General features: G+C 68.5%; 54 protein-coding genes, 2 tRNA genes and 2 pseudogenes (1 of these 58 only partly in view). 36 read left to right on the top strand and 22 right to left on the bottom strand.

Features of this window, described 5'->3' with window-relative positions; translation table 11 throughout:
• Both FKO37_RS43995 and FKO37_RS43990 read left to right on the top strand, forming a co-directional pair.
• Positions 1–1,071: the final stretch of a bifunctional [glutamine synthetase] adenylyltransferase/[glutamine synthetase]-adenylyl-L-tyrosine phosphorylase gene (locus FKO37_RS43995; protein ID WP_238608452.1), read on the top strand. It extends 1,905 nt beyond the left edge of the window; 1,071 of the gene's 2,976 nt are visible here — the last part of the coding sequence; its start codon lies off the left edge, out of view; the stop codon is at positions 1,069–1,071.
• Positions 1,072–1,081: 10 nt separating this feature from the next.
• Positions 1,082–1,510 (top strand): thioesterase family protein, encoded by a 429-nt coding sequence (locus tag FKO37_RS43990; RefSeq protein WP_134669755.1) that lies wholly within the window; start codon positions 1,082–1,084, stop codon positions 1,508–1,510.
• A gap of 191 nt (positions 1,511–1,701) precedes the next feature.
• Here FKO37_RS43990 and FKO37_RS43985 read toward each other — a convergent pair whose 3' ends face one another.
• Positions 1,702–2,253, bottom strand: a complete 552-nt coding sequence (locus FKO37_RS43985; protein ID WP_134732842.1) for a TetR/AcrR family transcriptional regulator — start codon at positions 2,251–2,253, stop codon at positions 1,702–1,704.
• Between the two features lie 232 nt (positions 2,254–2,485).
• On the opposite strand from FKO37_RS43985, the gene FKO37_RS43980 reads away from it, so the two are divergent.
• The 3 genes from FKO37_RS43980 to FKO37_RS43970 are packed head-to-tail and all read left to right on the top strand — an operon-like array spanning position 2,486 to position 6,055.
• On the top strand, positions 2,486–2,938 hold the full coding sequence (locus FKO37_RS43980) for a (2Fe-2S)-binding protein (protein ID WP_037818251.1): 453 nt from the start codon (positions 2,486–2,488) through the stop codon (positions 2,936–2,938).
• Entirely contained in the window at positions 2,925–3,887 is a 963-nt protein-coding gene (locus FKO37_RS43975; RefSeq protein ID WP_134669751.1) for a xanthine dehydrogenase family protein subunit M, read from the top strand. Before FKO37_RS43980 ends, FKO37_RS43975 begins: the two co-directional genes overlap by 14 nt.
• Complete coding sequence (locus tag FKO37_RS43970; RefSeq protein ID WP_037818253.1) at positions 3,884–6,055, top strand: xanthine dehydrogenase family protein molybdopterin-binding subunit; 2,172 nt, start codon at positions 3,884–3,886, stop codon at positions 6,053–6,055. Before FKO37_RS43975 ends, FKO37_RS43970 begins: the two co-directional genes overlap by 4 nt.
• 143 nt (positions 6,056–6,198) lie before the next feature.
• Here FKO37_RS43970 and FKO37_RS43965 read toward each other — a convergent pair whose 3' ends face one another.
• Positions 6,199–7,050 (bottom strand): oxidoreductase, encoded by an 852-nt coding sequence (locus tag FKO37_RS43965; protein WP_238608451.1) that lies wholly within the window; start codon positions 7,048–7,050, stop codon positions 6,199–6,201.
• 72 nt (positions 7,051–7,122) lie between these two features.
• Here FKO37_RS43965 and FKO37_RS43960 point away from each other — a divergent pair, with 72 nt between their 5' ends.
• Positions 7,123–7,719, top strand: coding sequence for a TetR/AcrR family transcriptional regulator (locus tag FKO37_RS43960; protein WP_238608450.1), 597 nt, complete (start codon positions 7,123–7,125; stop codon positions 7,717–7,719).
• 199 nt (positions 7,720–7,918) lie between these two features.
• Positions 7,919–8,806 (top strand): hypothetical protein, encoded by an 888-nt coding sequence (locus FKO37_RS43955; protein ID WP_238608449.1) that lies wholly within the window; start codon positions 7,919–7,921, stop codon positions 8,804–8,806.
• 47 nt (positions 8,807–8,853) lie between these two features.
• On the opposite strand, the gene FKO37_RS43950 is transcribed toward FKO37_RS43955, so the two are convergent.
• From FKO37_RS43950 to FKO37_RS43915, 8 genes are all read right to left on the bottom strand, one after another.
• Positions 8,854–9,699 (bottom strand): hypothetical protein, encoded by an 846-nt coding sequence (locus tag FKO37_RS43950; RefSeq protein WP_238608448.1) that lies wholly within the window; start codon positions 9,697–9,699, stop codon positions 8,854–8,856.
• Entirely contained in the window at positions 9,699–10,904 is a 1,206-nt protein-coding gene (locus tag FKO37_RS43945; protein WP_238608447.1) for an RNA polymerase sigma factor, read from the bottom strand. Before FKO37_RS43945 ends, FKO37_RS43950 begins: the two co-directional genes overlap by 1 nt.
• Positions 10,901–11,263, bottom strand: coding sequence for a YciI family protein (locus FKO37_RS43940; protein WP_037818257.1), 363 nt, complete (start codon positions 11,261–11,263; stop codon positions 10,901–10,903). Before FKO37_RS43940 ends, FKO37_RS43945 begins: the two co-directional genes overlap by 4 nt.
• Positions 11,264–11,411: 148 nt before the next feature.
• The gene (locus FKO37_RS43935) at positions 11,412–12,239 is read right to left on the bottom strand and encodes a carbohydrate-binding protein (RefSeq protein WP_037818258.1); all 828 of its coding nucleotides are present in this window, start codon (positions 12,237–12,239) and stop codon (positions 11,412–11,414) included.
• A gap of 49 nt (positions 12,240–12,288) precedes the next feature.
• Positions 12,289–13,224: an AraC family transcriptional regulator gene (locus FKO37_RS43930; protein ID WP_037818259.1), complete on the bottom strand. Its 936-nt coding sequence runs from the start codon at positions 13,222–13,224 to the stop codon at positions 12,289–12,291.
• A 74-nt stretch (positions 13,225–13,298) separates the two neighbouring features.
• On the bottom strand, positions 13,299–13,835 hold the full coding sequence (locus FKO37_RS43925) for a helix-turn-helix domain-containing protein (protein WP_037818260.1): 537 nt from the start codon (positions 13,833–13,835) through the stop codon (positions 13,299–13,301).
• A 13-nt stretch (positions 13,836–13,848) separates the two neighbouring features.
• Positions 13,849–15,354, bottom strand: a complete 1,506-nt coding sequence (locus FKO37_RS43920) for a sodium:solute symporter (protein WP_037818261.1) — start codon at positions 15,352–15,354, stop codon at positions 13,849–13,851.
• 4 nt (positions 15,355–15,358) lie between these two features.
• Positions 15,359–15,586 (bottom strand): DUF3311 domain-containing protein, encoded by a 228-nt coding sequence (locus tag FKO37_RS43915; protein WP_051171722.1) that lies wholly within the window; start codon positions 15,584–15,586, stop codon positions 15,359–15,361.
• A 173-nt stretch (positions 15,587–15,759) separates the two neighbouring features.
• On the opposite strand from FKO37_RS43915, the gene FKO37_RS43910 reads away from it, so the two are divergent.
• The 4 genes from FKO37_RS43910 (at position 15,760) to FKO37_RS43895 (ending at position 20,047) form a co-directional block, all read left to right on the top strand.
• A complete protein-coding gene (locus tag FKO37_RS43910) occupies positions 15,760–16,896 on the top strand; it encodes an aminotransferase class V-fold PLP-dependent enzyme (protein ID WP_238608446.1) in 1,137 nt (378 codons plus the stop codon).
• Entirely contained in the window at positions 16,893–18,131 is a 1,239-nt protein-coding gene (locus FKO37_RS43905; RefSeq protein WP_238608445.1) for an amidohydrolase family protein, read from the top strand. Before FKO37_RS43910 ends, FKO37_RS43905 begins: the two co-directional genes overlap by 4 nt.
• A gap of 32 nt (positions 18,132–18,163) precedes the next feature.
• Entirely contained in the window at positions 18,164–18,814 is a 651-nt protein-coding gene (locus FKO37_RS43900) for an HAD family phosphatase (RefSeq protein ID WP_238608444.1), read from the top strand.
• A gap of 90 nt (positions 18,815–18,904) precedes the next feature.
• Positions 18,905–20,047 (top strand): TetR/AcrR family transcriptional regulator, encoded by a 1,143-nt coding sequence (locus FKO37_RS43895; RefSeq protein WP_238608443.1) that lies wholly within the window; start codon positions 18,905–18,907, stop codon positions 20,045–20,047.
• Here the strand turns inward: FKO37_RS43895 and FKO37_RS43890 are convergent.
• The 3 genes from FKO37_RS43890 to FKO37_RS43880 all read right to left on the bottom strand — a co-directional run bounded on the left by FKO37_RS43890 (position 20,044) and on the right by FKO37_RS43880 (position 24,102).
• The gene (locus FKO37_RS43890) at positions 20,044–21,255 is read right to left on the bottom strand and encodes an oxygenase MpaB family protein (RefSeq protein ID WP_238608442.1); all 1,212 of its coding nucleotides are present in this window, start codon (positions 21,253–21,255) and stop codon (positions 20,044–20,046) included. The genes FKO37_RS43895 and FKO37_RS43890 overlap by 4 nt on opposite strands.
• A 297-nt stretch (positions 21,256–21,552) precedes the next feature.
• On the bottom strand, positions 21,553–23,547 hold the full coding sequence (locus FKO37_RS43885; protein ID WP_238608441.1) for a hypothetical protein: 1,995 nt from the start codon (positions 23,545–23,547) through the stop codon (positions 21,553–21,555).
• A gap of 105 nt (positions 23,548–23,652) precedes the next feature.
• The gene (locus FKO37_RS43880) at positions 23,653–24,102 is read right to left on the bottom strand and encodes an ArsI/CadI family heavy metal resistance metalloenzyme (RefSeq protein WP_037818266.1); all 450 of its coding nucleotides are present in this window, start codon (positions 24,100–24,102) and stop codon (positions 23,653–23,655) included.
• An 80-nt stretch (positions 24,103–24,182) separates the two neighbouring features.
• Between FKO37_RS43880 and FKO37_RS43875 the strand changes: the two genes are divergently transcribed.
• Genes FKO37_RS43875 through FKO37_RS43855 form a run of 5 tightly spaced genes read left to right on the top strand, consistent with a single transcriptional unit; the run spans position 24,183 to position 27,066 of the window.
• A complete protein-coding gene (locus FKO37_RS43875) occupies positions 24,183–24,545 on the top strand; it encodes a helix-turn-helix transcriptional regulator (protein ID WP_134732824.1) in 363 nt (120 codons plus the stop codon).
• Positions 24,542–25,606, top strand: a complete 1,065-nt coding sequence (gene arsB / locus FKO37_RS43870; RefSeq protein ID WP_134732822.1) for an ACR3 family arsenite efflux transporter — start codon at positions 24,542–24,544, stop codon at positions 25,604–25,606. Before FKO37_RS43875 ends, arsB begins: the two co-directional genes overlap by 4 nt.
• Positions 25,603–26,001 carry an arsenate reductase ArsC gene (locus FKO37_RS43865; protein WP_238608440.1) on the top strand — a complete coding sequence of 133 codons (399 nt, stop codon included), beginning with the start codon at positions 25,603–25,605 and terminating at the stop codon, positions 25,999–26,001. The genes arsB and FKO37_RS43865 overlap by 4 nt, the downstream gene beginning before the upstream one ends.
• Before the next feature lie 43 nt (positions 26,002–26,044).
• Positions 26,045–26,377 (top strand): helix-turn-helix transcriptional regulator, encoded by a 333-nt coding sequence (locus tag FKO37_RS43860; RefSeq protein WP_037818270.1) that lies wholly within the window; start codon positions 26,045–26,047, stop codon positions 26,375–26,377.
• On the top strand, positions 26,374–27,066 hold the full coding sequence (locus tag FKO37_RS43855; RefSeq protein WP_238608439.1) for a methyltransferase domain-containing protein: 693 nt from the start codon (positions 26,374–26,376) through the stop codon (positions 27,064–27,066). The genes FKO37_RS43860 and FKO37_RS43855 overlap by 4 nt, the downstream gene beginning before the upstream one ends.
• Here the strand turns inward: FKO37_RS43855 and FKO37_RS43850 are convergent.
• Complete coding sequence (locus FKO37_RS43850; RefSeq protein WP_238608438.1) at positions 27,060–27,869, bottom strand: LysR family transcriptional regulator; 810 nt, start codon at positions 27,867–27,869, stop codon at positions 27,060–27,062. The genes FKO37_RS43855 and FKO37_RS43850 overlap by 7 nt on opposite strands.
• Between FKO37_RS43850 and FKO37_RS43845 the strand changes: the two are divergent.
• Positions 27,851–28,696 (top strand): annotated as a pseudogene (locus tag FKO37_RS43845) (aminotransferase class I/II-fold pyridoxal phosphate-dependent enzyme); the annotation flags it as partial. The gene FKO37_RS43850 and the pseudogene FKO37_RS43845 overlap by 19 nt on opposite strands.
• A 60-nt stretch (positions 28,697–28,756) precedes the next feature.
• Here the strand turns inward: FKO37_RS43845 and glnA are convergent.
• Entirely contained in the window at positions 28,757–30,181 is a 1,425-nt protein-coding gene (glnA, locus tag FKO37_RS43840; RefSeq protein WP_037818277.1) for a type I glutamate--ammonia ligase, read from the bottom strand.
• 172 nt (positions 30,182–30,353) lie between these two features.
• Between glnA and FKO37_RS43835 the strand changes: the two genes are divergently transcribed.
• Complete coding sequence (locus FKO37_RS43835) at positions 30,354–30,842, top strand: RDD family protein (protein ID WP_037818278.1); 489 nt, start codon at positions 30,354–30,356, stop codon at positions 30,840–30,842.
• 58 nt (positions 30,843–30,900) lie between these two features.
• On the opposite strand, the gene FKO37_RS43830 is transcribed toward FKO37_RS43835, so the two are convergent.
• Positions 30,901–31,629, bottom strand: coding sequence for a DUF4191 domain-containing protein (locus FKO37_RS43830; protein WP_134669710.1), 729 nt, complete (start codon positions 31,627–31,629; stop codon positions 30,901–30,903).
• 64 nt (positions 31,630–31,693) lie between these two features.
• Between FKO37_RS43830 and FKO37_RS43825 the strand changes: the two genes are divergently transcribed.
• The 6 genes from FKO37_RS43825 to FKO37_RS43800 all read left to right on the top strand — a co-directional run bounded on the left by FKO37_RS43825 (position 31,694) and on the right by FKO37_RS43800 (position 36,988).
• Complete coding sequence (locus FKO37_RS43825) at positions 31,694–33,793, top strand: ATP-dependent DNA helicase UvrD2 (RefSeq protein WP_238608437.1); 2,100 nt, start codon at positions 31,694–31,696, stop codon at positions 33,791–33,793.
• Between the two features lie 210 nt (positions 33,794–34,003).
• Entirely contained in the window at positions 34,004–34,282 is a 279-nt protein-coding gene (locus FKO37_RS43820; RefSeq protein WP_134732811.1) for a hypothetical protein, read from the top strand.
• A gap of 153 nt (positions 34,283–34,435) precedes the next feature.
• A complete protein-coding gene (locus FKO37_RS43815) occupies positions 34,436–34,783 on the top strand; it encodes a WhiB family transcriptional regulator (RefSeq protein WP_037818282.1) in 348 nt (115 codons plus the stop codon).
• Positions 34,780–35,043, top strand: a complete 264-nt coding sequence (locus FKO37_RS43810) for a hypothetical protein (protein WP_037818283.1) — start codon at positions 34,780–34,782, stop codon at positions 35,041–35,043. Before FKO37_RS43815 ends, FKO37_RS43810 begins: the two co-directional genes overlap by 4 nt.
• 677 nt (positions 35,044–35,720) lie before the next feature.
• The gene (locus tag FKO37_RS43805) at positions 35,721–36,809 is read left to right on the top strand and encodes a methyltransferase domain-containing protein (RefSeq protein ID WP_238608436.1); all 1,089 of its coding nucleotides are present in this window, start codon (positions 35,721–35,723) and stop codon (positions 36,807–36,809) included.
• The gene (locus FKO37_RS43800; RefSeq protein ID WP_134669703.1) at positions 36,806–36,988 is read left to right on the top strand and encodes a hypothetical protein; all 183 of its coding nucleotides are present in this window, start codon (positions 36,806–36,808) and stop codon (positions 36,986–36,988) included. Before FKO37_RS43805 ends, FKO37_RS43800 begins: the two co-directional genes overlap by 4 nt.
• Positions 36,989–37,136: 148 nt before the next feature.
• On the opposite strand, the gene FKO37_RS43795 is transcribed toward FKO37_RS43800, so the two are convergent.
• The 3 genes from FKO37_RS43795 to FKO37_RS43785 form a co-directional block, all read right to left on the bottom strand.
• Positions 37,137–38,075, bottom strand: a complete 939-nt coding sequence (locus FKO37_RS43795; protein WP_134669701.1) for a hypothetical protein — start codon at positions 38,073–38,075, stop codon at positions 37,137–37,139.
• Positions 38,076–38,165: 90 nt separating this feature from the next.
• Entirely contained in the window at positions 38,166–39,509 is a 1,344-nt protein-coding gene (locus FKO37_RS43790) for an AarF/ABC1/UbiB kinase family protein (RefSeq protein ID WP_134732809.1), read from the bottom strand.
• Between the two features lie 61 nt (positions 39,510–39,570).
• On the bottom strand, positions 39,571–40,656 hold the full coding sequence (locus FKO37_RS43785) for a ThiF family adenylyltransferase (RefSeq protein ID WP_051172157.1): 1,086 nt from the start codon (positions 40,654–40,656) through the stop codon (positions 39,571–39,573).
• A gap of 216 nt (positions 40,657–40,872) precedes the next feature.
• Here FKO37_RS43785 and FKO37_RS43780 point away from each other — a divergent pair, with 216 nt between their 5' ends.
• Positions 40,873–41,382 carry a M48 family metallopeptidase gene (locus tag FKO37_RS43780; RefSeq protein ID WP_037818287.1) on the top strand — a complete coding sequence of 170 codons (510 nt, stop codon included), beginning with the start codon at positions 40,873–40,875 and terminating at the stop codon, positions 41,380–41,382.
• A gap of 583 nt (positions 41,383–41,965) precedes the next feature.
• On the opposite strand, the gene FKO37_RS43775 is transcribed toward FKO37_RS43780, so the two are convergent.
• Positions 41,966–43,378, bottom strand: a complete 1,413-nt coding sequence (locus FKO37_RS43775) for a zinc-dependent metalloprotease (protein ID WP_238608435.1) — start codon at positions 43,376–43,378, stop codon at positions 41,966–41,968.
• A gap of 191 nt (positions 43,379–43,569) precedes the next feature.
• Between FKO37_RS43775 and FKO37_RS43770 the strand changes: the two genes are divergently transcribed.
• Positions 43,570–44,589, top strand: a complete 1,020-nt coding sequence (locus FKO37_RS43770) for a PDZ domain-containing protein (RefSeq protein ID WP_374204486.1) — start codon at positions 43,570–43,572, stop codon at positions 44,587–44,589.
• A gap of 60 nt (positions 44,590–44,649) precedes the next feature.
• On the opposite strand, the gene FKO37_RS43765 is transcribed toward FKO37_RS43770, so the two are convergent.
• A complete protein-coding gene (locus FKO37_RS43765) occupies positions 44,650–45,204 on the bottom strand; it encodes a PPA1309 family protein (RefSeq protein ID WP_037818414.1) in 555 nt (184 codons plus the stop codon).
• 167 nt (positions 45,205–45,371) lie between these two features.
• Here FKO37_RS43765 and FKO37_RS43760 point away from each other — a divergent pair, with 167 nt between their 5' ends.
• The 9 genes from FKO37_RS43760 (at position 45,372) to FKO37_RS43720 (ending at position 54,082) form a co-directional block, all read left to right on the top strand.
• Positions 45,372–48,341, top strand: coding sequence for a UPF0182 family protein (locus tag FKO37_RS43760; protein WP_238608658.1), 2,970 nt, complete (start codon positions 45,372–45,374; stop codon positions 48,339–48,341).
• A gap of 67 nt (positions 48,342–48,408) precedes the next feature.
• Positions 48,409–48,482 (top strand) — tRNA-Met (locus FKO37_RS43755).
• A 463-nt stretch (positions 48,483–48,945) separates the two neighbouring features.
• A tRNA-Met gene (locus FKO37_RS43750) sits at positions 48,946–49,019 on the top strand.
• Between the two features lie 240 nt (positions 49,020–49,259).
• Entirely contained in the window at positions 49,260–49,760 is a 501-nt protein-coding gene (locus FKO37_RS43745; protein WP_043832318.1) for a PadR family transcriptional regulator, read from the top strand.
• A 64-nt stretch (positions 49,761–49,824) separates the two neighbouring features.
• A complete protein-coding gene (gene prfB / locus FKO37_RS43740) occupies positions 49,825–50,928 on the top strand; it encodes a peptide chain release factor 2 (RefSeq protein ID WP_037818293.1) in 1,104 nt (367 codons plus the stop codon).
• 98 nt (positions 50,929–51,026) lie between these two features.
• A complete protein-coding gene (ftsE, locus tag FKO37_RS43735; protein ID WP_009073292.1) occupies positions 51,027–51,716 on the top strand; it encodes a cell division ATP-binding protein FtsE in 690 nt (229 codons plus the stop codon).
• Between the two features lie 45 nt (positions 51,717–51,761).
• Positions 51,762–52,655 (top strand): permease-like cell division protein FtsX, encoded by an 894-nt coding sequence (ftsX, locus tag FKO37_RS43730; protein ID WP_037818294.1) that lies wholly within the window; start codon positions 51,762–51,764, stop codon positions 52,653–52,655.
• 51 nt (positions 52,656–52,706) lie between these two features.
• The gene (gene smpB / locus FKO37_RS43725; protein WP_037818295.1) at positions 52,707–53,189 is read left to right on the top strand and encodes an SsrA-binding protein SmpB; all 483 of its coding nucleotides are present in this window, start codon (positions 52,707–52,709) and stop codon (positions 53,187–53,189) included.
• The gene (locus FKO37_RS43720) at positions 53,186–54,082 is read left to right on the top strand and encodes an amidohydrolase family protein (protein WP_238608433.1); all 897 of its coding nucleotides are present in this window, start codon (positions 53,186–53,188) and stop codon (positions 54,080–54,082) included. The genes smpB and FKO37_RS43720 overlap by 4 nt, the downstream gene beginning before the upstream one ends.
• Here the strand turns inward: FKO37_RS43720 and FKO37_RS43715 are convergent.
• Positions 54,072–55,187: pseudogene (locus FKO37_RS43715) on the bottom strand (acyltransferase); the annotation flags it as partial. The gene FKO37_RS43720 and the pseudogene FKO37_RS43715 sit on opposite strands and share 11 nt — an antisense overlap.
• A gap of 22 nt (positions 55,188–55,209) precedes the next feature.
• Here FKO37_RS43715 and FKO37_RS43710 point away from each other — a divergent pair.
• Positions 55,210–56,361 (top strand): recombinase family protein (locus FKO37_RS43710; RefSeq protein ID WP_238608432.1); only part of this gene is annotated, 1,152 nt, incomplete at its 3' end.

Genomic DNA, 56,361 nt, shown 5'->3' with positions numbered 1-56,361 from the left:
CGTCGTCAGCCTGGGCTGAGCGCGGCGGTCACCGCTGCTCGGTCGCTGCGTCGGCATGAGTTGCTTCGCGTCGCGTGCGCGGATTTGTTGGGACTGCTGGATGTTCCGTCGGTCTGCGAGGCGCTGTCGAGCGTGTGGGTCGCGGTGTTGCAGGGAGCGCTGTCGGCGGCTTACCGGCAACGGCAGGCTGAGCTGGGGCGTACTCCGGCGACGATCGCGGTCATCGGCATGGGACGGCTCGGCGGGGCGGAACTGGGCTACGGCTCGGACGCCGACGTGCTCTTCGTCTGCGAGCCCGCGGAAGGGGTTCCGGACGCCGAAGCGCTGCGGTTCGCCTCGTCGGTCGCAGAGACGGTGCGGAAGATCCTCGGCGCGCCGAGCGCGGACCCGGCGCTGGTGGTCGACGCGGATCTCCGGCCGGAAGGACGCAGCGGGCCGCTCGTGCGGACGCTGGAGTCGTACCGCGCGTACTACCAGCGCTGGGGCGAGGTGTGGGAATCGCAGGCGTTGCTGCGGGCCCGGTTCGTCGCCGGGGACGAGGAGCTCGGCCAGCGGTTCATCGAGATGATCGACCCGTTGCGCTATCCGGAAGGCGGGCTCGACCCGACGGACGCGCGCGAGATCCGGCGGATCAAGGCGCGGGTGGAGACCGAACGGCTCCCGCGTGGCGCCGACCCGACCCGGCACACCAAACTCGGCCGCGGCGGTCTCGCCGACGTCGAGTGGACCGTCCAGCTCCTGCAGTTGCAACACGCGCACGAGGTGCCTGGCCTGCGGACGACGTCGACCCTCGACGCGCTGACCGCCTTGGCCGAAGCGGGCCTCGCGTCGGCCGAGGCGGTGGACTCGTTGCGCGAGGCCTGGCTGCTGGCCACGCGCGTGCGCAACGCGACGATGCTGGTGCGCGGCAAGGCAGCGGACGAGGTGCCCGGCACCGGCCGCGACCTGGCCGCGGTGGCGCGCGTGTTCGGCTACTCGGTGGACGACGACCCCGGCGAGTTCCTCGACGCCTACCGCCGTGTGACGCGGCACGCGCACGCCGTGGTCGAGGAACTCTTCTACGACAACTAGCCTGGACCTCGTGACCGACCGCGAACCGTTCCGCACCCGGATCAAGGTGCGCCACTACGAACTCGACACGCTGGGCCACCTGAACCACGCCGTCTACCACTCGTACGGCGAGGTTTCGCGGCTGGAAGTCTTCGAGGCGGCAGGCGGCAACACCCTGCACGAATCGCGGCTCGCGCCGGTGCTGCTCGAATCGAACATCGTGTACCGGCGGGAACTGCGCGCCGGCGACGTGGTGGACGTGACCTGCGACGCCTCGTTCGGCGACGGCAAGGTGTTCTGGATGACCTCGCGCATCGTCAAGCTGGACGGGACGCTGTCGGCCGAGATCAAGTGCACGCTGGGGCTGATGGATCTGGAGAAGCGCAAGCTGGTGCCGGATCCGCGGGGGCATTTCGAGCGGGCCGGGGTCGACCTGAAGGTGCTGTCCACTTCGGAGTGATCGCGCCTGGCCCAGACTTTCGAGACCGCTGGCGTGGGAGCGGCGCTCGAGCCACTCGCCGCCCTGATCGGCATGAATCCGGCCGACCGCGAGGCCGATGCCCCGGAATTCGTGGTGACGGTCCGACGGCATACCCGAAAGCCAGCGCGAGGACCATCGTCGAAACCCTCGCCGCGGCTTGACGCCGGGGGTCAGTCCAGCCGCATCCCGTGCCACACCAGGTCCACCACCCCTTCCGTCTCGGCCTTCCAATCTCCTTCCGGGGTAAGGAAAAACAGCCCGCCGAGACCGCGCATCAGGGTTTCCGTCTTCAGGTCCGGGCGGATCGTGCCCGCCTCCGCGTTCGCCTTGCGCAGGGTGTCGAGCGCGTCGAGCATCCGCGCGTACGCCTGCGTCGGCAGTTCGCTCTGCGACGCGCGCAACGCGTTGGCCAGCCCGCGTTTCGTCATCATGTAGTGCGCCAGGTGGTCCACGATCCAGACGCGCAGCGCCTGATCGGGGGAATACTCGGCGAGCAATTCGGGCACGATCTCGACGAGCTGGTTCACCTCGCGTTCGTAGACGGCCAGCACCAGCGACTCCGGCGTGGGGAAGTGCCGGTACACCGTGCCGACACCGACGCCCGCCTCCTTGGCGACCGCGTTGAACGACACTTCTCCTGCCCGGCTCACGGTTTCCGCCGCGACCGCGAGGATCCGTTCGTGGTTGCGCCGGGTGTCCGCCCGCCGCGGGCTCACCGGCATCGCGCCTCCCGGGGTGCTTCGCTTGCCTGACCTGGAGCTGCTCCAGCGTCACCTGGAGTAGCTCCACTTCGTTGCGTAGCGGATTCTAATCCGCTAGCCTCGGTCAAAGCGAGCCAAGCGGATGAATATCCGGTTTAACCTCCGGCGGCTCGCGTTCCCGAAGGGCCGTCACCACCACCATCACGCCGCAGGACGTCCGCCGCGGACGGGCTGCGGGAAAGCGAACCCTACTGTGGACATTTCCCTTGAAGTCAATGGAACAACCGAGGAGCTCGGCGTCGATCCGGGAGTGACCCTCCTGGACGCGCTGCGCGAGCGGCTCGGCATCACCGGCCCGAAGAAGGGCTGCGACCGCGGTCAGTGCGGCGCCTGCACCGTGCACGTCGACGGCAAGCCGGTGCTGTCCTGCCTCACGCTCGCGGCCGCCGTGCGCGGTCCCGTCACCACCGTCGAAGGACTGTCCGCCGAGGACGAACTGCACCCGGTGCAGCAGGCGTTCGTGGACCAGGACGCGCTGCAGTGCGGGTTCTGCACGTCCGGGCAGGTGATGTCGGCGGTCGCCGCGGTGCGCGACGACGTGTCCGACGTCCGCGAGTTCATGTCCGGAAATCTGTGCCGTTGTTCGGCGTACCCGAACATCGTGCGCGCCGTGGAGCAGGCGAGGCAGGCCGATGCGACCGTTTGAGCTCACCGCACCCGCCACCGTCGAGGACGCGCTGGGCAGCGCGGGCACCTACCTTGCGGGCGGCACCACCCTGGTCGATCTGATGAAGCTCGACGTTCTCACCCCGCAGCAGGTGCTGGACATCAACGACCTTCCGCTGCGGGGCATCGACACCGCGGACGGCCTGCGCTTCGGCGCGCTGGAGCGGATGGGCGACATCGCCGCGCATCCCGGCGTGTACCCGGCGATCTCGCGCGCGCTGTTGCTCAGCGCGTCGCAGCAGCTGCGGAACATGGCCAGCATCGGCGGAAACCTGATGCAGCGCACCCGGTGCTCGTACTTCCGGGACGTCGCGATGCCGTGCAACCGGCGTGCTCCGGGCAGCGGCTGTTCGGCGATTTCCGGCGTCAACCGGATGCACGCGATCTTCGGCACCAGTGATTCCTGCGTGGCCACCCACGCCAGCGATGTCGCGGTCGCGCTGGTCGCGCTCGACGCGGAGGTCGTGCTGGCCGGCGCCGAGGGCACCCGGACGGTCCCGCTGACCGAGTTCTACCGGCAGCCGGGCGAAACCCCGGAGATCGAGCACGACCTGCGTCCGGGCGAGCTGATCACCGAGGTGCGCGTGCCGCGGCTCGACTGGGCGGAGAACTCGACGTACGTCAAGATCCGCGACCGGCAGTCGTACGAGTTCGCGCTGTGCTCGGCGGCGGTCGCGCTCGACGTGCGCGACGGGAAGATCGCCGACGCCCGCGTGGCGGCTGGCGGAGTCGGGACGGTTCCGTGGCGGCTGCCCGCCGTGGAAGAGGCGCTGCGCGGCGCGGAGCTGACCGAGGAAGCCTTCGCCGCTGCCGCCGCGGTGGCCGTCGAGGGGGCAAAGCCGTTGTCCGGCAACGTGTTCAAACCTTCGCTGCTGAAGCGGACGATCGTCCGCGCGCTGCTCGAACTGACCGAAGGGAGCCGGGCATGAGTGCGCGGCTGGACGGTCCGCGGAAAGTCACCGGCCAGGCCGATTACGCGCTGGACCGCACGTTCCCGGGCATGCTGTACGGGTACATCGTGCTCAGCACGATCGCGCACGGCGAGATCACCGCGATGGACGTCACCGCGGCGAAGAGCGCGCCCGGGGTCGTGAGCGTCTACAGCCCGTTCGACCCGCTCGAACTGCACCCGTTCAAGTCGCAGCTGATGGGCGATTTGTGGCTCCCGCTGCAGGACCGGGACGTGGTGTTCTACGGGCAGCCGATCGGGCTGGTCGTCGCGGAGACGTTCGAACAGGCACGGGACGCGGCGGGGCTGATCGAGGTCTCCTACCAGGAAAAGCCCGCGCTGACGTCGATGGAGGACGGGCTCGCGACCGCGGAGGACGCACCGGAAAGCCGGGGCAGCGCGCCGTCGATCGAGGTGCTCGCCGACGGGGTCGAGTCCATCGCGGACGCACTGGCGGAGAGCGCGGTCGTCGTTTCGGAGACCTACCGCACCGCGACGCAGAACCACGCCGCGATGGAGCCGCATTCGGCGGTCGCGAAGTGGGACGGCGGCGAGCTCACCCTTTACAGCGGAAACCAGGCCAGTTATCTGCAGGCCATGGAAATGGCCGGGGTGCTCGGCATCGAACCGTCGGCCGTGCACGCGGTGAACCCGTACGTGGGCGGCGCGTTCGGCGGCAAGGCGGGCACCTCGGCTCCGGGGATGCTGGCCGCGGCCGCCGCCAAGGCGCTCGACCGTCCGGTGAAGTGCGCGCTCACCCGCGAGCAGGTGTTCACGGCGACGGCGAACCGGCCGGCCACGGTGCAGAAGATCGCACTGGGCGCGGACCGCGACGGCACGCTGATCGCGGTGCAGCACGACTCCTGGTCGGCCACGTCGATGAGCCGGTCCTTCGTGGAGCCGACGTCGCACGGCACCTCGCGCGAGTGGTACTCGACGCAGAACCTGTCGATCAGCCAGAAAATGGTGCCGCTGCACATCCCGCCGGGCACGTTCATGCGCGCGCCCGGGGAGGCGTCGGGTTCGTTCGCGCTCGAAAGCGCGATCGACGAACTCGCGATCGCGCTGGAGATGGATCCGATCGAACTGCGGAAGCGCAACAGTTCGCTGGCTCCCCCCGGCGTCGATCTGCAGTGGTCGAGCAAGCATCTCGACGAGTGCTACGAGGTCGGGGCGCAGCGGTTCGGCTGGGCGAACCGGTCGCCGCGCGGGCACGTCGACGGGGACTGGCTCGTCGGCATGGGCACGGCGACCGCGATGTTCCCGGGGCTGCGCTTCCCGGCGACGGTCGAGATCGTGCTCAACGCGGACGGGACCGCGGACGTGTCCACCGGCGGGGCCGACCCGGGCACCGGGCTGCTCACCGTGCTGGCCACGATCGGGGCCGAATCCCTCGACATCGACCCGGAACGCGTCACCCCGCACTTGGGCGACTCCCGGTTCGCGCCGGGCGGCATGTCCGGCGGCTCGACCGCCACGGCGAGCACCGGCACCGCGATCATGCTCGCGGCCACCGAACTGCTCGACGAACTGGTGGCGCTCGCCGCCGAGCCGGGCGCGCCGTTCGAGGGCGAGGTCGTCACGTACGCCGAGGGGCTGCTGCACGGCAACAACGGCACCATGCCGTTCGGCGAACTGCTGCGCGCGATCGGCCGGGAATCCTTGTCCGCCAGGGGTTCCTCGGCTCCGGGCGAGGAGATGACGAAGCATTCGTTCAGCTCGTTCGGCGCGCAGTTCTGCGAGGTCCGGGTGCACCGGCTGACCCGCGAGGTCCGGGTGTCGAGGATGCTGGGTGTCTTCGACGGCGGCCGGATCATCAACCCGACGCAGGCGCGGAGCCAGCTGTCCGGCGGCATGATCTGGGGCGTTTCGGCGGCCCTGCACGAGGGGCTGGAAACGGAGCCGAGCGGACGTCCTGCGAACGCGGACTTCGCGAGCTACCTGCTGCCGGTCAACGCCGACATCCCGGAGATCGACGTGCAGTTCGTCGAGTACCCGGACACGCTGCACAACGCGGTCGGAGCCCGCGGAGTCGGCGAGATCGGCGCGGTGGGCATGGCGGCCGCGGTGGCGAACGCGGTGTGCAACGCGACCGGGATCCGGGTGCGGAGCATTCCGATCATGATCGAGGATCTGCTGGTGGAGTGACCGAGGAGGGGGCGTCCGGGTGCGGGCGCCCCCTTCCGGCTTAACCGGCGGCTCGGACTCGGCGGTTTCGCGGGTCGTCGGGGAGTGCGCCGCAGTGCGGTTGCGCCTTTTCCGCGTTTCCCCTCGCGGACGTTCACCGCTGCTCAGCCAGGCAGCTGAGCCCCGCCCGGAAAGTCCGTGGACCGGCTCAGCTCCGCCCATTCCGAGATCTCCTTCTCGACCGCCGCGCGGCCGTTCGCGATGAGGCGGAGGGCGTCGGAGCCGAGGACCAGGTGCGCGGGCGGGTTCGGGACGTCGAGGATGTGCAGCACCGCTTCCGCGGCTTTCTGAGGGTTGCCGAGTTGTTTGCCGCTGGCCGCGAGGCGGTGGTCGCGGATCGGGTTCATCACCTGGTCATAGTCCGGCACCGAGCGGTCGGTGCGGACCATCGACCGGCCGGCCCAGTCGGTGCGGAACGAACCCGGCGCGATCGCGGTGACGTGCACGCCGAACGGTGCGACTTCCTTGCCCACCGTTTCAAGAATGCCTTCGACGGCGTACTTGCTGCCTTGGTAGAACGACGTGCCCGGCACGGTGATCAGCCCGGCCATCGACGTCACGCCGAGGATGTGCCCGCGCCGCCGTTGCCGCAGGTACGGCAGCACCGCCTTCACCGTCGCGACGACGCCGAACACGTTCACCTCGAACTGCGCGCGCAGCTCAGCCATCGTCGACTCTTCGAAGACGCCCTCGTGGCCGTAACCGGCGTTGGCGATGGCGACGTCGATCGGGCCTACCTCGGCCTCGATCTCGTCGACGGTCCGGAACACCGCGTCGTCATCGGTGACGTCGAGGATGCGCGCGAGGGATTTCCCCGGCCGGAGCTGCTCGAACTCCTCGGCGTCGGCCTGCTTGCGGACGGTGCCGACGACGGTGTGGCCGGCTTCGAGCGCGGCCTCGGCGAACGCCCGGCCGAGGCCTGAGCTGGCGCCGGTGATCAGGAAGAGCTTGGTCATGCAGCAAACTCTACCCCACGTCGAGAAAAATCTGCACTGCGTCAAAAATAGTCGGCGTGATAGAACGTGCAGGTGGAAGAGCGAAGCACCCGCCGCCGGACGGCTCCGACCAAGGGCGACCTGCGCGAACGCGCGATTCTCGACGCGGCGGAGCAGCAGCTCAACGAGACGGGCGGGGCGTGCATGACCGTCGCCACGATCGCGCAGGAAGCCGGGATCACCCGGGGCGCGCTCTACTTCTACTTCGGGTCCAAGAACGAGGTGTTCGCCGCGCTGGTCGAGCGGACGGTGGCCAAGCTGCGCGCCGAGGTCGACGCGGTGGACGCGGCCGCCGCGGCTCCCGGCGACGCGGTCCGGCAAGGGCTCGAGCAGACCGCGCGGATGTGGCGCGAGCACGGCACGGTGATGCGCACGGCGGTCGAACTCTCCCCGTCAGTGCCGGCGATCGACCAGGCGTGGCGCTCCGCGGTGGTCGCGCTCGCCGACACCATGGCAGGCGTCGCCGAACGCGCCGGACTTTCGTCCGGGACCGCGGCGGAGGTCGCCGCGGCATTGGTCTGGATGACCGAACGCGTCTTCTATCAGGCGTTTATCGCGGACAGTTCGCTGGACGACGCGGCCGCGACGCTGACCCGGGTGTGGCTGGCGGCGCTCGGCATCCCGGCCTAGCGCCTGGCCGCTCGGCGGGGGCACATCGGAAACCGGCGTGTACTAGAGGGTTGCGACGCCCTTCGCGGTCGTGCCCGCACGGACCAGGCGGGCGCGACATTGGGGCAACGATGGCTCTCCGCGGAACTTCGAGGCAACGTCATTCGGTGCTTCACGTCTTTGTGGGCAGAGATTCGCCAAAAGACACGGGGAGCACGAAATGGGATTCACCGCGATGAAGTCGATGAAGCTGGTCATGGTCGGCGGGGCGGTCGCCGCGACCGCGTTGCTTTCCGCGTGCAGCGGAAACAATGTCGACGGAAATGGTTCCGCGGCGAAGAGCGTTTCCGACGCGGCGGCGGTCAAGCAGAACCCGCAGGGCGGTTCCGCCGGTGCGGCGGGCACCACGGCCACGTCGAACGGCGATGTCAACTGCAGCAAGCACGGCGGGCAGGTCGGCCCGGCCGGCGGCAAGCAAATGGATCTGATCGCGGTGCAAAGCGCGAACGGAACCATTCCCGGCTGCACCGAAGCATTCAATGTGATGACGAAATACTACGAATTGGCTCCGTCGCAGGGCGAAGGCCCCGGCCACCGGGTTCTCGGCATTGAAGGGCACTGGGACTGCGCCTTGGGCGCGGAAGAGGAATTCGCCCAGGGTGTCGTGAACTGCGGCAAGGACGGCGGCACCGAGTTCATGATCAAGACCGCGCCGACCGGCGGCACCGGCGGCCAGCAGCCCGCCGCCCCGATGCGCCGCTTCCCGAACACGACGCAGACCGTGCAGTTCGCCGGGTTCGACCGATCGGTGAACATGGCCCAGTTCCAGCTGGTCACCTGGAAGAAGGGCGGCCCGGACAACGGCCAGTTCGTCCCGGCCGACGCCAAGACCTACCGGCTCCCGGTGAGCAAGACCGCGCAGGTCTTCGGCGCGGCCGAGCTGTGCCCGGGCGGCGAGGTCGCCCTCGACCCGCAGGGCCGCGGCACGAACCCGTGCACCGAGCAGGCTCTGATGGACGCGCTGACCAGCGCGAAGCCGCTGTACGCCGAGATCCACGTCGACAAGAACGACACCATCGACGTCGTCAAGGAGCTCTACCGCCCCTGAGCGGATCGCGAACCGGCGGCCGGGTGCGTCCTGGCCGCCGGTTCGCATTATGCGGTGAGTTTCCGTTGCCCGGCGTCGAAACTGCGCAACGCGGCGCCGACGGCCGCGGCGACGGTGATCTCGTAGACCTCGTCTTCCTGGTATTTCGTGGTCAGCTCGGCGAAATCGGCGTCGGTGAGCCGGTAAGACGCGTCGCGAACCTTTTCCGTGAACGGTTGCAACGGCGCAGGTAAACCGTCGCCGCTGGCCGCTGCTTTGCGCAATGCCGGGTCGGTTGACGCGGGTGCGGTGAACACGGAATACCGCAGGTTCTCCACCGGATCCTCGTGCTTGCCGCTCGGACCACCGGCGAGCAGAAACCCGGGGAACCGGTACCCGAATTTGTGCAGGGCACGGGTCCCGCTCTCCAGTTGCCCTTCGCGAAGCACGAAGCCGAACGCGTTCGCGAGCCGGTTCACGATGTTCCACACCAGATTCACCCGCAGCGCTTCGCGGATCGCCTCCGGCGGGAGATCCGGCAGCACGATCTGGTCCGGGTTCAGCGTGACGGTCTCCAGGAACGCCCGAACGGTGCGCACCTCGGGTCGCGCCGCTTCCGGTTGCGACGGGTCGATCTCGCCTTGTCCGGCGATCCGGGTCAGCTCCGCGTGCGAGTCGATACAGAACGGGCACTCGTGCAGCAACGCCGTTGACATGGCGAGGAATTCGCGTTCCCCTGCCGTCCAGAACGACGGGCCGCGCATCGCCGGAACGGTGACGTCCAGCAACGGCCGGGCGAAAAAGCCGGGCCGGTACAACAGCATCTTGACTATGTCCGGCGGCTGTTTCGACGTGGCCGACATGAACATCTTGGCGCGCAAGCGATGCCCGTTGTCGAGAATGGACAGTCTCATCAGGACTCCAAGGTGGTCAAGCGGCTGGCGAGGAATCGCCGGTCGGCTGGATTGAGAGCGAGTTCGTGGGCGCGCCGGTACGCGGTCATCGCCTCGTCGGTACGGCCGAGCCGGCGCAGCAGATCGGCGCGCGCGGCGTGCATGAGGTGGTACCGGTCAAGGCCGTCGATACCGTCGATCAGCGCCAGGCCTTCTTCCGGGCTGGTGGCCATGGCGACCGCGACGGCGTGGTTCAACGCGATCACCGGCGACGGATTCGTTTCGTACAACCGTTGATAGAGCCCAGCGATCGCCGCCCAGTCGGTGTCCGCGGCGGAACGAGCCTGCGCGTGCTGGACGGCAATGGCGGCCTGCAACTGGTACGGCCCAGGGTTCTCGAAGCGCAGCGCCCGGTCCAGCAGGCCGATTGCTTCGGCGATTTCGCCGTGGTCCCAACGGCTTCGGTTCTGGTCTTCGAGCAACACGACGTCACCGTCCGGCGTGTAGCGGGCGGCGGTGCGCGAATCGTGCACGAGCAGCAGCGAAACCAAGCCGAGCGCCTCGGGTTCGTCCGGCATGAGCGTCGCGACCAGTTTCGCCAGCCGGATCGCTTCCTGTTGCAGCTCCCGGTGTTCCGGCGCGGTGTAGCCTTGGGTGAAGATCAAGTACAACACCGCCAAGACCCCGGACAACCGCTCCGGCAGCAGATGATCGGCCGGCACGGCGAGGCTGATCCCGGCGTCGCGGATCTTGCGTTTGGCCCGCACCAGCCGCTGCGCCAGCGTCGCCTCGCTGACCAGGAACGTCCGCGCGATCTGCGCCGCGGTCAGCCCGGCCACCGCCTGCAGGGTCAACGCGACGCGGGCCTCCTCGGCGAGCGCGGGGTGGCAGCAGGTGAAGACGAGACTGAGCCGTTCGTCGCCGATCGCGAGCAGGCTGTCCTCGGACCGATCCACCGTGACCTCCGGCTGTTCCCCGAGCTGAGCGAGCTTCTCCAGGCCGCGGCGGGCGCGCCGGAGCCGGTCGATCGCGCTGTTGCGGGCGGCGGTCAGCAGCCACGCCATGGGGTCGTCCGGCGGCTTGTCGCCCCAGCTGCGCAGGGCGAGCGCGCAGGCGTCCTGGAGCGCGTCCTCGGCGAGTTCGAAGTCGCCGAGGACGCGGACCAGCGCCGCGAGCATCCGGGCCCGGTGCTCGCGATAGACCTCCCGCAGCAGCGGCGACGTCATGCGTGGCCGGTCAGCCCGGGCACGCTGGCGACCGGGCGCACCTCGACGGTGCCGACCGCGGCCATCGGGCACAGCGCGGCGAGTTCGAGGGCTTCGTCGAGATCGCGGCAGTCCAGGACGTAGACGCCGCCGAGATGCTCGTGGGTCTCCAGGAACGGCCCGTCGGTGATCAGCGTCTTCCCGTCGCGGACGCTGACCGTGGTGGCGGTGTGCTCGCCTTGCAGCGGATGCTCGGACACGAGCGCCCCGCGCCGGCGGCATTCGTCGGCGAACGCGTTCACCCTGGCCAGCGCGTCCGGGAAGGCCGGATCGCCGGGTTCCGGGCGGTCGCAGTTGTAGATCACCAGCAGATACAGCATGTGTCCTCCGAGGGCCGGTCCGGCGAGTTCGTAATGGAAGACGAACGCGTCGACCGTAACTCGACAGCGCGTGCCGGGCTTCTCGGAAATTCCCGGAGAACGGAGAACGGCGGGCCCGGGGGAGCCCGCCGTTCTCGTGGGGAGGGGATCAGCCCTTCTGCCACAACGCTGGCGCGTTGGGCGGTTCCCAGCCCTGCTGGGCGGTGTGGCCCTGCAGGCACACGTAGCTGACCCCGTTGAACGTGACGCGCGTGCCGGCGGTATACGACTTGCCCGCGGTCCAGGACGTCCCGCCGGGCTGGCCGGTCGGCGACGTCGGACTCGTCGAGGGCCCGCCGGTCGGCGTCTGCTGGACGTTGAGCACGAAGTCGAACGCCGCCTCCTTGGCGTTGTTCGGGGCGTCGCGGACGGTCATGAGCAGCCGCGGGTCGAAGATCGTGTCGGTGTTGTTCCGCGGCTCGCCCGGGAAGTACAGCTGGGTCGTCAGGATCGGCTCCCCGGGGGCCTGCACCTTGACGTGGATGTGCCGCGTCCGGCCGGGGTAGAGGCCGGGCACGATCGTGGTCAGCTTGAACTCGCCGAGGTCGTTCGTGTACTGGTGGCCGCGGAAGGTGTAGCCGACGTTGTCGTACGCGCCGTTCACGTCCGCCTGCCAGAAGTCCAGCAGGGCGCGGCTGACGGGCTGGCAGGACAGCCCGAACACGTAGCCGCTCACGGTGAGCCGCTGGCCCGGGGTGTTCGCGTCGACGAGCACGCTGCGCTCGGGGGAGTTCGGCTTGAAGTACGGGCCTTCGGTCTGGTCGATCGTCGGCTCGTCGCCGTCGTGGCAGTACGGGGTGGGCTCGACCTTCTGCCCGCCGGCGAAATTCGTGCGGGCCAAGGCGGGGCCGCCGACGAGTGCCACCGGCGCGGCGACTCCGGCGGCCAGCGCGGCCTTCAGCACTGCCTTGCGGCTGAACTTTCTGTCTTCGTCCATGCCTGCTCCTCGGTGGGGCTCGGGATTCCCCTCGACGGTAGGGAGGAGATCAGCCCGCAGCGATGGACGGAGTCATGCAGTCGTGGTGAATCTTCGGGGCGGTGTCGCCGGTGCGGCGGAATCCGCCGGGGCTCAACCCGGTTTCGCGCCGAAAGAACCGACAAAAGTAGGCCGGGTCAGCGAATCCGACGCGGCTGGCCACCTGTCGCACGGACAGATTCGTCCGCAGCAGGAACCGTTTCGCCTCCTGGGTCCGCGCCTCGCGCACCAATTCCGCCGCGGTACGCCCGGTTGCCGCCTTGACGGCTTCGGTGAGATAGCCGGGAGTGACGCCGAGCCGTTCGGCGTGCGCGCGCACCGACCACAGTCCCAGCTCGGATTTTTCCGCCTGCTGCGCGAATTCCGCCGCTACCGCACGTGCGCGGGCGGGTGCCGGCGCGGACGGAATCCCGGGAAGCCGCCCGGCGCGCACGATCAACACGTGCAGCAGCGCGCGCAGCACGGATTCGCCGTCCTCGCCGCCGCGGCGGAATTCCTCCTCGAGTTCGGCGATCAGCCGCGCAGTCCGGTCGTGTTCGGCCCGGTCCAGCCGCAGCCACGGCCGTTCGCGCAGCCTGCGCAGGGTTTCGCGGTCGGCCGGATGGTCGAACAGGAAATCGTCGGTGAACAGCACGACCGATCCGGCGAGTTCGCTCGCCTCCCAGTGGTGCACCTGGCCCGGCGTGACGACGCCGAGGTGCGGCGGGCTCAGCTCCCACCGCGTCAGGTCGACCACGTGCGCGCCGGTCCCTCCGGTGACGAGCACGATTTCGTAAAACGTGTGCCGGTGCGGGAATTCCGCCCTCGACAACGGGCCCACCGCGTCGAAAGACCCGACCGCGAACGGCACCGCGTCGGGCGCGGGCACCTCGAGCCGGTGCAGCGGAAGTTCACCGGTTTTGACCGGTCGGCAGCACATTCCCGGAGGCACCGTCGTCCCTCGCATCAGTCCGTCCTTTTCGCCGGTTTCGGAACGAAAAGTCTAGACCAATTTTGGCCACGATACTTCCGACGGAAGTATCAGTAACTCGGTGGAGTGACGCTCACGAGGAAACGGGCGGTGGTCCGGCCGTCGTTGCGGAAGCGGTGCGGGATGGTCGAATCGAAGTGGCAGCTGTCGCCCGTCTTGAGCACGTGCGTCTGCTCGCCGACCTGGACGGTCAGCCGTCCGGCGATCACCACCACGCATTCCTCGGAGGGATGCGAGCGCAGTTCGTCGGACGAGGCGCCGCCGGGTTCGAGCACGCCTTCGAGCACCTCGAGCTTCGCGCCGCCGGGGGAGGCGCGGGTGTAGGTGATCGCGTGGTGCGGCGAGGAGATCCGGTACCGGTCGTCGTGCCGGATCACCGCGACGGTTTCCTCGTCCGGCTCCTGGAACAGGCTGAACAGCGGGATGTCGAGCACCTCGGCGATGCGCCGCATGGTTTCCAGGCTGGGGTCGGTGACGCCCCGCTCGACCTGGCTGATCAACCCGGTCGACACGCCCGCCTGGTCGGCGAGCTGGCGCACGGTCAGCCCGCGCAGGGTGCGGAATTCGCGGATCCTCGTCACGGTCACCCGATCATTATCGTCAAACGGTGCTCCGGCGCAGGTCACTGGCCTCCGCGGGTCCCGCTGGGCGGTCCCCTGCCCCGACTTCGACCGCGGTGCGCGACGGCGGGCGGGTCACCAGGCTGACCGCCACCGTCACGATCAGGTTGACGACGAGCGCGGGCAATCCGACGACGGTTCCGGGCGGCATCGCGTGCGCGACGAGCGAACCGAGCGCGGGCACGCCGACGATCAGCCCGCCGCACAACGCACCCGCCGCCAGTCCGGGCGCGGTGACCCGGTGCCACAGCATCGAAAGGAACAGTGCGGGAGCCAGCTGGCCGACGGCGCTGTACACGTTCGTCATGATGCTCAGCAGTTTTTCGTTGCTGTGCGCGACAAGAAGTACGGAAAGCGCAGTGAAAACGAGGACGCCCACGCGCATCGCAGTCAGCGACGAGGCCCATTTTTTCGACCGGGCCCCGAGCACGTTGCGGGTGAACAGACTGCTGGCCGCGAGCACGAGCACCGCGGTCGGCACCAGCGCGACGAGAATGCCCGCACCGCCGAGCAACCCGATGACCCATTCCGGATACTTCTCGCGCACGAAAATCAGCAGCGACGCGTTCGCCTGTTTGTCGGTCAGCTTCGGCAGTGCGAGCACCGCGGCGAGCGCGATCATCACGATCAGGACGTAGAACAGCGAATACAGCGGCTGGACGACTTGATTGCGGCGGATCGTCGCGACGTCCTTCGCGCTGTAGGACACCTGGAACATGTGCGGCAGCGCGAACGAGCCCAGCGGTGTGAGCAGCAGGAAGCTCATCCACCACCAGGTGTTCGTGGCGGTCGAACCGTGGAGTCCGGGCAGTGTCGCGCCGTTCGGATGCGCTTGTTTCATCGCGTCGAACACGCCGAGCGGACCGCTCACGCCGGCCGCGTCCGCCGCGCCGATCGCGACCACGAGCAGGATCGCGATCAGCAGGACGTCCTTGACGATCGCGGTGAACGCGGCGCTGCGCATCCCGCCGACCAGCACGAACCCGGCGACCAGCGCCCCGCCGGCGACGACATAGACGAGCGACGGGACCTCGCTGCCGAACAGGCTCGCCAGGATCAGGCTGAGCCCGGTCAACTGGACCTGCGCGTACAGCAGCAGCGCGACGATCCCGAAGACCGCGATCAGGCCGCCGAACCAGCGGGCTTCGAAGCGGGTGGTGAAGTAGTCGGCCATGGTGACCAGGCCGTGCTGTTTGCCCGCGCGCCAGATCTTCGGCACCACCCAGTAGCCGACCGCCGCGGTCAGCACGACCGTGCCGAGGACGTAGAACCCGGGCGCGCCGTTGCTGAACACGCCCTGCGACGCGCCGAGCAGCGCGAACGTCGTGAAGGTTTCGCCGACCAGCAGGAACCAGAACAGCCAGGTGCCGAACCGGCGTCCGCCGACGGACCATTCCTGCAGATTCATCGCCCGGCCGCGCGCGGCGGCGACGGTGCCCCAGACGATCGAGCCGACCGCGATCAGGAGAGCGAGTGCCAGTGCCATCGCGCTACACCCGGTCCAGGTCGCCGCGGCGGCGGTCGATCGCGTAGACGAGACCGATCGCGCCCGAGCCGATCAGCACGCCCGCGGTCATCCACACCAGCAGGAACGGGATCGAGCCGAAGACGTAGTCGATCCGGTTGACCAGGGGGATCGCCGCGACGCACCACGCGAACGGGACGACGAGCAGAAGCCAATGCCAGCGGCGGCGGTTGCCTGGTGCGGTTCGGGTCATGATCGCTCCTCAGCTACCCACGTCGATGTGTTCAGCCTGGATGAATGTGCATCAGTGTGAGCGATGACTTGTGTTGCGTCAATCACGACAATCGTGGCGACGCGAGAGAGGGTTGCGCAGTGGAAGTGCTCACTGTTCACTGTGGCTGACGGCAGTTCTCGCGGAGGTGACTCGTGGATCCCGACCGGTTCCGTGCCCAGTTCCCCAGTTTGGCCGACACCACGCACCTGGCTTCGTGCAGCCAGGGCGCGGTTTCCACGCAGGTCACCGCGGCATTGGGGGAGCTGGCGTATTCGCTGCGCGACCAGGGTGCGCCGTGGGGTCCGTGGATGACCGAAGTCGAGCGTTTGCGCACCGCCGCGGCGGGTTTCCTCCACGCGCACCCGGACGAGATCGCGTTGGTGCCCTCTGCGTCGCACGCCGCTTTTCAGGCGGTCAACGCGGTCGACTTCGACGACGGCGGCGTGATTGTGTCGATGGCGTCGGAGTTTCCCAGCGTCGGGCAGGTGCTGCACGCGCAACGTCCGGCACGCGAGCAGATGCGGTGGGTCAGCCAGGACGCGATGCGTTCGCTCGGGGTGATCGAGGCTTACCGGGCTCAGATCGGCTCGTCGACTCGGCTCGTATCGATCCCGTTCGCCTTGTACACCAACGGTTCCCTGCAACCGGTGAACGAAATCGCCAAACACGCGCGAGCCGTCGGGGCCCGAGTTTTAGTCGATGCCTACCAAGCGGTCGGCGTCGTCCCCGTAGACGTCACACAACTGGACTGCGACTATCTGGTCACCGGCACCCTCAAGTATTTGCTTGGCCTGCCCGGAATCGCGGTGCTGTTCGCCCGCAGCGGCGTCGAAGACCACCAGCCGCCGCGGATGACCGGCTGGTTCGGCCGCGTCGACCCGTTGGACTTCGATCCCGCGCTCCTCGACGTCCCGACCAGCGCCCGCCGTTTCGAATCCGGCACTCCCGGAATCCCCGCCGCCTACGTCGCCCGCGCCGGCATCGAAGTCCTCAGCCACCTCGATCCCGCCGCAGCCTGGGCCCACGTCGAACGCCTGGTCGCGGAAACCACCGAACGCCTCACCGCTGCTGGCGAAACCCTGAACGGACCGGCCCCCGACGCTCGCCCCGGCCCGCAAGTCGCATTGGTCGACGCCGATCCCGTTGCCCTGGCGGACTTCCTCGCCGCCCGCCGCATCGTCACCGCGCCGCGCGGGTCGAACCTGCGGATCTCCTTCCACTGCTACAACACCACCGACGACATCGACCGCCTGTGCACGGCGCTCGCGGAATACCGGAGGCAAGCATGATCCTCACCGCCGCGCGGCTCTTGACTGACGCGTCCGCCCCGCTGGTCCACGACGCCGCCGTCGCCGTCTCGGACGGCGTGCTCACCTATGCCGGACCCCGGAATTCCGCTCCGGACGGCCCGGTGACCGACCTCGGCGACGTCACCCTGATGCCCGGATTGATCGACTGTCACGTCCACCTCTGCCAGGACCCGGGTTCCGGCGAAGTCAGCCTGGAAATGCCCAGCGATGACGACGTGCTGAGCCGCCGGATGATCGCCAACGCGCAGCGATTGCTCGACGCCGGAGTCACCACCGCCCGCGATCTAGGCGCGCCCGGCACCCTGGGCACCCGCGTACGAGACTTGCTTGCCGCCGCCCCGAACGCCACTCCGCGAATCCTCGCCGCGAACGCCCCGATCACCGTCACCAACGGCCACGCCGCGTCCATGGGCGGCATCGCGGACGGCGTCGACCAGGTCCGCGCGAGGGTCAAACAGCACGCGGAGGACGGCGTCGACCTGATCAAAGTCATGACCACCGGCGGCTTCATGACCCCTGGCAGCCATCCGGCGCAAGCGCGCTACACCGTGGACGAGCTGACCGCTTTGGTGTCCGAAGCACACGACCGTTCGCTGCCGGTTACGACACACGCGCTGGGCGTCGAAGGCATCGAACGAGCCGTACTCGCCGGGGTCGACTGCATCGAACACTGCGGCTGGGTCACCCGTACCGGTACGGAATTCGATCCGCGAATCGCCGAGATGATCGTTTCCCGCGGAATCGCCGTGAGCCCGACCATGAATACCGCTTGCACCGCAGCGGACTACATGTGCCCCTGGGATGAACGCGACGCCGTGGTCGGCAACCTGCGCGCGCTGATCGCCTTGGGAGCCGTCATCGTCGCCGGGACGGACGCTGGAATCCCGCTCGTGCACTTCGAACGCTACGCCGACTGTCTGGACACCTTCGCCGAAGCCGGAATGACTCCGCGCCAAGCGATCGCCAGCGCCACCTCCGTCGCCGCTCGCGTGTGCGGCCTGTCGGACGTAACCGGTCGATTGGTCCCCGGTCTGCGCGCGGACGTGATCGCGGTGGACGGCGACCCGACCGAGTCGCTGGCTTCGCTGCATCACCCGCGTTTCGTCCTGGCGGACGGTCTTCGCCACGAAATCCGCAACACCGACCTGGGAACGGGCGATTCGGCCGCGCGGGAGCGCATCCGCCGAAACCTCGAGCAGGGAGCCGGACGATGACAGACTGAAGATCCGCTGACGGAAGGGATCCAATGCTGTTCGACTGGACGCCACAGGCGGTCGTCTTCGACTGCGACGGCCTGCTGATGGACACCGAACCCTGCTGGTCGGTCGGCGAAACGGAGCTTTTCGCCCGCCGTGGACTCCCGTTCGGACCGGAGCAGAAGGCGCTGGTCATCGGCAAATCGCTCGCCGCGGCGGCCGACACCATGGCCGAGGTTTTCGGCGAACCGGGCAACGGTCCCGCGATCGCGGACGAGTTGCTGGCCTTGGTGACCGACGTGGTGTCCGCCAAAGCCGAAGCGATGCCCGGTGCCCACGAACTGGTCGAACTGGCCGCCGCCGCGGTGCCGGTCGCGGTGGCCAGCAACTCGCCACGCGCTCTCCTGGAAGCCGCGTTGAAGCGAGGCGGCTTCGAGTTCTCGATCAGCGTGGCTGCCGACGAGGTCGTCGCGCCGAAGCCAGCTCCGGAGATCTACCTGACGTCCTGCACCCGGCTCGGCGTGGCTCCGGCTTCGGCCCTCGCCTTCGAGGACTCGATGACCGGCCTTCGGTCCGCCCGCGCCGCCGGCGTGCCAGTGGTCGGGGTCCCGACGTTGTCCGGCACCGAGTTTCCCGCCGACGTCGTGGTCCCGTCCCTGCGCGACGCGGACCTCCTGGCCTGGATCCGGCGGTGGCGGTAACCACGCGTCCGCGCACGTGAAGACCCGCCCGTCTCGTGATTGACTGGCCGGCATGGCCGTACTTCCGCATCCGCGTGTTCGGGGTCCGCAGTGACCTCCGAACCGGCTGCGGCCACGCGTCCGCGCAATCGCAGGCAGCTCATCGTCGAAGCGGCGGGCCGCGCCTTCAGCGAGCGCGGCTACCACGCGGCGTCGATGGAGGAGATCGCCGCCGCCGTCGGGATCACTGCCGCGGCGCTGTACCGGCATTTCCCGAACAAGTACGCCCTCTTCACCGAGTGCGCCAACGTGATGGCAGACCGCCTCGTCGCCGCCCTCGGCGCGCTGCCCGCTGACGCACCAGCCGTGGCCGTCCTCCGTCCGCTGGCCCAGGTCACGGTCGCCCACCGCGAGTCCGGCGGCCTGTACCGCTGGGAAGCCCGCTACCTCGACCGACCGGACCGGCGCGTGCTGAGCGCGAAATTCGCCCAAGTCGTCGCGCGCGTGACCGAGGTAGTGCAGCCGTCCCCGGACGCGGACCTCCGGGCCGTAGCCGCACTCGGCGCGATCGGCTCGATCACCATGCACCGCACGTCGATCGCCCACCATCGCGCCGAGAACTTGCTGACCGAATCCGCCCTCCGCCTCGCCACGTCGACGATCACCCCGACCGCGCCTTCGGTGGAGCTGCCCGCCCAGCCTGTGGCACGGACCCGCCGCGCGCAGATCCTCGCCGCCGCGGTGCCGTTGTTCGAGCGCGACGGATTCGCGACCGTCACGAACGCCCGCATCGCCGAAGCCGTGGGCATAGTGCCTTCCGCGCTGTATCGCCATTTCCCCAACAAGGCCGAGATTCTGGCGGCAGCCTGCCTGCAAGCCGCAGGACTCCTGTCGCAAGCCGTAGAACAAAACCTCCACGGCACCACCGGTGCGCAAGCCCTGCCCGTTCTGGCCGCGACCTACGTGGCGTACAGCTTCGAACACACCGCACTGACCAACGTCGCCGCCGCCGAACTGGGCGGCCTGCCCGCCGCGTTGCAACGCCCGCTGATCCTCGCCCAACGCGAGCACATCGCGGTCTGGGAACAACAACTCCGCCAGGCCCGGCCGGAGTTGGACGCGCACCAAGCCCGCGTACTGGTGCACGCGGGCTTCGGCGCAGTAGTCGAAACCGGCCGGCGGCTGCGGTGGGAGGACACCCCCGGCCACCGCGCCGCCGCTACCGCTTTCCTGTTGAGCGCATTGGGCCTCTAGGCTCCCGGCCGATTCGCCGTCGGAAGCGTGATCGGCGTCTGCGTCGGCGAGGTCCCGTTGTTGAGGTACAGCATCGAAATGCCGCGCACGAACTGATCGAAAAGATAGAAGCTGCCCGGCATGATCTTGGACGCCCCTTCCCGGAACGCCACATAGGCAGGCCATTCGATCCGCACCAACGCCGCCTGCGCGTAGTCGCGGGGGAGTCCGAGCCAATCGCCCATCTGGTCGTTGAGCAGATACCGCACCAGTTCGTTGACGAACCCGGAATCGAGCCCGAGCGTCGGATTCTCGATATACCCGAGCAACGTCTTCGCCAGGCTGACCCCTTCCTCGGTCGGCCCGAGCACCGGCCACAACATCTGCTGAGCCTGCGCTTCCGCGTCCGCCCACGTCTGCGGAATGAACTGCTCCTGGACGCCGAGCAGATGGAGCGCGACCTGCCAGGCATGCAGATCCGCGTCCTGCTCCGCCGTCGACAACGCGATGTGCCACTTGAGCATGTTGCTGCGCGCGAAAGTCGCCACAGAATGGAACGTCCGCAGAATGTCCCCGTTGCTGATCGGCTTGAGCTGATCCGCGCCCGCCTGGTACTTCGCCGACGTCGGCAGCAAATTCCGCACCGCCGCGTGCACGAGGCGAGTCTTGTTGGCCGTAACGACAAAATGCCCGTCCGGTGCCCAAGCTTTGGAGTTGTGCAGGTCGTAGCCGAAGGTGAACGTCTTGGCCGCCCGCTGCTTCATGTCCGCGCCGCCGGCCGACCAGTAAACCGCCCGCGCCTCCCGCGGGATAACGGTGCTCATGATCCCGCTGCCGAGCGTCTCCGAGACGAACAGATAACTGCTCAACCGGGTATAAAGCTTCTCCGACGCGGCAAGCTTCGCCGGATCCGCCCACGACGGCAGCTTGTTGACCTGCTGCAGATACGTCACCAGATAGTCCGGCATGCCGGCGGGCAACGGCGCACTGTTGTCGATCCAGCCTTCCCAGGCCTTGTTGACCGCCGCTACTTTGCCCTCGGCCAGCAACGCCTTGGCGACCGCGTCCGCGCTGTCGTCCCACACCTGGAACGGATCGGCCCCCGTCCCGCTCCCGGCGATGGACCCCTTGCTCGACCAAGCCCACGCGGTGCCGGTGGTGCCCGCCATCCCCGCGATGCCCAACGCCGCGCCGAGGGTCAGCACCTTCCTTCTGCTGAGATTCTCCATGTACTTGTCTGCCTCTCTGGTAGGCGTCGTTGCCATCCCATCACCGGCCAGGGGCTGCTCGCCGCCCCCTGTCGACAGTCTCGGAAGAAGTGATTTCTCATTAACATAACGGCGCCGGACAGCTGGTGGCAAGAGGTGTCGCCGCTCCGGATCAACGACCGGCCGGGGGCGCTCGCTGGCACCGGCATCAGCGGATGCGGTCCGGATCATGGGCGCGGATCGGTCGGGCGCGCAGGCAGGAGCCCCGGACGTCGGTCCGGGCCAGTCAGGACAGCCGGGGTGCTCGCCCGCGTGGGCTCAGCGCCGCTTCTTGCGCGATTTGTTCGAAGACCGGGAAACCCCGGCCAGCGGATGCGCGGTCGAGTGTCCAGGCCGCGGCCGGGCGAACACCTCGCGAAGCTCCGCCAAGCCCGTCTCGTCGGGATGGCCGCAGGCGAGCACGTTCGCGGTCAAGCCGCGAACCTCGTCGGGCGGGATCGTGGCGAGAGTGTCGGAGACCGCCTCGGGGCCGCCGGTTTCGAGCAGGTGAATGAAGTGCTCGGCCATGCCGCGCAGTGCTTCCTGTTCGCCGAGGTCCTCCATCGGGAACTCGCCGTCGTCGATGAGGAGTTGCACGGCGATGGGTCCGAGCTGCCGGTCGTGGCTCAGTTCCCGCAGCACCGCGGTGCCGTCGGGAAGAGCCTGGACCGTCACGTCGAGCATCGCTCGCGCGCGCGTGCGGAACGGGCTGCGGCGGACTGCGTTCAGCAGGAGCGGCAGCGCGAGTCGCCGTCCTCCGCACGCGGCCATCCAGTTGGTCAATTCCGCTTTCGCGGCCTCCGGCGGGTAGTGCTCGGAGAGCAAGCCGAGCAACCCGGCGGGTTCGGCGTCGGACAGCTCCCCGATCAGCGGGGCGTGGCGGCCTTCGGCGACCATGCGGGCGCGGACCGCCCGAGCCGCCAACGGAGTCAGGCTCACCAGGTCGGTGCTTTCGCCGGAAAGCGCGGTCCGCAGGCGGGCATCGGTGTCCGGCGGAAACCCGGCGGGCCCGTCCGGGCCGAGATCGGCGCGGAAAATCGGATCGGGCGCACCGGTCGTGAGCGTGACCGCGCCGAAGTCCGCGAGCGTGGCGAACACCCGGCGCAGATCGGCGCCGATTCCGTGACGCGTCTCCGGATCGTCCGGGTCCTCAAGCCAGACGGCTTCGAGGAAGGACAGCCAGACGGTTTCCTCGAGCCGGACCACCGGCATCGGTTCGGGAAAGCCGTAAAGAGTGTTGAGCACGTCCGGCAGCACGATGTCGATGATTTCGCCGAACAGCACGGTGTACTGCGGCACCCAGCGTCCTTGCACGACGAGTTCGGGGGAGGGCAGTGCGTCGAACGCCGCGATCCAGAGAGCGAGACTGTCCCGGAGCAGCCGCGCGTTCTTCGCGACGCGCACCAGCTTGCCCTTGACCGCCCGGACGACGCGGATCTCTTTCGCCAGCTCGACCAGTCCGGCCAGCACGGGCAGGTCGGCGCTGCTCTGGGTCCGGAAAACCCGGTCGCCGATCGTCGGATCGATCCGGTCGCCAGTGCCCAGCAGGTCCACCAGCTCGCGCGCATCGGCCAGTTTCAGCTGGCCGGTCGAGGTCAGCGCCCGGCCGTCGCCGACCCATTCGACCAGTGCGCGCAACCGGGCGACGACCGGTGTCCGCTCGGCTGCCTCCGCGAGCTCCGCGTCCGGCGGAAGCGACACCGGCAGCTGCGGCACCGCACGTTCAGGCTGGCCGCCGTCGAGGAGGTGCCGGGCGGCGATCTCTTCGAGCACTGCTTCGTCGAAGTCGACGTTCCCCGCACGAACTTCGTTGAGAAAACGTTCCATGGCAGCGTTGTCCGTGGGATCGATGCCCTGCCGGAGCGCGTTCATGACCCAGAACTTGGCCACGCCGAAGTTCCGTTCGTCGGCCATCGCCGCGGCGAATCCGTAGCTGGCGTTCACCGCCGCGGCGTCGAGGTCGGTCAGCGGATCACCCGTGGGGTCGGCGAGTTCATTCGCGTGCAGCCAGCGCAGGAACAGCCGCAGATCTTCCGGGACGCCGGCCGCGTCCTCGGGAGCGGCCGACAGCGTCCGAGGCGTGTAGGACAACAGGAATTCCGCGACCAGACCTGTCGTCCAGTAGCCCAGCCGACCGTCGATGCTGTGGTGCCGGAAGTTCAGCGCCGATTCCACTGTCAGCGGATCGACGTGCTCGTCATCGGCCGCGCAGCGCCGGACCAGCAGGGCCTTGGCCGCCTCGAACGCGTCGGCGTCCTCGGGTGCGAAATACATGCGCACGGTGGGTTTACCGTCCTTGCCGGTCCGAAGCGGGCACGTTGGCAGCGTAGGGCGTGCCTGTCCGTGCCCGCGAAGCACCGTGGAACGCGCCACCGGTTGTCAGGCGCAACAACCCTCTGGCTTGGCCGCCTCATCGGACGTGCAGCACGTGGCGAGCGCGGCACTGTCGGAGCCGTACGTCTGGGAATCCGCCTTGACGGTGTAGACCTCCCAAGGCTCTTGCCCGGGACCGTGCACCCACACCTTGTCCTGCACGGCGTAGCAGCAGGTGGTGTTGTCCTCGGTCAGTGTCTCCAGGCCTTCTCCGGTGAGCCGCTTGCTGGCCTCGTTGACGTCGTCGGTTGATTCGACCTCGACGCCGAGGTGGTCCAGGACGGTGTTCTGTCCCGGTTCGCCTTCCAGCAGCACGAGCTTGAGCGCGGGCTCCGCGACGGCGAAGTTGGCGTAACCCGGCCGGAGCTTGGCCGGTTCGACGCCGAACAGCTTTGAGTAGAAGTCGATCGAACCAGCCAGGTCACCGACCCGCAGGGCGAGCTGAACTCGAGACATCGGCACTCCTTGAATAGATGGTTGTCGAAACAGGATGGACCTAGATTGCTGTCTATCTAGAGATCTGTCAAGATAGACGCATGTCGAAGCAAATCCTGCTGGCGGCGATCAGCGCGTGCTGTACCCCGTTGGCGCGCGAACCGCTGTCCGAGGATCAGGCCGCGGAGTTGTCGAAGCTGTTCAAGGCGATGTCCGACCCGGTGCGGCTGCGGCTGCTGTCGCTGATCGCGTCCCACGCGGGCGGGGAAGCGTGCGTCTGCGACCTGACCGACGCGTTTGACCTGACCGGTCCCACGATCTCCCATCACCTGAAGGTGCTGCGCGAATCCGGCTTGATCACGGGGGAGCGGCGCGGCACCTGGGTCTACTACCGCGTCCACCCGGAAGTCCTCGCCCGGCTCTCGGCCGTGCTCGTCCCGAGCGACGCGGAGGCTAGGGCATGACGGCGGAAACCGGCGTCGTCGGCAAACTGTCCACTTTGGACCGGTTCCTCCCGGTGTGGATCGCCGCCGCGATGGTGCTCGGGCTGCTGGCCGGCCGGTGGATTCCGGGGCTGAACACCGTGTTGTCCGCGGTGGAGGTCGACGGGATCTCGCTGCCGATCGCGGTCGGGCTGCTCGTGATGATGTACCCGGTGCTGGCGAAAGTCCGCTACGACCGGCTCGGCAGCGTGACCGCCGACCGGCGGCTGCTGTGGCCGTCGCTGGTGCTGAACTGGCTGATCGGCCCGGCGCTGATGTTCGCGCTCGCCTGGCTGCTGCTGCCCGACCTGCCGGAATACCGGACCGGGCTGATCATCGTCGGCCTCGCCCGCTGCATCGCGATGGTGATCATCTGGAACGACCTCGCCTGCGGCGACCGGGAAGCCGCCGCCGTGCTGGTCGCGCTCAACTCGGTGTTCCAGGTCGTCATGTTCGGCGTCCTCGGCTGGTTCTACCTCGCCGTGCTGCCCGGATGGCTCGGCCTGCCGCAAGCCGATCTGAGCGTTTCCGCGTGGCAGATCGCCAAGAGCGTGCTGGTGTTCCTGGGCATCCCGCTGCTCGCCGGCTACCTTTCCCGGCGGCTGGGCGAGCGCGCGAAGGGCCGCACGTGGTACGAATCCCGTTTCCTGCCGAAGGTCGGCCCGGTCGCACTGTACGGGCTGCTGTTCACCATCGTGGTCCTGTTCGCGTTGCAGGGAGACCAGATCACCAGCCGCCCGCTCGACGTCGCCCGGATCGCACTGCCGCTGTTGGTCTACTTCGGACTCATGTGGGCGGGCTCCTACGCACTCGGCAAGGCGGTCGGCCTGTCGTACGAGCGGACCACAACCCTGGCGTTCACCGCGGCGGGCAACAACTTCGAGCTCGCCATCGCGGTCGCGATCGCGACGTTCGGCGCCACGAGCGGACAAGCGCTCGCCGGAGTGGTCGGGCCGCTCATCGAAGTGCCGGTCCTTGTCGCGCTGGTCTACGTGTCTCTCGCGCTTCGCCGCCGATTCGCGACCGCGGCGGTTGCGTCATGAGCGTCCCCGAAGTGCTTTTCGTGTGCGTGCACAACGCCGGGCGTTCACAGATGGCGGCCGGGTTGCTGCACCATCACGCGCGCGGCAAGGTCGTCGTCCGGTCCGCCGGATCCGCGCCGGCCGACACGGTCAACCCCGCCGTCGTCGCGGTCATGGCCGAACTCGGCATCGACCTGTCCCGCGAATTTCCCAAGCCCTTGACCGTCGAGGGCGTCCAGTCGGCGGACGTCGTCATCACCATGGGCTGCGGCGACGCCTGCCCGGTCTTCCCCGGAAAGCGCTACCTGGACTGGCAGCTCGACGACCCGGCAGGCCTCCCGGCCGAGCAGGTCCGGCCCATCCGCGACGAGATCGACCGCCGAGTCCGGGCGTTGCTCGCCGAACTAGCCAACTGAGCCCTTCATCGTCTATCGTCGATGGACGATGAAGGGAGTTGCCGTGTTGGACCGAGCCGAGGCGGAGACCTACGCCGGATGGTTCCGCGCGCTCGCGGATCCGACGCGCGTCCAAATCCTGCACCTGATCGCCTCCGCGGATCGCCCGCTGTCGGTCGGCGAAATCGTCGAGCAGGTAAGCGTGAGCCAATCGACCGTCTCAGCGCATCTGAAGATCCTCACCGAAGCTCGGTTCGTCCTCGTGCAGCCGCACGGCACCGCCCGGCTGTACCGGGTGAACGAGCGGTGTTTGTCCTGCTTCCCCAGCGCGGCCGACGTCGTCATGGGCCGCGCCGCCGTCCCCTTCGCCGACATCGCTTGCGAGGTACCGAGATGAGTCCAGATCAGGACGCGGTCCGGGAACGCTACGCCAACGCCGCACGACGAGCGCTGGCCGGCGAAGCCACCGGGGAACTCGGCGCACTGCATTACGCCGGGGAAGACGTCCCCGAAACCGTGGCAGCCACCAGTCTCGGCTGCGGAAACCCGCTCGCCGTCGCCGACCTGCGCCCCGGCGAAACTGTCCTCGACCTCGGCTCCGGTGGCGGCCTGGATGTCCTGCTTTCCGCGCGGCGTGTTGGACCCGCCGGCCGCGCCATCGGCCTCGACATGACCGACGAAATGCTAGCTCTCGCCCGAGGACAGGCCGCGGAGGCGGAGGTCGCGAATGTCGAGTTCGTCAAAGGCGCGGTCGAAGCGATTCCCTTGCCGGACAACACTGTCGACGTCGTGATCTCCAACTGCGTCATCGCCCTGTCGCCGGACAAACCGGCTGTCTTCGCGGGAGTCGCGCGCGTGCTGCGTCCCGGCGGCCGCCTCGGCGTGACCGACCTCCTCGCCGAGGAAACGCTGACCGCGGCGGAGCGCGCAGCCGCCGACGAGGAATGCCTCGGCGGAGCACTGACGGCGGACGATTACCGAGCCTTGCTCCACGCTGCGGGTCTCGTGGACGTGGACATCCGGCGTACGCACGAGGTCGGAAACAAGCTGTACTCGGCGATCATCCGCGCCAGCAAGCCTCACTGACGAAGCAGCGGCCCCACTCCCGGAACCTGGGTGATTTCGTCCGCGAGAAAGTCCCGCAAAAGCCGCACCCGCGTCAGCTCCGCCCGCTCCGGCACGACGAGAAGATTCACCGGCACCGGCGCGCAACCGTACCCAGGCAGCACCGCCCGCAGTGCTCCGTCGCGCAGAAGGTCGTCCACCAGCCACCGCGGTACGGGCGCGATTCCGCGGCCAGCAACGAGCGCTTCCCGAGCCGCGAGACCGTGATCGACCCGAAGCCGAGGCGTGAAGGTCGCGACGTGCTCCGTGCCTTGTTCGTCGATCAGCGTCAACTCGCCGCTCTTGGCGACGCTGGTCCGGCGAATCACGTCGTGCGACGAGAGTTCCTCCGGCGACTCAGGCGTTCCGCGCCGCGCGAGATAGTCGGGTGACGCGACCAGAATCTGATGCGCCATCCCGAGCGGACGCAGGCGCAGTTCGCTGTCCGGCTGCGGCCCGAGCTGAATCGCGATGTCCACGCCGTCGCGGACCAGGTCGGAGCGTTCGTCGGTGAGGGCGAAGTCGACGCGAATGTCTGGATAGCGATCCTGGAAGCCGAAGATCAACCGGCTCAGGTGCATCACCCCGAAGAAGGCCGAACAGGAGATCCGCACCTTCCCGGACGCGCCGGTCTTGGCGTCTTCGACCTCCTGTTGAGCCTGCTCGACCAGCCGGAGGATCTCCGTGGCGCGGGCGTAATAGCGGCGGCCCTCGTCGGTCAGCGAAATGCTCCTGGTGGTGCGGCTGAACACGGAGACCCCGAGCGACAATCCTCTATTCCTCATGCTTCGACGCGAACGGCGGCGTATTCGCCACTCTGCTAGACCAACCCGACGCGGTATTCTCCGACGCTCTCAACCACGCCTCAATCATCGACGGCATCAGACTTTCCAAGGCGCGCCGCCACCGCTACCGCACCCTGGCCGAGCTAGAAACCCAACTGGCGACCACTGCCGCCCGCCGCCGACTCATCGTCACTGACGGCGTCTTCTCCATGGACGGCTCCATCGCCCCGCTGCGAGAAATCTGCGACCTAGCCGATAAACACGACTGCCTGGTCATGGTCGACGACTCACACGCCACCGGTATCCTCGGCGAGACCGGAGCCGGAACCCCCGAACTCCTAGGCGTACGCGACCGAGTCGACATCGTCACCGGCACCCTGGGCAAAGCCCTCGGCGGCGCGTCCGGCGGTTTTGTCAGCGCCCATGCCGAAATCGTGGACCTGCTGCGGCAGCGCTCCCGCCCGTACCTGTTCTCCAACGCCCTCCCACCCGCGATCGTCGCAGGCACCCTCGCCGCCTTAGACCTCGCCGACCCCTCCCGCCGCGCGGCGCTCCACCGCAACACGGCCGCCTTCCGCTCTCGGATGAGCCAGGCAGGCTTCCACCTACTGCCCGGCGAACACCCCATCGTGCCGGTGATGTTCGGCGACGCAGCCGAGGCCGTCCGCATGGCCGAACGGATGTTGCGGTCAGGCATGTACGTGACGGCCTTCAGCTACCCGGTGGTGCCGCTGGGGGAGGCCCGCATCCGGGTGCAGATCTCGTCGGAACACTCCCTCGACGACCTGGACCGCTGCGTCGCCGCTTTCATCGCCGCCCGCGGCTGACAAACGCGAATGGCCCGTCAGCACGATGCTGACGGGCCATTCGAGGAGTGCGAGTTCAGATCATACGTCGTAGTACAGCGAGAACTCGTACGGGTGCGGACGAAGCCGCAGCGGGTCGATTTCGTTCTCGCGCTTGTACTGGATCCACGTCTCGATCACGTCGGGCGTGAAGACGCCGCCCTCGAGCAGGTAGTCGTGGTCCTGCTCCAGGGTGTCCAGCACGGTGCCCAGGTCGCCCGGGACCAGCTTGACGTTCTTGGCCTCCTCGGGCGGCAGCTCGTAGAGGTCCTTGTCGATCGGCTCCGGCGGCTCGATCTTGTTCTTGATGCCGTCGAGCCCGGCCATCATCATCGCGGAGAACGCGAGGTACGGGTTGCCCGACGAGTCCGGGCAACGGAACTCGGCGCGCTTGGCTTTCGCGTTGTTGCCGGTGATCGGGATGCGGACGCACGCGGAGCGGTTGCGCTGCGAGTACACCAGCGAAACCGGGGCCTCGAAGCCCGGCACCAGGCGGTGGTAGGAGTTCACCGTCGGGTTGGTGAACGCCAGCAGGCTTGGCGCGTGCTTGAGCAGGCCGCCGATGTAGTGGCGCGCCGTGTCGGACAGGCCCGCGTAGCCGGACTCGTCGTGGAACAGCGGCTGGCCGTCCTTCCACAGCGACTGGTGGCAGTGCATGCCCGAGCCGTTGTCGCCGGCGAGCGGCTTCGGCATGAACGTCGCGGTCTTGCCCGCGGCGAACACGGTGTTCTTCACGATGTACTTGAACAGCTGCAGGTCGTCGGCAGCGTGCAGCAGCGTGTTGAACTTGTAGTTGATCTCCGTCTGGCCTGCGGTGCCCACCTCGTGGTGCGCGCGCTCGATCTCGAAGCCGGAGTTCGTCAGCGTGCGGACGATGTCGTCGCGCAGGTCGGCGAAGTGGTCGACCGGCGGGACGGGGAAGTATCCGCCCTTGAACTTCGTCTTGTAGCCCTGGTTCCCGCCCTCGGTGTCGGCACCGGTGTTCCACCAGCCCTCGACCGAGTCGATCTCGTGGAACGACAGGTGCTCGGCGTCCTCGAAGCGGACCGAGTCGAAGATGTAGAACTCCGCCTCGGGACCGAAGAAGACGTTGTCGGCGACGCCGTACTCCGCGATGTACTGCTCGGCCTTGCGCGCGATGTTGCGCGGGTCGCGGCTGTAGGCCTCGCGGGTGAACGGGTCGTGCACGAAGAAGTTCAGCGAGAGCGTCTTCGCCTTGCGGAACGGGTCGATCCGCGCCGTCTCGGGGTCCGGCAGCAGCAGCATGTCGGACTCGTGGATCGACTGGAAGCCGCGCACCGAGGAGCCGTCGAAGGCGAGACCCTCTTCGTACGCCTCCAGGTCGAACGCCTTGGCCGGCACCGTGAAGTGCTGCATGACGCCCGGCAGGTCGCAGAACCTGACGTCGATCGACTCGACCTTCTCGTCGGCGATGAGGCGCTGAATGTCGTCTGGAGTAGTGGGCACCCTCGGTGACTCCTTCTCGTTCGTTACCGGCGGCTGTACTCTCTTCGGCTCACGCTAAGAGGGCGGTGTTGCCCGACCGTCACCCGAATGTTTCGCGGGTGTTAACGGGCCGCCGTCACTGCCCAGTCGACCAGGCCGGATGTGGTCCGCGCCACCGGCATACCCTGGACGGGTGGCGAGATGGACGGGTGAATGGCTGCCGGGCACGGGCGACGGCTCCACCGCGGCGGGCCCGCGCGAGGCCCCGAAGTGGCGCGGCGAGTCGATGGGCCTGCCCGAATCGGGCGTCGGCGCGGTCGCGGGCGGCGGCCCGCGCTTCCTCGCGCTCGTGCTCGACCTGGTGCTCGCCTCCCTGATCACGGCCCTGTTCGTGCGCTACGACCTGCAGAACGCCGCCGCGATGCAGACGTTCAACCTCTGGGCGGGCGCGGTCTGGGCGGTCATTACGGTCATCCCGGTCACGTTCTTCGGCTTCACCCCCGGCATGGCGGCCCTCGGCATCCGGGTGGCGCGCCTGGACGGGGCGGCGATGGTCGGCGCGTGGCGCGCGCTGGTGCGGATGGTGCTCACGGTGCTGCTGCTCCCGCCGCTGGTGCGCAACGCCGACGGCCGCAACTGGCTCGACCGCGTCACCAACACCGTCGTCATCCGGATGCGCTGACCCCTGGACGCGAAGAACCCCCGGCCGCGGCGGACCGGGGGTTCTCAGTAACCAAGTGTCAGCGACGGCGGATGGTGCGCTGCACGTTCCGCATCTTCGCGCCCGCGGGCATCGGGCCCTTCGGCATCGCGGCGCCGCGCGAGCCGAGCGCGGCCAGCTTCGCCTCGAGGGCGTCGATCTGGGCCGGCTTGAGGTTGCGCGGCAGCTTCGTCAGGTGCGACTGCAGCTTCTTGAGGGGGACCTGCTTCTCCTCGTGCCCGATCGTCACGTCGTAGATCGGGGTGTCGCCGACCAGCCGCGACACGCGCTTCTTCTCCTGCGCGAGCAGGCTCTTCACCCGGTGCGGCGCGCCTTCGGCCACGAGGATCACGCCGGGGTGGCCGAGCACGCGGTGGACGGCGTCGAGCTGGGTCGTCGCGGCGACGGTCGGCGTGACCTTCCACTTGCCGCGCATGTTCTCCAGCGCCCAGGCTCCCGCGCCGGGCTGGCCGTCGGCCTTGCCGTAGACCGTGCGCTGCACGCGCCTGCCGAAGATGATCACGGCGAGCAGGATGCCGAGCACGATGCCCAGCGGCAGCAGCGTCCACTGGATGCCGAAGATGAGCCCGATGCAAAACAGCACACCGGCGACGACCACGATCGAACCGACCATCCAGGGGATGAGCATCGGGTCTTCGCGGCGCTGCATCTTGAACGCCTCGAACAGCTGGCCGCGCCGGGCCTTGCTCGCAGCGCGCTTTTCCCGCTTGGCCTGCTTGGCCGCTTCCTTGTCCTGCTTGCCCGCCATATGACCAGGATACGGCCGCGTGCCCGGCCGGGAATCCGTCGGCCCCCTCTGCGAGGATCGCGGGGTGGCCATCGCATCGTCTCCCCAGAGCCGGCAGAGCCGCGCGAGCCTGCTCGACGGGCTTGATCCCGAGCAGCGCGCCGCCGCGGCGGCCCCCCGCGGCCCGGTGTGCGTCCTCGCCGGCGCGGGCACCGGAAAGACCCGGACGATCACGCACCGCATCGCCCACCTGGTCCGATCGGGCCATGTCGCGGCCGGACAGGTACTGGCCGTCACCTTCACGACGCGAGCGGCGGGGGAGATGCGCACCCGGCTGCGCGGCCTCGGGGTCGACGCGGCGCAGGCGCTGACGTTCCACGCCGCCGCCCGCCGTCAGCTCCGCTACTTCTGGCCGCGCGTCGTCGGCGACCGGCCGTGGGACCTGATCGACAACAAGTTCCGGCTCGTCGCCCAGGCCGCCCAGCGCGTCCGGCTGAGCACCGAGACCGAGGTGCTGCGCGACCTGGCGAGCGAGATCGAGTGGAGCAAGGCGTCGCTCGTCTCGCCGGACGACTACCCGACGGTCGCCGCGCGGATGCAGCGCGACACCCCCGCGCCGGTCGCGCAGGTCGCCGAGGTCTACCGCTGGTACGAGGAGCTGAAGACGAACGCGCAGGTCCTCGACTTCGACGACCTGCTCCTGCAGACCACCGCGGTGCTGGAACGGCACGAGGCGGTCGCGACCGAGTTCCGCGACCGGTACCGCTGCTTCGTGGTCGACGAGTACCAGGACGTCACGCCACTGCAGCAGCGGCTGCTCGACGCGTGGCTCGGCGGCCGCGACGACCTCACCGTCGTCGGCGACGCCAACCAGACCATTTACTCCTTCGGCGGCGCCTCGCCGAAGTCGCTGCTGGAGTTCACGCGGCGGTTCCCGGAGGCGACCGTCGTGCGTCTCGAACGCGACTACCGGTCCACGCCGCAGGTCGTCGCGCTCGCGAACCGCGTGATCGGCGCCGCGCGCGGACGTCCGGCCGGGTCGCGGCTGAAGCTCATCGGGCAGCGTCCGGAGGGGCCGGACCCGCGGTTCGCCGAGTACGAGGACGAGGCCGCCGAGGCCAGCGCGGTCGCGCGGCGGGTCCGCGAACTGCTCGACGCGGACGTGCCGGCGAGCGAGATCGCGATCCTGTTCCGGGTGAACGCGCAGTCCGAGGCGTATGAGCAGGCGCTCACCGAAGCCGGGATCCCGTACCTGGTCCGCGGCGGCGAGCGGTTCTTCCAGCGCACCGAGGTGCGGCAGGCGATGGCGGCGTTGCGCACGGCGTCGATGGACCCGACCTCGCTGGAGCTGGTCACCGCGGTGCGCTCGGTGCTCGCGCGGGTCGGGCTCACCGAGCAGCCGCCGTCGGGCGGAGCGGCGAAGGAGCGGTGGGACGCGCTGCTCGCGCTGGTGGAGCTGGCCGAGGAGCTGGCGGCGGCGGTCGAGGACGCGGATTTGCCGCGCTTCGTCGCGGAGCTCGAACAGCGCGCGGCGGCGCAGCACCCGCCGACCGTCGAGGGCGTCACGCTCGCGTCGCTGCACGCGGCGAAGGGGCTCGAGTGGGACGCGGTGTTCCTCGTCGGGCTGTCCGAGGGCACGATGCCGATCTTGCACGCGGACGGCGACGACGCGGCGATCGAAGAGGAACGACGGCTGTTCTACGTCGGCGTCACGCGGGCTCGGGAGCATCTGTCGCTGTCGTGGTCGCTGTCGCGCGGACAGGGCAGGGGACGCAACCGGCGCCGCTCGCGGTTCCTGTACGGGCTGATCCCGGAGGACCACCCGGCAGCGCGCATCGCCCGATCGCAGCAGACGGCGAAGCCGGGGTCGAACGTCGCCCGCTGCCGGCTGTGCGGCGGTCCGCTGGTGCAGACCATGGAGGTCAAGCTCGGCCGGTGCGGGAAGTGCCCGTCCACAGTGGATGAGGATCTGCTGGAGAAGCTGAAGACGTGGCGCGGGGAGCGTTCGCGGGAGCTGAAGGTCCCGGCGTTCGTCGTGTTCACTGACGCGACGCTGATGGCGATCGCCGAACAACGGCCGACCGACGACGGCGCGCTGGTGTCGATCTCCGGGATCGGCGCGACGAAGCTCGAGCGGTTCGGCGCCGAGGTGCTCGACGTGGTCCGGTCGTCGATGCGATCTTGACCGCGTCTTCGCGGTGATCGATGCGGCGAACCTGCAGCTCGGAGGCGATCTTCAGCTTTTCGGCAGAGATTTGGGAAAATAAGTTGCCCCGGTTGCGCCGGGGCGCATAACCTGCGTAGGCACCCGGGCGAGAGCCCGGTCTGGGGAAGAACACACGACGGCTGCCGCTTCGAGCGGCGCAGTCCGAGAGAGAAAGGCGGTGCCGGTGAAATGATCAGCAATCTGATGCAGACGAACCCTGGCACCGGTCTGTCTCTCTGCATGACCGTTGACGCCCCGCGCCAGGGCACCGGTGTGTCCACGTTCGCGCACATCGACGGAACGCGTCGTCACATCGACGGATTGCGTCGCATCGAGCGCAACGGGGCCCCGGTCGGCATCACTCTCGCGAGCGCCGCCGTTGTTGCCGCGTACCCGCAGGTTGATGTCGATCTGCCGACCATCAAGCAGTTCCGTGTTCCGTTGTCGATACGGGAGCGAAGTTCCTGACCTGACGTCAGGACTCAAGGCTCACGAAGGCCGCGGAACCGGTAACCGGATCCGCGGCCTTCGTGTTTTTTTGGCTGCACAACAAGAAGGAACAAGTTGTCCAGTTCGATCGCCCACCGCCACACCACCACCGCATCGCAAAGGAGCACGGAAATGTCATCCGCCATCGCCCTCGCCGAGGGCCCCTTAGCCGAAGGGTTCGACATCGGCGACCTGCTCGAAGGGGTCGCCGAGCCGGAACTCCCCTGCCGCTCGCGAGACGCGGACCTCTGGTTCGCCGAATCGCCCGCGGAACTCGAGCGGGCCAAGGCGTTCTGCGCCGCCTGCCCGGTCCGCGAGGCCTGCCTCGCGGGTGCACTCGCCCGGCGTGAGCCGTGGGGTGTCTGGGGAGGGGAGATCTTCGAGCGCGGCGCGGTGATCGCACGCAAGCGGCCCCGTGGCCGTCCGCGCAAGAACGCCGCCCTCGAACCCGCCGCAGCAGCACGGAGCGCAGCCGCATGACCGTCGACCTCATCACCACGCGCGATTTCGAGGCCCGCACCGGAAAACCGGTCCGCGTTCAGCCGAAACCCAAGCAGAACAAGTCTCAGGAGACCACGAAGATGTTGCTTCACGAAGAACTGTCCCGAGCGCGAATACGCGACCTGATAACCGAACATGAAGCCCAACGCCCGTGGCGCCAAGCGCGAGCCGCGCGCCGCTGGTCGCGGGTAGCCCGCTGGGCGGCCAGCCGCGCGGAGCGTTACCAACCACCCAATTAATACGGACGGCCTGGTCAGGCAAGCCCGGGTTATGGCCCGACTCCTTGCCTGACCGGCCGCTTCGTGCCGGAGCCCCGTCTTCATGCGGGTGCCCCGGCGCGCCGCCATGTCCGGGAACGCTGGTGCCCGCCTCCATTCGCGAGCCCCGGCATCCCGCCTTGTCCGGGAGCTCCGGTGTCCGCTTCCGGGAGCCTCGGTGGTCTGCCTTCGTCCGGGTGCCCCGGTGTCCGCTTCCGGGAGCCTCGGTGGTCTGCCTTCGTCCGGGTGCCCCGGTGTCCGCTTCCGGGAGCCTCGGTGGTCTGCCTTCGTCCGGGTGCCCCGGTGTCCGCTTCCGGGAGCCTCGGTGGTCTGCCTTCGTCCGGGTGCCCCGGTGTCCGCTTCCGGGAGCCTCGGCGGTCCGCCTTCGTCCGGGAGCCCGGTGCCCGCCGCCAGGATTGCCTCCAGTCCTGCCCGGCGGGCCCCAGTCGCCCGGACTCCGACCTCGCCGATTTCGGCTGCCCTGCCTCAGGCCGGGCAGCGCATGTTCTTGTCGCCTGATCACCCAGCAGTTGGGTGATCAGGCGACCCATCACGTGCGACCGGTTCCGCCGCGATCTCTTCGCTGAAACGAGCCTGGAAGGTCCGTCGGGGGACAGTCCAGGCTCGTTCTCGCGCGCGGACCGGTGTTCAATGACCCCGTGTCCGGACATACGCACGACCACATCGACTGGGCTGACCGGCTGGTACTCCTCCGCGCAGCCGACACTCTCGACGCTCCCGCCCACGCCGTCATCGCCGCGCGTCTGGTGGCGAAACTCCCCGCCAACCCGACGGTGATCGACCTGGGCTGCGGAGCCGGCGGCATGAGCACCCACTTCGCCCAAGCCCTGGCCACCCAAGGCGGCGGCACGATCATCCTGGTCGACGCGACACCCGAATTGCTCCACGAGGCCGAGCGCGCCGTACGTGCCGCTGCCGATGCCGCGCAGGCCAACCCCAGGGATGGCTCAACGCAGTCGCGCAACGGCCGCGTGCCCGACGGCAGCGCCGAGCCATCGAACGGCCACCTCGCAGCAGCCGAGGGCACCGCGCCGCCGGTCGAGGGCCTCGCTCCGGCATCCGGGGACACCGCACCGACAGCCGAGGACAGCGCTTCGGCCATCGGCGACATCGCATCGACAGCCGAGGGCACCGCACCGACCATCGAGGTTCGTGCGGTAGTCGCCGACCTCGCCGACGGTGCCCTGCCCGATTTGCTGCCTGCCGCGGATCTCGTATGGGCATCGCGTGTCGTGCATCATCTTCCGGACCAGCAGGCTGCGATTGGCACGCTTACCGCGGTCGCGCGGGTTGGCGGCGTGGTCGCGCTGGCTGAGGGTGGGTTGTCTTTTTCTTGCCTCCCTTGGGATCTAGGGCTCGGACGGCCCGGTCTGGAGGATCGGTTGCAGGCGGCGCAGGCGGAATGGTTCGTTGGAATGCGCGAGGGCATCGACGGTGCTGTGCCGATGCCCTACGGCTGGCCGCTCGCGCTCGAACACGCCGGACTCGCTGACGTCAGCTCCTTCAGCGCGCTCGTGGACCACCCCGCGCCTGGTCCGGACGGTCTCGCTGATTACGTGCACCACCACCTTTCCCGTCTCGCAACGCACGGGGCTGACCATCTCTCTGACGAAGACCGCGCGACGCTGGCAGCCCTTCTCGATCCGGACAGCGCTCACTACCTCGGCCACCGCCGCGACCTCTACCTGCTCGGTGCCCGCACCGTGCACCACGGACGCCGACCGTGACCGCGCCTGACCCCACGTGCTCGCGGTGCGGCCGGGCACGCTCCGCCGAAACCGATCCGCTCGCGACCTTGGCCTGGGTGAGCACCAAGGAGAACGGGCAACAGCGCTGGCTCTGTCCGGACTGCGCGCGCAACCACGTCCGGGACATCGAAGGCAAGCTGCCCGACGAGTACTGGTGACTGGACCGCGTGCGCGATTCGGTCTGGGAGGCGGATCGCGTGACGAGCGTTCGTGCCCGAGTCGCGGGCGACCATGTTCGGAGCGCTGAGGTCAGGCCTCCTGCCGAGTGCCGGTAATCGGTGTTCGTGTTCGGGCGTCAGGTTCGGGTCATGCGGCATTTCCTGTCTTGTAGACGGCGCGCACTTTCGGGCGGGGCGTGCGTGCGGCGTGGCGGTAGGCGTTGAGGAGTTCTGTGCTCATCTCCTCTGGGGATTCCCGGAGTTGTCGTGGGGTGCACCGAAACAGCACGGTGCCGGTCGCGGCTAAAGCCAGGTGGCTGAAGTCTTCTGGGCCCGCGGCGGTGCGGTAGCGCCAGGCCAAGCCGATCTCGTCCCACCAAGCGTCTGCGGTGCCTAGGCGGCGGCCGCGGCGGTCGCAGACTGCGACGTTCCATTGCGGGGTGGGCAGCGGGGTTCGTTGAAGGACCCGGAGTGCTTGCCCGTGCGCGAAGGTTTCTTGGTCGTCGAGGTTGCGCAGGACATTGCGTACGGCGGCTGAACCGCGCTGGTTTCCGGTGTTCAATTCGGTCGTCAGCTCGGCGCGGTCGGCCAAGCCCCAATACAGCGGCAGCGACACCAGCCTCGCGATCTCGTCCGGATCGTTCTCCCGCCGGGCCAGGTCGAGGGCGGCGCGGGCGGCGCTTGCGTAGGGCAGGCCGTCGATCTGGATTGCTTTGGGCATTCGTGCGGTGCGGTAGGTGATGACGCTCGGTTCGTTGGCCGGCCTTCGGTTGTGTGGCACCAAAAGGTGGATCTCCGGAGTCCGCGGATGGCTGATTCCGTGTGCGCACAACGCATCCGTGCCGGTGATGATGGTTCCGCGTCCGTACCGGGCGACGGCTGCGTGCAGGAGTTCCTCGCGGCTCGGAGGTTTGTCGTGCACGAGATATACGCCGGAATACACCTGTCGCCACGGCCCGCCCGGGCCGGAGAGCTGTGCGGCTCTTCGGTCGGAAATTCCGGCGACGCGCAGGTGCCGTCTGTGGAGTACGCCGTGGGAAACCAGATCACCGAAAGCGAGGGAGTCAGTGCTTGTTGTAGTCGTCATACATCGAGAATGACGCCTTGATCAACTCCGCGAAACCACCCTGCGCAATCTGTGGACAACTCGGTGTTGTCGCCTTCCCTTGTGGATAACTCAGGCGGCGAACCCGGGCTGCCACCGTTCCACGATGCCGCGAGCGGGGATCTCGGCGTCGAGCTGGCAGAGGATGCCCGTCGAGCCCGCGGTGACCCGGTGGATCATCAGGTACTCCGGCGGCAGGTTCAGCGAGCGGCCGACGTGGAAGTCGTTGCCGCGCGAGTCGCCGACGCGGCCCGCCTGTCGCTGCATCCAGCGGCGCGTGAAGTGGAACGTCGGCTCGGCCAGTGGCTCGGTGAACGGCGCGAGATAGGCCAGGACCTCGTCCGCTTCCAGCGACGAATCTGCCCGCACGAAACGGTTCTCGCGCAGCAGCCGCATCAGTTCGTCGGAGTGGCCGTCCAGGGCCAGCCGCGTGATTTCGCCCAGGTGGCGCGGGATTCCGTGCGGCAGTTTCGCGACGCCGCCGAAGTCGATCACGCACAGCCTGCCGTCGCTGGTGAGCATGAAGTTGCCGGGGTGCGGGTCGGAATGCAGCAGATGTGCCCGCGCCGGCGACGAGTAGTGGAACTCCGCGAGCAGTCGCCCGGCCAGGTTGCGGGTGGCCGGGTCGCCGTCCGAGATGATCTTGGCCAGCGGCGTGCCGGTGGCCCACTCGCTGACCACGACCTTCGGCGCGCTCGCCACGACGCGCGGGATCAGGAATTCGGGGTCGCCCTCGAACGCCTTCGCGAACGCGCGCTGGTTGTCGGCCTCGGCGAGGTAGTCGAGCTCCTCGTCCATCCGCTCGGCCAGCTCCGTGAGCAGCGGTTTCACGTCGGTTCCCGGGATGAAGGCCTGGAACAGCCTGCTGAAGCGCTGCAGCTGGCGCAGGTCGCTGCGCAGCGCCTCGTCCGCGCCCGGGTACTGGACCTTGACCGCGACCTCGCGACCGTCGTGCCAGGTCGCGCGGTGCACCTGGCCGATGCTCGCCGCAGCGGCGGGCTCGTCGTCGAAGTGCGAGAAGCGGCCGACCCATGACCGGCCCAGCTGCTCGGCGAGCACGCGGTGGGTCTGCCTGGCTGGCATCGGCGGAGCGGCCGACTGCAGCTTCGTGAGCGCTTCCCGGTACGGCTGCGCCATGTCGTCCGGCACCGCGGCCTCGAACACGCTCAGCGCCTGCCCGAACTTCATCGCGCCGCCCTTGAGCGTGCCCAGCACCTCGAACAGCTGCTCTGCGGCCTTGGCCGAGAGCGTCGCGCTCACCTGCTCAGCGCTCTGCCCCGCCAGCCGCTTGCCCCAGCCGCCCACCGCTCGTCCGGCGATGCCGAGCGGAAGGCTCGCCAGCTTCGCGGTACGGGCAGCGCCGCGGCGCGGCATGGCGGAATCGCGGTCTCCGGCGCGGTCGCGAAAGTCGGTCACTCTGCGATTCTGCCTTGGCAAGCACGACGCTCGCAGCCCGCTGACGGCACCCAGGTGTGTCCTACGTCTCTTGCAGCACCTCCTCGGAAGCCTCCTCCGCCGCTTCGAGAGCGTCCTCGACGGGAACTGGCGCACCGCAGCCGCAGTCCGGGTGCGGTTCCCAGATCCGGCGGTGGAGTTTTCCGTCGAAGTTGTCGATCTCGAGCGTGGCGTTCCAAGCCGGCGGCGGGGTTTCGCTCGGCGACAGCAGCCGCATCGCTTGGGCGACGGCGAGCGAGGCGCACGCCTGCACAGCACCGAGATCAGCCCTGGGTACCCGGCCTACCAGCTGCGTCGCGATCCTCGGCCACGACAGATCCGCGTCGGTCCGGTGCAGGTCACAGCAGCGGAGGCAGGCACTGCGGCCAGGCACCACGAGCGGCCCGACGATGCCCGTGCCCTCGCACACCCGGACCGGCAGGTGCGTGGTGCCCGAATCGACCAGCTCGGCCACCTCCTCCGGCGGCGGGACAAGGGTGTCGGTGAGCAGCACGAGGTCGGGGAGGCGGCGCTGGTTGCGAGCGGTGGTGACGTCGGGCGCGACCCGGGCGACGACGTTCCGTATCGCGCGTTGCCTGGGTTGGCCCAGCTCAGCGGGGGTGAACCCGGAACCGAGATCGGCTTCGGAGACCGTGCCGGACGCACGGATGTCGAGGTGCCCGACTCCGGACGTCGCGAGCAGCGCGGCGACTGCCACGGCGATCCGTCCGCTGCCGTGGACCGCGATGAGGCTCTGCCAGCGACGATCTGTGAGGGCTGGCTGGTAGTGCCGGGCACGCAGCGACCACAAGCCGGTCTCGACCCGTTTCGCCTCCTTCTTCGCCGCTTCGGTGACCAACCCGAGCGCGGACAGCTGTTTCAGCAGCAGATGGAACTGGTCCCGGTGTTCGCCTACAGCGAGCAGGACGTCCTCGAGCCCACGCCGTCCGTCGAGCCTGCGGACGCTGTCGACGATCGCCGGTGGCAGGCCGTTGGCGATGATGCCGTGGCGGCGGTCGAGGCCGAACTGGATCTCGTTGTCGTCGCGTTCGAGCACGTGGAGGCCCGGAAGCAACGTCGGGTACGCCGGGAGGAGCACGTCCGGCGGCGGAACACTGGACAGGGTCATGTGGTCAGCTTGGCAGCTCCGGAACGCCACTCGTGGGTGAGAAGCTGAGTTGTCCACAGGGAAATCTAGTTGTGGACAAGTCAGGGCTGTGACCTTTCGGCGCTCCAAGTTGTCGGTGCTGAGCCTTACCGTTGTCGAGTGGTCGAAGCACGGATGTCCTCCCTGAGAGGCAGGGGCGAGAAGGCCCCGTCGGACACTTCTCAACACAAGGTCGAGGTGCGGCGCAGCCAGCGCAGGCACCGGACGGTCACCGCGTACTGGAATGACGACACCCTGGTCGTCCTCATCCCGGCACGGATGACGCGCGAAGAAGAGAAACACTGGGTCGCGGAGATGGAGCGCAGGCTGCTGCGCCCGGGAGGACGGAAGACGGCGCCGCCCAAGACGTCGGACGCGGCGCTGCTGGCGCGCTGCGCGGTGCTCGGGGCGAAGTACCTGGACGGGAAGGCGTTGCCGGCGAGCGTCCGCTGGGTGCCGCCGATGCGCACGAGGTGGGCGTCGTGCACGCCGGTGGACGCCACCATCCGGGTCAGCGAACGGCTCCAGAAGGTGCCGCAATGGGTGCTGGACTACGTGCTGGTCCACGAGCTGGCGCACCTGCGGGAGCCGGGGCACGACCCGGCGTTCTGGGCGCTCGTCAACCGGTATCCGAAGACGGAACGGGCGATGGGGTATCTGGAGGGGCTTTCGGCGGCGGCTGGGTGGGGGATTTCGGAGGAGGACTGAGTCGGTGGCTGGCGTGGCTGGGGCTTGGAGGGGTGGTGCGTGGCTGAGGGCGTCGGCGGAGGGCTTGCCACCAGGTATGGGGGAGTGACCCGCGACCAGGTGTGGGGGGAGTGAGGGGTAGGAGGGCGGCTGGGTGAGTAGTTCGTGGCCGCTGGACTGGCTTGATCGACGGTGGCGGCTGCGTGAGGAGATGGGTCAGCGGAGCAGGTGATGAGGGGGCGGCGGAACGGGCGACGAGATGAGTCGGCGGGACCGGTGACGAACGGCGGGGCAGGTACCGAGGCGGTGCGGCGGGACGGGTGACGAGCCGGGTCGACGAACCGGTGGCGCACCCGCCGCGGCGGGTGCGGTGGCGAGGCGGTGCGGCGGGACCTGCGGCGGAAGCGTCGCGGAGTTCTTCGTGTGGCGGCGTGCCGGTACTCGTGATCACGCGGTGGGGCGGAACCCGTGGTGAGAGGCGGAGGTCGCGGTAAGAGCGGAGTTATGGCGGGACAAACGCAACGCGGACCGTCTCAACTGAGTGAGACGGTCCGCGCTTAACGGCAGTGTGGCCGGGGCGTAAGGCGACCCCAGACGGGAAGCCTTAGGAAGGCGAGTTCCCCTCGTCCTTCTTGCCCTCGTCCTTCGGAGTCTCGCTGCCCTCGTCGGAGGAGTCGGCGTCCTTGGCCTCGCCAGCCTCGCGGGCCTCCCGTTCCGCCTTCTCCGTGCGTTCCAGTTCCGCGATCGGGTCCAGGTCAGCGGCGAGAGACGGCGGTTCGGACATCCGGTCGGCGAAGTCCAGGGGCTCGTCCAGGTCGTCGGCGGTCGGCATGAGGTCGGGGTGCGACCAGAGGCCGTCGCGCTTTTCGAGGCCGTGGCGGTCTCCCACGAGCTTCCACAGGGACGACGCGGCGCGCATCCGGCGTGGGCGCAGTTCGAGACCCACCAAGGTGGCGAAGGTCTGCTCGGCCGGGCCGCCGGTCGCGCGGCGGCGGCGCAGGGTTTCGCGCAGGGCCTCGGCTCCCGGGAGACGGTCGCCGATGGCCTCGGCCACCACTACGTCCACCCAGCCTTCCACCAGGGCCAGCAGGGTTTCCAGGCGCTTCAGGGCCGCCTGCTGCTCCGGCGTGGTTTGCGGTTCCAGCAGGCCGGACGACATCGCTTCTTCGATGCTCGCCGGGTTCGCCGGGTCGATGCTTCCGGCCAGCGACTCGAGTGCGGAGGTGTCGACAGTGATCCCGCGGGCGAACTCCTCGACCGTCGCCAGCAGGCGCTGCCGCAGCCACGGGATGTGCGCGAACAGGCGCTGGTGCGCGGCCTCGCGCGCGGCCAGGAACACCAGTACCTCGCTGGCGGGCAGCTCCAAGCCTTCAGTGAACTTCTCGATGTTCGCCGGGAGCAACGCCGACGTGGTGGCCTCGCCGAGCGGCAGGCCGACCTCGGTCGAGGTGAGCACTTCCTGCGCGAGCTGCGCCAGCGCGTTGCCGAGCTGGGAGCCGAAGGCCATTCCGCCCATCTGGCCCATCATCGACAGCAGCGGGCCCGCCGCCTGCTTGGCTTCCTCGGGCAGCGCCTGCATCCACGCGCCGGACACCTGCTGCGCCACCGGATCGCACAGTCGCTGCCAGGTCGGCAGCGTCTTCTCGACCCAGGTGCGCGCGGACCACGAGACCGTCGAGGTCGCGCCCGCGGGGAGGATCGTCGCCGCGTCGAGCCACAGTTCCGCCAGGTGCGCGGCGTCGCGCACGGCAGTGGCGGAGTCGCCGCCTTCGGACGAGAAGCCGATCTTGGCGTCGTCCCGCCCGCTCAGGTTCTGGAGTGCGATCTGCTTCGCCAGGTCGTAGTTGACCGGCCCGCTCGACGAGCCCGCCTGGCTCAGCATCTGGCCCAGCTGGCTCAGCATCTGCCCGAGCTGGTTGAACGCCTCGGCTCCGCCGGGCTGGCCCGGGTTCGAGGGGTCGTTGTCGCCTCGCTTGTCGGGATCGGGCGGTCCGAAGCCGAACGGGGGATTGCTCATAGCTCCACCGTACGCGGGTGCGACCCGGCTCAGCGCGTCAACCGTGGCCTTCACCGGGAAGCGAACACAGTCACCGTACGCTGTCGCTCGTGACAAAACCGGACGAGGACACCGCGAACCAGTCCCGCCGCGCCGAGCCGTCGCGCGCGCCGGGCCGCAGCGACCGGCGGATGACCCGCCGCGGATGGACGATGCTGGTCAGCGGCGTGCTGTTCCTGGTGTTCGTCGTGGCCGGGTTCCTGGTCCAGGTGCCGTATGTCGCGATCAGCCCCGGGCCCACCTACGACACCCTCGGCCGCGACGCCGCGGGCAACCCGGTGATCCAGGTCAAGGGGCAGCAGACCTACGGCACCAGCGGCGAACTGCGGATGACCACCGTCTCGCTCAACGACGGCATCAACCTCTTCACCGCGCTCGGCCTCTGGGCCAGCGGCCGCTACGCGCTCGCGCCGCGCGAGGAGTACTACAAGCCGGGCGAGACGAACGAGCAGGTCAAGCAGGAGAACATCCAGCAGCTGCAGAACTCGCAGAGCAACGCCCAGGTCGCCGCGCTGCGCCACCTCGGCTACCCGGTGCAGGTCGTCGCGAAGCAGATCGTGTCCGGCAGCCCGGCCGACCACATCCTCGCCCCCGGCGACAAGCTTGTCGCGGTCAACGGCAAGCAGGTGCGCGAGGCGGGCGAGGTCGCCGCTTCGATCGTCAACACCAAGCCGGGCGACACCGTCCAGGTCACCTTCCAGCACCTCGGCCAGCCGGAACGCACCGTGCCGGTCACGCTCGCCCACCGCGACGACCGCACCCAGGGCTTCCTCGGCCTGACCGCCGTCGACCGCGCGGTCGCGCCGTTCTCCGTCGACATCTCGTTGCAGGACGTCGGCGGCCCGTCGGCCGGGCTGATGTTCACCCTCGCGATCATCGACCGGCTCACCCCGCCCGGGAAACCGGGCAGCGACCTCGCGGGCGGCAGGCACATCGCGGGCACCGGCGAGATCAGCGAGACCGGCCAGGTCGGTCCGATCGGCGGCATCTCGTTCAAGGTCGTCGGCGCGAAGGAAGCGGGCGCGACCGATTTCCTCGTCCCCGAGCACAACTGCGCCGAGGCCAAATCGGCCGCGCCGGAAGGCCTCAACCTCATCAAGGTGTCCAACCTCGACGACGCGCTCAAGCAGCTGGAGAACCTGAAGGCCGGTCGCCCGACCGCGCACTGCTGACCCAGCGACACGGAAAGGGCCCGTTGAAAGCATCAACGGGCCCTTTGTCGTTGGGAAGGATCAGGGCTGCAGGGTCGTCTTCAGCGCTTCGACCAGGTTCGGCGCGAGGTCCGGGCTCTCCACCAGTTCGTCGACCGCGTTCTCGTCCTCGTTGCCCGGCTGGACGCCGCGCAGCCGCATCACGCAAGCCGCGTCGCCTTCGCGCAGGACCGCGGCCACCAGACGAGCCTCGGTGCGGCGCGGGTGGTCCGCGGCGGCGCGGCGGAGGCTTTCGGCGTCCGCTTCGGCGATGCCTTCGAGTTCCGCCTCCACGTCCGGGGGCAGCACGATGATCTCCTGCGCCAGCGCGCAGCCGACCACGATCTCCGGCCACGCGATGCGGCCGAGCGATTCGGCGAGATCGCCGTCCGGCAGCGCCTCCTGGGCCACCGGCGTCAGCGGGTTCGCCCGGTCGAGCTGACCGGCCAGTTCGGGCTGTTCGTCCAGCAGTGCCGCGGTCGGCACCAGCGCGAACAACTGCGGCGGCTGGTTCCAGCCCGCGGCGGCGACGAACTCTTCGACTTCCCGGGCCAGCCCGGCGACAGGGTGGGCGGCAGACGGCTCACTCGGTGGCATGGCGACCATCGTGTCAGGCGTCCCCGCGACGCGCCGCGCGTGCCCGGTTTGGGCGGTCCCGGGAACTCGCGGCACCATCCGTAGAGTTAGAGGTCACGGGGGACACCGCTGTCCCCGGAGAACGTGTTCACGAAGACAGGAGCATTGCCGTGGCGACTCGGCCCCCGGTGAGCCTGAAGCTGTCCCGGCGCAGCCGGATCCTTCTCATCATCGCCGCGGTGATCGTGCTGGCCCTGCTGGCCGGCGTCCGGTTGCTCGACACTTACGTGGACTGGCTGTGGTTCGGCGAAGTGCAGGCGCGGTCGGTGTTCACCACGCAGGTGGTCACCCGCATCGTGCTCTTCCTCGCGGTAGGGCTGCTGGTCGGCGGCGCGCTGGCGGTCAGCCTGCTCATCGCCTACCGCACGCGCCCGGTGTTCGTGCCGGTGTCCGGCCGCGACGATCCGCTGTCGCGCTACCGCTCGGTGATCGTCAGCCGGATCCGGCTGTTCGGCATCGGCATCCCGGTGCTCACCGGCGTCATCTCGGGAGCCTCGGCGAGCGGGGACTGGCAGACGATCCAGCTGTTCCTCAACGGCACCTCGTTCGGGCAGAAGGACCCCGAGTTCGGCATCGACCTCGGCTTCTACGCCTTCTCCCTGCCGTTCGTGAACTGGCTGCTCGGCTGGCTGTTCGTCACCGTCGTCGTCTCGTTCTTCGGCGCGCTGATCGCGCACTACATCTTCGGCGGCATCCGGCTCGCCGGCCGCGGCGGCCAGCTGGCCGGGCCGACGCGCGCGCAGCTCGCCATCACCGTCGGGCTTTTCGTGCTGCTGAAGGCGGTCGAGTACTTCTTCGACCGGTACAACCTGCTGCTGTCCGACCGGAACATGCCGCTGTTCAACGGCGCCACCTACACCGACCTCAACGCGGTGCTCCCGGCGAAGCTGATCCTGCTGTGCATTTCGGTGATCTGCGCGATCGCCTTCTTCGCGGGCGCGTTCCTGCGGAATCTGCAGCTGCCGGCGATTTCGCTGGTGCTGCTGATCCTGTCCGGCGTGCTGGTCGGCGTCGCCTGGCCGGCGATTCTCGACCAGTTCTCGGTCAAGCCGAACGCGAACGAGAAGGAAGCGACGTCGATCCAGCGCAACATGGACGCGACGCGCGCGGCGTACGGCCTCACCAACGTGAAATACGAGCAGTACCCGGGCAAGACCGAAACCACCGCGGACGCGGTGAAGGCCGACACCGGCACGGTGTCCAACATCCGGCTGCTCGACCCGAACATCCTCAGCGACACCTTCACCCAGCGCGTCGGCCGCGAGAACTTCTACGGCTTCCCGTCCAAGCTGGACATCGACCGGTACACCATCGGCGGCACCACGCAGGACTACATCGTGGCCGCCAAGGAAATGAAGACCGACGGGCTCACCGGGAACCAGAACAACTGGATCAACAAGCACATGGTCTACACGCACGGCAACGGCTTCGTGGCCGCGCCGGCGAACACGATCGACCGTGCGGTGAAGGATTCGAACTCCGACGGCGGCTACCCGATCGCCACCACGAGCGACACGAGCAACCCGACCGGCGCGGGCTCGGTCAACGGCCAGCCGGGCATCAAGGTCGACCAGCCGCGGATCTACTACGGCGAGCTCACCAACCAGTCCGACTACGCGATCGTCGGCGGCACGCCGGGCAAGGCCCCCGGCGAGTACGACACCGACGCCCAGCGCGGCTACCTCTACCAGGGCAAGGGCGGCGTCTCGCTCGACAACTGGTTCAACCGGCTGATGTTCGCCGCCGAATACCGCGAACCGAAGATCCTCTTCTCCGACGCCATCGGCGACGGCTCGAAGATCATGTACAACCGCGAACCGCGCGACCGCGTCGCGAAGGTGGCCCCGTGGCTCACCCTCGACGGCGACCCGTACCCCGCGGTGGTCAACGGCCGCATCCAGTGGATCGTCGACGGGTACACCACGCTCGACAACTACCCGTACGCCCAGCAGACGCAACTCGGCGAAGCGACCAACGACTCGCTCAACGGCGTCACCAAACAGGCGAACAACTCGATCAACTACATCCGCAACTCGGTGAAGGCGACCGTCGACGCGTTCGACGGCACCGTCAACCTGTACTCGATCGACGACAACGAGCCCGTCCTCAAGGCGTGGGAGAAGGTCTTCCCCGGCACGGTCAAGCCCAGCTCGGAGATCTCGCCGGAACTGCGCTCGCACTTCCGCTACCCCGAGGACCTGTTCAAGATCCAGCGCGAACTGCTCGCCCGCTATCACGTCGACAGCCCGCAGGAGTTCTACGCGCAGCAGGCGTTCTGGAGCGTCCCGCAGGACCCGACCGAGGACGGCAGCTCCACCACGGCCGGCGCGAACGTCGCCAACCAGCCCGGGTACTACGTCCTCGCCAACGCGGCGGGCGAAGGCAGGCCGACGTTCCAGCTGACCAGCGCGCTCACCGGTCTGCAACGGCAATACCTTTCCGCCTGGATGTCCATCTCGTCCGATCCGGAGGACTACGGCACCATCCGCGTCCTGCGACTACCCCCGGCCAGCGGGGCCAACCAGGTAGACGGACCCGTCCAGGTGCAAAACCGGTTCCAGAGCGACCCCCGCGTCGCCCAAGACCGGACATTGCTGAACAACCCCAACGTCATTCCCATTTACGGCAACCTGATCACGCTGCCGGTCGCGGACGGATTCCTGTACGTCGAACCCGTCTACATCCGGCAACGAAACCAGCTGAGCTATCCGCAGCTGGCGCGTGTGCTCGTCTCCTACGGAGCCAAGATCGGCTTCGCGTCCACCCTCAACGAGGCACTCGACCAAGTCTTCGGCAAGGGCACCGGCGCGGCAGCCACCACGCCGAAGGAAGGCGACCCCGGCACCACGACGACCCCGCCGACGTCCAGCACGGCCGCGCCGCCGCCCAGCACCGGCGGCAGCAACCCGGCCATGGACAAGGCCGTCGCCGACATCCAAGCCGCGCTCGCCAAGCTCAAGGCGGCACAGCAATCCGGCAACTTCGCCGACCAAGGCGCGGCACTGGCCGCGCTCGACGCGGCGACCAAGGAGTACAACTCCGCCAAACCCGCCACGCCGCCGCCGTCCAACGGGCCGACCTCCCAGCCCGGCGGGTGACCTCGGTTACGTAATAGGCACCTGCTTTGCGCCCGCTCGAAACCAGGGCGTAAGGTAGGTCCTACGACGCGGGGTGGAGCAGCTCGGTAGCTCGCTGGGCTCATAACCCAGAGGTCGCAGGTTCAAATCCTGTCCCCGCTACAGAGACAAGAGACCCGTCCTCGCAGAATGCGCGAGGGCGGGTCTCTTTCGTTATTGCCCTGGGGGTCGAACCCCCAGACCCCCGCCAGGGGGCGCGCCCCCTGGACCCCCGTGTTGGGTTGCGTTGGGCGGGTGGCTTGCGGTTGGTGTGTGGGCTCCGGGGGGGGCTGCGAAAAGGCAACGATTGCCGTCGGAAGCACCATGACTTTTCTCGTTGTGGGGGTTGCGTGTTGGCTGTGTGGAATATTCCAATGCTCCCAACGGTTTTTGACTCTCTACACCGGACGCGAGTAGAGGTCTAAACCTGTCGAGTTCTGGGGGCGGCTGGCTTGCGGTCTGGGTTTTGGTCTTTGGGTGAGGTTGATCTGGCAGGGGCGGGGTGGGGTGTTTTTGCTGGTGAGGGGGTTTTGTGGGGGTGGTGTCGGAGGGGTTTTTCGGGGGTGTAGAGTTGTTTTTACAACGACGCGGGGTGGAGCAGCTCGGTAGCTCGCTGGGCTCATAACCCAGAGGTCGCAGGTTCAAATCCTGTCCCCGCTACGTGGAACGAAAGCCGGGGCTCGTGCGGATGCACGGGCCCCGGCTTTTTTGTGCGCCATTTGGCCGTCGCTCGGGTGGTGGTTGCGGCGCGGTGATCGTTTCGGCGGTGGTTGCTCAGAGTGGCAGAGTCTATTGTGGACATACCTGCGGACTGGGCTGTTAGAGGGGTTGCCGCTGGCCACAATGGACTGATTGGTGACCACTGTGGACACAGCGGCGGATAAGTGGGACCGTAGAGGGGTGTCCGAATTGAATGCAACCGCCGCCGCTCTGCTCGGTCTGCTCCACGACGGTCCCGCCACCGGCGGGCAGCTCGTGTCGGGCGCCGACGAGCGCTTCGGCGCCTTCTTCAGTGTCACCCGCAGCCAGGTCTACCGCGAGCTCCCGGCGCTCTCGAAAGAGGGTCTCGTCCGGCTCGGCAAGCAAGGGCCCCGCTCGAGCCAGCAGTACGTGCTCACCGCGGCGGGCAAGAAGGCCTTCAAGACGTGGCTCACGTCCGAGGCCGGACCCGACCACCTGCGCAGCCCGCTCATCCTGCGGCTCGTGCACGCCGGCTCCCTGACGGCCAAGCAGCGCGGCGCCCTGCTCGACAGCGCCCGCACCACCTACCAGGCCCAGCTCGAAGAGGCCAAGAACGCCGCCAAGACCGCCGACGGCCCCTACGCCAAGGCAGTCGCCGAGTTCGCCCAGGCGCAGGCCAAGGCCGCCCTGAAGCTGCTCGACTCGATCCCGCAGGCCTGAGCGCCGCCCCGGCCCCACGACCGGTTCGCGACCGGTCGTGGGTTTTGCCGTAACCTTGTCCGACGTGAGCGATGAGTTCGATGCGGCACTGAAGGACCTGACCGGCAAGCTGACGCAGATCGAGTCGGTGATGGACCTCGAAGCGCTGCGCGCGCAGGTCGCCGAACTCGAGGAACAGGCGTCCAGCCCGACCCTCTGGGACAACGTCGAGGAAGCCCAGCAGGTCACCAGCCAGCTGTCCCACCGGCAGGCCGAGCTGCGCCGCGTCTCCGAACTGCGGCAGCGCCTCGACGACCTCGGCGTCCTCTACGAGCTCGCCGCCGACGAAGGCGACACCGGCAGCATGACCGAGGCCGAGGGCGACCTCGCCGACCTCGCCAAGGACATCGACGCGCTCGAGGTCCGCACCCTGCTGTCCGGCGAATACGACGCCCGCAACGCCGTCGTCAACATCCGCTCCGAAGCGGGCGGCGTCGACGCGGCCGACTTCGCCGAAATGCTGCTCCGGATGTACCTGCGCTGGGCCGAGCGGCACGGCTACCCCACGGACGTCTTCGACATCTCCTACGCCGAAGAAGCGGGCATCAAGTCCGCCACCTTCAAGGTGAGCGCCCCGTACGTCTACGGCACCCTCTCGGTCGAACAGGGCACCCACCGCCTCGTGCGGATCTCGCCGTTCGACAACCAGAGCCGCCGGCAGACGTCCTTCGCGCACGTCGAGGTCCTGCCCGAGGTCGAGGAAGTCGACCACGTCGACATCCCGGAAAAGGACATCCGCGTCGACGTGTACCGCTCGTCCGGCCCCGGCGGGCAGAGCGTCAACACGACCGACTCCGCGGTCCGCCTCACCCACATCCCGACCGGCATCGTCGTCTCCTGCCAGAACGAGAAATCGCAGCTGCAGAACAAGGCGGCCGCGATGAAGGTCCTCCAGGCGCGCCTGCTGCAGCGCAAAAAGGAGGAGGAACGGGCCGAAATGGACGCGCTCAAGGACGGCGGCTCCAGCTGGGGCAACCAGATGCGCTCCTACGTGCTGCACCCGTACCAGATGGTGAAGGACCTGCGCACCGAATTCGAGGTCGGCAACCCCACCGCGGTCCTCGACGGCGACATCGACGGCTTCCTCGAGGCCGGGATCCGCTGGCGCAAGCAGGCGAACGCGGCCTGATCCGCGTCGCCGCGGCGACCCGCGCCGGGACGAGGCGCGGGTCACCCAAGGTACCGGCAACCCGGGCTTAACGGGGCCCATGGGTAGGATGCCGAACCGTGATCCGGCTCGAAGAGGTTTCCAAGGTCTACAAGACCTCGACCCGTCCCGCCCTCGAACGGGTGTCGGTCGAGATCGACAAGGGTGAGTTCGTCTTCCTCATCGGCCCGTCCGGTTCCGGGAAGTCGACGTTCCTGCGGCTGCTGCTGCGCGAAGAGGTGCCTTCCAAGGGCCGGGTCATGGTGTCGAACTTCGACGTCGCCAAGCTCGCCCGGCGCAGGGTCCCCCGCCTGCGCCAGACCATCGGCTGCGTGTTCCAGGACTTCCGGCTGCTGGCCAACAAAACCGTCGCGGAAAACGTCGCGTTCGCCCTCGAGGTGATCGGGAAACCGCGGCCCACGATCCGCAAGGTCGTGCCCGAGGTGCTCGAACTCGTCGGCCTCGACGGCAAAGCCGACCGGCTGCCCAACGAGCTCTCCGGCGGCGAGCAGCAGCGCGTCGCGATCGCCCGCGCGTTCGTGAACCGGCCGCTCGTGCTGCTCGCCGACGAGCCGACCGGGAACCTCGACCCGGACACCAGCCAGGACATCATGCTGCTGCTGGAGCGGATCAACCGCACCGGCACCACGGTGCTGATGGCCACGCACGACCATTCCATCGTGGACTCGATGCGGCGGCGGGTCGTCGAGCTGCAGCTCGGTCGCGTGATCCGCGACGACGCCCGCGGCGTCTACGGCATCGGCCGCTGACGCACCCCGCCCTTTTCCGCCCCGACCCAAGGAATTACGAGAGCGATGCGTGCCAGTTTCGTCTTCAGCGAGGTCGTCACCGGTTTGCGCCGGAACGTCACGATGACCATCGCGATGATCCTCACCACCGCGGTCTCGCTCGCCATGCTCGGCGGCGGTCTGCTCGCCGTGCGCACGATCGACAAGATGAAGGCGAACTTCCTCGCCGAAGTCGAAGTTTCGGTCACGCTGGTCGACGACGTGAGCGCGAACGACAAGAACTGCACGCAGGCGCTCTGCACCGGGCTCCGCCAGTCGCTGCAGAACAACCCCGGCGTCGAATCGGTCGTGTACGAGAACCGCGACCAGGCCTACGACCGGTTCAAGAAGATCTTCGCGAGCCAGCCCGAACTGCTCGAGCTGACCGGCCCCGAGGCGCTGCCCGCGTCGCTGCAGGTGAAGCTGAAGGACCCGGACCGGTCCGACGCGATCATCAAGCAGTACACCGGCCAGCCCGGCGTCAAGAAGGTCGACGACCAGAAGAAGTTCCTCGACCGCGTGTTCAACGTCTTCAACGGCGTCCGGAACATCGCGTTCGTGATGGCGCTCATCATGGCCGTCGCCGCCTTGCTGCTGATCGCGAACACTATTCAGGTTTCGGCGTTCACGAGGCGGACGGAAGTCGGCATCATGCGCCTGGTGGGCGCGACGCGGTGGTATACCCAGCTGCCGTTCCTCCTGGAGGCGGTGGTCGCCGGCACGGTCGGCGCCGTGCTCGGGGTGGTGTTCCTGCTTCTGACGAAGCTGTCCTTCCTCGACACGGTCTTCACCGGCGAAGTGTTCCCGCAGATCACCACGCTCGAGGTGCTGTTCCCGGTCGCGCCGATCCTGCTCGCGGTGTCGATCGTGATCTCGGCGATCACCGGGTACGTCACGCTGCGCCTGTACGTGCGGCACTAGCGGAAAGAAATCCGCTGCTCGCCGTCGGACACATCACGTAAAGTGGTCGGTATGCCCAAGGAACGTGGACAGAAGGTCATCGCGTCGAACCGCAAGGCTCGGCACGACTACTCCATCCTGGACACCTATGAGGCCGGGATGGTGCTGCAGGGCACCGAGGTGAAGAGCCTGCGCGCAGGCAAAGCCTCCCTTGTGGACGCGTTCGCGACGGTGGACGACGGCGAGGTGTGGCTGCGCAACGTCCACATCCCGGAGTACACCCAGGGCACCTGGACCAACCACATGCCGCGGCGCACGCGGAAGCTGCTGCTGCACCGGCGCGAGATCGAACGGCTCATCGGCAAGACCAAGGAAAGCGGTCTGTCGCTCGTGCCGCTGTCGATGTACTTCAAGGACGGCAAGGTCAAGGTCGAGATCGCGCTGGCCAAGGGCAAGAAGGCCTACGACAAGCGGCAGTCGCTCGCCAAGCGCGACGCGCAGAAGGACATCAGCCGTGCGATGGGGCGGGCGTTGAAGGGCCGGTTCACGGAGTGACGGCGGGTCCGGCCACCGACGCCGACGTCCCGGGCTGGATCGCCGGGCTCGGCCTCGACGGCATCGTGGACCTGCACGTCCACTTCCTGCCGAAGCCCGTGCTGGACAAGGTGTGGGCGTATTTCGACCGTGCCGAGCAGCACTACGGCATGCCGTGGCCGATCCACTACCGCACGCCGGAGGCGGAACGGATCGACACGTTGCGCGCGCTGGGCGTGAAAGCTTTCGCGCCGCTGGTGTACCCGCACAAGCCGGGCATGGCGGAGTGGCTCACGTCGTGGGTGCTGGAGTTCGCCGAGCAGGTGCCGGAAGCGGTGCCCACCGGCACGTTCTACCCGGAGCCGAGCGCGGCGTCCTATGTGGACAATGCGTTGCGCGCCGGAGCCCGGTGTTTCAAGGCGCACGTGCAGGTCGGGGCGTACGACCCGCGGGACGAGCTGCTCGACCCGGTGTGGGGCTCGCTCACCGAAGCGGGCGTGCCGGTCGTGATCCACTGTGGACACGGACCGTTGCGCGGCGATTTCACCGGGCTCGAGGTGTTCGAGGAAGTCCTGCAACGGCATCCTCGGCTCACCGCCGTCCTCGCGCACGCGGCGATGCCGCAGTTCGCCACCGCGTTCGAGCTGCTGGCGCGCTACCCGCGCGTGCACCTCGACACCACCATGGTCGGCGTGCCGTTCGCGGAGGCGATGTCGCCGCTGCCGCCGGACTGGACGGTCCGGTTGGCGGAGGTGGCCGACCGCGTCGTCCTCGGCACCGACTTCCCGAACATCCCGTACTCCTACGCCACCCAGCTGCGGGCGATCGCCGGCTGGGCAGCCGACGATCGCCTTGGCGAGCCGTTCCTGCGGGCGGTGCTGCACGACACGCCCGCGAAGCTCCTCAGCGTTTGACCGCCACGAGAGCCCGGCTGCGCGTCATCGACACCTGACGTCCGGCCAGTGCGTATCCGGCCGCGACCAGCGCCACCCAGGGCAGCGGACCGGTCAGCAGGTTGTCGTTGAGCGGGGCGAACCCGTGCGCGGCCAGTCCCAGGAGACCGCCGGAGGCGAGCAGGCCCGCCAGCACCAGCTGCGGTGTCCGAGCGGTCACGACCAGGCCGTCCGGCTGCGTTTCGAAGCGCTCGAACAGGCGCAGCAGACCCAGCAGCACCGCTCCGCACACGGCGATCCAGGCGGGCGCCATCAGGAACCACATCGACGAACCCGGGGTCGGCGTCGAGTAGCCGAGGCCGAGGACGGTCACGCCGGAAACCACGACCAGCGCAGGCATGTGCCAGAGGTAGACCGACATGAACCGCGGGCTGAGCCAGCTGAGCGCCGCGGTGACGCGGGGGAGCGAGACGAGCTTCTCGCGGAACGCCAGCAGGAACCCGATCTGGCCGAGCGCGAGGAACAGCAGCAGGACGGTGGGCGGGCTCATGTTGGACACCGGCGCGCCCGGCATGCCGATCATGCTCGCCGGGTAAGGACCGAACGCGACCAGCAGCGCCGTCACCCCGAAACCGGCGACGGAAACGGCCAGCGCGGCACGGCGGCTGAGCGAGCCGAGGCGGCCTTCGACGTAGTGGAAGCCGAGTTGGTGCACGGCGACCCAGACGATGACGGCGTTGGCGTATCCGATCATCCCGAGGTCGGAGAACCGTGCCACGTCAACGAGAACGCCCAGTCCGGCCAGCACCGCCGGAACCGCGAGACCCCAGCGGCGGTGCGCGGCGACCATCAGCGGCGTGAGCAGCACGGTGAGCAGGTAGACCGAGAGGAACCAGAGCAACTGCGCGGCGATCGCGCTGGCCACCTGGACCGGTTGCGGCGGAACTCCCATGCCGCGCAACAGATCCGGCACGACGAGCCACACCGCCATCAGCGGCAGCACCGGAATGAGCAGCCGGCGAACGCGTCCGGCGAACCAGGCGCGGGTGGATTCCGCACGGCGCAACGAGATCAGGTTCGCCGCGCCGCCTGCGAAGAAGACGAGGGGCATGACCTGTGTGACCCAATGCCGGTGATACTTTAAAACGATGGGGATCGATCTGACAAGCCGCGACGCCTTGATTGGGCTGGTCGCGCGGGATCTCGTGCGTGTTTCTAAGGACCGGAACGGCCGCGAGCGGTCCCCGGAAGACCAGCACGCGGACCACGTCCGGTCTGCTGATCGGATGGGGCTGAATCTGGTCGGGCCGTCGTACCACGACATCGGATCCGCATCCGAGTACGCGCGGAAGAAGCGCGACGACTTCGAGCGGTTGATGACCGACTTGCGCGAGGACACCTTCAACGCGCAGATCTTGATGATGTGGGAGAACTCGCGCGGTTCCCGGCAAGAGGGCGAGTGGATTGCCCTGATCGACCTTGCCAAGTCGCGGGGTGTCGTGTTCTGGATCGAGATGCGCGGTCGCTTCTTCGATCCTGCCGACCCGTTCGACCGTGCCGAGCTGGTGAAGGCGGCCGCTGATGCCGCGCTCGAAACCAACCTGCTGTCGATGCGAGTCCTTCGCGGAACGAAGAGCGCGGCCGCACAGGGGCGGCCGCACGGGAAGACGCCTTACGGCTATATCCGGCGCTACGACGAGCGGACGCGCGAACTGATCGCGCAAGAGCTGCACCCCGAGCAGGCACCGGTTGTGAAGGAGCTTTTCAAGCGGGTGGCGAAGGGCGACACGCTCTACACGATCACGAAGGATTTCGCGGCGCGCGGCATCGAGAAGAAGTCCGGCGGGCCGTTCACCTCCCAGCATCTTCGGTCGATGCTGGTCAATCCGGCGTACATGGGTGTGCGAGTGCGCGATCCGGAGCGGAAGCAAGGCAAGTACCTCGGACCGAAAACCCAGGCGTACAAAGGCATCTGGGAGTACATCGTGACGCCAGCGATGTATCGGCGGGTACAGCGGATCCTCGGCGACGACGCGCGGCGAACCAACCGCGGCGGGAGCGACGTCAAGCACTGGCTGTCGATGATCGCCAAATGTGGCGTGTGCGAAACCGTGTTGACGGTGAAGAAAGTCCCAACGGCACCGGGGACGTTTCGGTACGGCTGCAACTCGCCGCGCGGATGCGCGCGCGTGGACAAACCGACGCTTGACCTGTTCGTCGAAGACCTGCTGCTCGGCTGGCTGGCGGATCCGAAGCAATACCGCGCCCTCGGCCAGCCGAGCGAGAAGGTCGACGCACAG

Source organism: Amycolatopsis sp. Poz14, assembly GCF_006704225.1.
In the GTDB taxonomy this organism is placed as follows: Bacteria; Actinomycetota; Actinomycetes; order Mycobacteriales; family Pseudonocardiaceae; genus Amycolatopsis; species Amycolatopsis nivea.
Note: the sequence above shows the minus strand (reverse complement) of the source record. Positions and strands in the feature narration are given on the sequence as shown.

Bases quoted from the DNA above. Each gene is read 5' to 3' on its own strand.
- FKO37_RS43850 (WP_238608438.1), bottom strand. From the start codon at position 27,869: ATGAGGAATAGAGGATTGTCGCTCGGGGTCTCCGTGTTCAGCCGCACC.
- FKO37_RS43965 (WP_238608451.1), bottom strand. From the start codon at position 7,050: ATGACCAAGCTCTTCCTGATCACCGGCGCCAGCTCAGGCCTCGGCCGG.
- FKO37_RS43920 (WP_037818261.1), bottom strand. From the start codon at position 15,354: ATGGCACTGGCACTCGCTCTCCTGATCGCGGTCGGCTCGATCGTCTGG.
- ftsX (WP_037818294.1), top strand. From the start codon at position 51,762: ATGCGTGCCAGTTTCGTCTTCAGCGAGGTCGTCACCGGTTTGCGCCGG.
- FKO37_RS43830 (WP_134669710.1), bottom strand. From the start codon at position 31,629: ATGGCGGGCAAGCAGGACAAGGAAGCGGCCAAGCAGGCCAAGCGGGAA.
- FKO37_RS43985 (WP_134732842.1), bottom strand. From the start codon at position 2,253: ATGCCGGTGAGCCCGCGGCGGGCGGACACCCGGCGCAACCACGAACGG.
- FKO37_RS43855 (WP_238608439.1), top strand. From the start codon at position 26,374: ATGAGTCCAGATCAGGACGCGGTCCGGGAACGCTACGCCAACGCCGCA.
- FKO37_RS43975 (WP_134669751.1), top strand. From the start codon at position 2,925: ATGCGACCGTTTGAGCTCACCGCACCCGCCACCGTCGAGGACGCGCTG.
- FKO37_RS43885 (WP_238608441.1), bottom strand. From the start codon at position 23,547: ATGTATTTCGCACCCGAGGACGCCGACGCGTTCGAGGCGGCCAAGGCC.
- FKO37_RS43930 (WP_037818259.1), bottom strand. From the start codon at position 13,224: ATGCGAGGGACGACGGTGCCTCCGGGAATGTGCTGCCGACCGGTCAAA.
- FKO37_RS43950 (WP_238608448.1), bottom strand. From the start codon at position 9,699: ATGAGACTGTCCATTCTCGACAACGGGCATCGCTTGCGCGCCAAGATG.
- arsB (WP_134732822.1), top strand. From the start codon at position 24,542: ATGACGGCGGAAACCGGCGTCGTCGGCAAACTGTCCACTTTGGACCGG.
- FKO37_RS43795 (WP_134669701.1), bottom strand. From the start codon at position 38,075: ATGACGACTACAACAAGCACTGACTCCCTCGCTTTCGGTGATCTGGTT.
- FKO37_RS43955 (WP_238608449.1), top strand. From the start codon at position 7,919: ATGGGATTCACCGCGATGAAGTCGATGAAGCTGGTCATGGTCGGCGGG.
- smpB (WP_037818295.1), top strand. From the start codon at position 52,707: ATGCCCAAGGAACGTGGACAGAAGGTCATCGCGTCGAACCGCAAGGCT.
- FKO37_RS43915 (WP_051171722.1), bottom strand. From the start codon at position 15,586: ATGACCCGAACCGCACCAGGCAACCGCCGCCGCTGGCATTGGCTTCTG.
- FKO37_RS43880 (WP_037818266.1), bottom strand. From the start codon at position 24,102: ATGTCTCGAGTTCAGCTCGCCCTGCGGGTCGGTGACCTGGCTGGTTCG.
- FKO37_RS43945 (WP_238608447.1), bottom strand. From the start codon at position 10,904: ATGACGTCGCCGCTGCTGCGGGAGGTCTATCGCGAGCACCGGGCCCGG.
- FKO37_RS43820 (WP_134732811.1), top strand. From the start codon at position 34,004: ATGATCAGCAATCTGATGCAGACGAACCCTGGCACCGGTCTGTCTCTC.
- FKO37_RS43890 (WP_238608442.1), bottom strand. From the start codon at position 21,255: ATGGAGAATCTCAGCAGAAGGAAGGTGCTGACCCTCGGCGCGGCGTTG.
- FKO37_RS43865 (WP_238608440.1), top strand. From the start codon at position 25,603: ATGAGCGTCCCCGAAGTGCTTTTCGTGTGCGTGCACAACGCCGGGCGT.
- FKO37_RS43905 (WP_238608445.1), top strand. From the start codon at position 16,893: ATGATCCTCACCGCCGCGCGGCTCTTGACTGACGCGTCCGCCCCGCTG.
- FKO37_RS43875 (WP_134732824.1), top strand. From the start codon at position 24,183: ATGTCGAAGCAAATCCTGCTGGCGGCGATCAGCGCGTGCTGTACCCCG.
- FKO37_RS43770 (WP_374204486.1), top strand. From the start codon at position 43,570: ATGCTGGTCAGCGGCGTGCTGTTCCTGGTGTTCGTCGTGGCCGGGTTC.
- FKO37_RS43940 (WP_037818257.1), bottom strand. From the start codon at position 11,263: ATGCTGTATCTGCTGGTGATCTACAACTGCGACCGCCCGGAACCCGGC.
- FKO37_RS43810 (WP_037818283.1), top strand. From the start codon at position 34,780: ATGACCGTCGACCTCATCACCACGCGCGATTTCGAGGCCCGCACCGGA.
- FKO37_RS43765 (WP_037818414.1), bottom strand. From the start codon at position 45,204: ATGCCACCGAGTGAGCCGTCTGCCGCCCACCCTGTCGCCGGGCTGGCC.
- FKO37_RS43815 (WP_037818282.1), top strand. From the start codon at position 34,436: ATGTCATCCGCCATCGCCCTCGCCGAGGGCCCCTTAGCCGAAGGGTTC.
- FKO37_RS43785 (WP_051172157.1), bottom strand. From the start codon at position 40,656: ATGACCCTGTCCAGTGTTCCGCCGCCGGACGTGCTCCTCCCGGCGTAC.
- FKO37_RS43970 (WP_037818253.1), top strand. From the start codon at position 3,884: ATGAGTGCGCGGCTGGACGGTCCGCGGAAAGTCACCGGCCAGGCCGAT.
- FKO37_RS43775 (WP_238608435.1), bottom strand. From the start codon at position 43,378: ATGAGCAATCCCCCGTTCGGCTTCGGACCGCCCGATCCCGACAAGCGA.
- FKO37_RS43935 (WP_037818258.1), bottom strand. From the start codon at position 12,239: ATGGACGAAGACAGAAAGTTCAGCCGCAAGGCAGTGCTGAAGGCCGCG.
- FKO37_RS43900 (WP_238608444.1), top strand. From the start codon at position 18,164: ATGCTGTTCGACTGGACGCCACAGGCGGTCGTCTTCGACTGCGACGGC.